At 63.9% G+C, this 49,183-nt stretch carries 50 protein-coding genes, 1 tRNA gene and 1 pseudogene; 22 read left to right on the forward strand and 30 right to left on the reverse strand.

All coding sequences use genetic code 11. From position 1 onward, the window contains the following. The 10 genes and pseudogenes from Q7U29_RS12055 to Q7U29_RS12100 form a co-directional block, all read left to right on the forward strand. Positions 1-181 (forward strand): annotated as a pseudogene (locus Q7U29_RS12055) (FAD-dependent oxidoreductase); the annotation flags it as partial. A gap of 62 nt (positions 182-243) precedes the next feature. Further along, positions 244-1,413 carry an MFS transporter gene (locus Q7U29_RS12060; protein WP_304741755.1) on the forward strand — a complete coding sequence of 390 codons (1,170 nt, stop codon included), beginning with the start codon at positions 244-246 and terminating at the stop codon, positions 1,411-1,413. An 82-nt stretch (positions 1,414-1,495) separates the two neighbouring features. Continuing rightward, positions 1,496-1,681 (forward strand): hypothetical protein, encoded by a 186-nt coding sequence (locus Q7U29_RS12065; RefSeq protein ID WP_304741671.1) that lies wholly within the window; start codon positions 1,496-1,498, stop codon positions 1,679-1,681. 15 nt (positions 1,682-1,696) lie between these two features. Beyond that, positions 1,697-2,113, forward strand: a complete 417-nt coding sequence (locus Q7U29_RS12070) for a RidA family protein (protein WP_304741673.1) — start codon at positions 1,697-1,699, stop codon at positions 2,111-2,113. A 50-nt stretch (positions 2,114-2,163) separates the two neighbouring features. Beyond that, a complete protein-coding gene (locus tag Q7U29_RS12075) occupies positions 2,164-2,610 on the forward strand; it encodes a GNAT family N-acetyltransferase (RefSeq protein ID WP_304741674.1) in 447 nt (148 codons plus the stop codon). Positions 2,611-2,711: 101 nt separating this feature from the next. Then, positions 2,712-3,098, forward strand: coding sequence for a hypothetical protein (locus tag Q7U29_RS12080; protein WP_304741676.1), 387 nt, complete (start codon positions 2,712-2,714; stop codon positions 3,096-3,098). Between the two features lie 142 nt (positions 3,099-3,240). Continuing rightward, the gene (locus Q7U29_RS12085) at positions 3,241-3,591 is read left to right on the forward strand and encodes a DUF3147 family protein (protein WP_304741678.1); all 351 of its coding nucleotides are present in this window, start codon (positions 3,241-3,243) and stop codon (positions 3,589-3,591) included. A 172-nt stretch (positions 3,592-3,763) separates the two neighbouring features. Continuing rightward, entirely contained in the window at positions 3,764-4,582 is an 819-nt protein-coding gene (locus Q7U29_RS12090; protein WP_304741680.1) for a chromate resistance protein ChrB domain-containing protein, read from the forward strand. Beyond that, positions 4,579-5,973, forward strand: coding sequence for a chromate efflux transporter (gene chrA / locus Q7U29_RS12095; RefSeq protein WP_304741682.1), 1,395 nt, complete (start codon positions 4,579-4,581; stop codon positions 5,971-5,973). The genes Q7U29_RS12090 and chrA overlap by 4 nt, the downstream gene beginning before the upstream one ends. Before the next feature lie 81 nt (positions 5,974-6,054). Continuing rightward, a complete protein-coding gene (locus Q7U29_RS12100; RefSeq protein ID WP_304741684.1) occupies positions 6,055-6,693 on the forward strand; it encodes a DUF6064 family protein in 639 nt (212 codons plus the stop codon). Positions 6,694-6,710: 17 nt separating this feature from the next. Here the strand turns inward: Q7U29_RS12100 and Q7U29_RS12105 are convergent, their stop codons facing one another. The 11 genes from Q7U29_RS12105 to rpoZ form a co-directional block, all read right to left on the reverse strand. Then, positions 6,711-7,640, reverse strand: coding sequence for a cation diffusion facilitator family transporter (locus tag Q7U29_RS12105; RefSeq protein ID WP_304741686.1), 930 nt, complete (start codon positions 7,638-7,640; stop codon positions 6,711-6,713). 168 nt (positions 7,641-7,808) lie between these two features. Beyond that, positions 7,809-10,061, reverse strand: coding sequence for a DNA topoisomerase IV subunit A (gene parC, locus Q7U29_RS12110; protein WP_304741688.1), 2,253 nt, complete (start codon positions 10,059-10,061; stop codon positions 7,809-7,811). 187 nt (positions 10,062-10,248) lie between these two features. After that, positions 10,249-11,001 carry a DNA repair protein RecO gene (gene recO / locus Q7U29_RS12115; RefSeq protein WP_304741690.1) on the reverse strand — a complete coding sequence of 251 codons (753 nt, stop codon included), beginning with the start codon at positions 10,999-11,001 and terminating at the stop codon, positions 10,249-10,251. Between the two features lie 160 nt (positions 11,002-11,161). Further along, positions 11,162-11,542, reverse strand: coding sequence for a hypothetical protein (locus Q7U29_RS12120; protein ID WP_304741692.1), 381 nt, complete (start codon positions 11,540-11,542; stop codon positions 11,162-11,164). Between the two features lie 11 nt (positions 11,543-11,553). Next, positions 11,554-12,522 (reverse strand): GTPase Era, encoded by a 969-nt coding sequence (gene era / locus Q7U29_RS12125; protein ID WP_304741694.1) that lies wholly within the window; start codon positions 12,520-12,522, stop codon positions 11,554-11,556. Beyond that, a complete protein-coding gene (gene rnc, locus Q7U29_RS12130) occupies positions 12,512-13,339 on the reverse strand; it encodes a ribonuclease III (RefSeq protein WP_304741696.1) in 828 nt (275 codons plus the stop codon). Before rnc ends, era begins: the two co-directional genes overlap by 11 nt. Further along, complete coding sequence (gene lepB / locus Q7U29_RS12135) at positions 13,336-14,097, reverse strand: signal peptidase I (RefSeq protein ID WP_304741698.1); 762 nt, start codon at positions 14,095-14,097, stop codon at positions 13,336-13,338. Before lepB ends, rnc begins: the two co-directional genes overlap by 4 nt. 276 nt (positions 14,098-14,373) lie before the next feature. After that, positions 14,374-14,793, reverse strand: coding sequence for a holo-ACP synthase (gene acpS / locus Q7U29_RS12140; protein ID WP_304741700.1), 420 nt, complete (start codon positions 14,791-14,793; stop codon positions 14,374-14,376). Beyond that, positions 14,790-15,575 carry a pyridoxine 5'-phosphate synthase gene (locus Q7U29_RS12145; RefSeq protein ID WP_304741702.1) on the reverse strand — a complete coding sequence of 262 codons (786 nt, stop codon included), beginning with the start codon at positions 15,573-15,575 and terminating at the stop codon, positions 14,790-14,792. The genes acpS and Q7U29_RS12145 overlap by 4 nt, the downstream gene beginning before the upstream one ends. A gap of 144 nt (positions 15,576-15,719) precedes the next feature. Next, the gene (locus Q7U29_RS12150) at positions 15,720-18,023 is read right to left on the reverse strand and encodes a bifunctional (p)ppGpp synthetase/guanosine-3',5'-bis(diphosphate) 3'-pyrophosphohydrolase (RefSeq protein WP_304741704.1); all 2,304 of its coding nucleotides are present in this window, start codon (positions 18,021-18,023) and stop codon (positions 15,720-15,722) included. Positions 18,024-18,269: 246 nt separating this feature from the next. Further along, positions 18,270-18,662, reverse strand: coding sequence for a DNA-directed RNA polymerase subunit omega (gene rpoZ / locus Q7U29_RS12155; protein ID WP_074276225.1), 393 nt, complete (start codon positions 18,660-18,662; stop codon positions 18,270-18,272). Positions 18,663-19,011: 349 nt separating this feature from the next. Here rpoZ and Q7U29_RS12160 point away from each other — a divergent pair, with 349 nt between their 5' ends. Together Q7U29_RS12160 and Q7U29_RS12165 are read left to right on the forward strand one after the other, a co-directional pair. Beyond that, entirely contained in the window at positions 19,012-19,641 is a 630-nt protein-coding gene (locus Q7U29_RS12160) for an NYN domain-containing protein (protein ID WP_304741706.1), read from the forward strand. Further along, positions 19,619-20,311 (forward strand): uracil-DNA glycosylase, encoded by a 693-nt coding sequence (locus Q7U29_RS12165; protein ID WP_304741708.1) that lies wholly within the window; start codon positions 19,619-19,621, stop codon positions 20,309-20,311. The genes Q7U29_RS12160 and Q7U29_RS12165 overlap by 23 nt, the downstream gene beginning before the upstream one ends. Before the next feature lie 93 nt (positions 20,312-20,404). On the opposite strand, the gene Q7U29_RS12170 is transcribed toward Q7U29_RS12165, so the two are convergent. The 4 genes from Q7U29_RS12170 to dapA all read right to left on the reverse strand — a co-directional run bounded on the left by Q7U29_RS12170 (position 20,405) and on the right by dapA (position 23,016). Next, entirely contained in the window at positions 20,405-20,980 is a 576-nt protein-coding gene (locus Q7U29_RS12170) for a peroxiredoxin (RefSeq protein ID WP_304741710.1), read from the reverse strand. 137 nt (positions 20,981-21,117) lie between these two features. Then, complete coding sequence (gene smpB, locus Q7U29_RS12175; protein ID WP_304741712.1) at positions 21,118-21,591, reverse strand: SsrA-binding protein SmpB; 474 nt, start codon at positions 21,589-21,591, stop codon at positions 21,118-21,120. 60 nt (positions 21,592-21,651) lie between these two features. After that, positions 21,652-22,065, reverse strand: a complete 414-nt coding sequence (gene mscL, locus Q7U29_RS12180) for a large conductance mechanosensitive channel protein MscL (protein WP_304741757.1) — start codon at positions 22,063-22,065, stop codon at positions 21,652-21,654. Between the two features lie 60 nt (positions 22,066-22,125). After that, the gene (dapA, locus tag Q7U29_RS12185; protein ID WP_304741714.1) at positions 22,126-23,016 is read right to left on the reverse strand and encodes a 4-hydroxy-tetrahydrodipicolinate synthase; all 891 of its coding nucleotides are present in this window, start codon (positions 23,014-23,016) and stop codon (positions 22,126-22,128) included. A gap of 282 nt (positions 23,017-23,298) precedes the next feature. Between dapA and Q7U29_RS12190 the strand changes: the two genes are divergently transcribed. Continuing rightward, complete coding sequence (locus Q7U29_RS12190; protein ID WP_370691742.1) at positions 23,299-25,440, forward strand: lytic transglycosylase domain-containing protein; 2,142 nt, start codon at positions 23,299-23,301, stop codon at positions 25,438-25,440. A 228-nt stretch (positions 25,441-25,668) separates the two neighbouring features. Here Q7U29_RS12190 and Q7U29_RS12195 read toward each other — a convergent pair whose 3' ends face one another. Together Q7U29_RS12195 and Q7U29_RS12200 are read right to left on the reverse strand one after the other, a co-directional pair. Continuing rightward, positions 25,669-27,255: a porin gene (locus Q7U29_RS12195; RefSeq protein WP_304741717.1), complete on the reverse strand. Its 1,587-nt coding sequence runs from the start codon at positions 27,253-27,255 to the stop codon at positions 25,669-25,671. 971 nt (positions 27,256-28,226) lie between these two features. Further along, a tRNA-Ser gene (locus tag Q7U29_RS12200) sits at positions 28,227-28,318 on the reverse strand. Positions 28,319-28,537: 219 nt separating this feature from the next. Here Q7U29_RS12200 and Q7U29_RS12205 point away from each other — a divergent pair. After that, positions 28,538-29,230: a hypothetical protein gene (locus Q7U29_RS12205; protein ID WP_304741759.1), complete on the forward strand. Its 693-nt coding sequence runs from the start codon at positions 28,538-28,540 to the stop codon at positions 29,228-29,230. 4 nt (positions 29,231-29,234) lie between these two features. On the opposite strand, the gene Q7U29_RS12210 is transcribed toward Q7U29_RS12205, so the two are convergent. Both Q7U29_RS12210 and Q7U29_RS12215 read right to left on the reverse strand, forming a co-directional pair. Further along, positions 29,235-30,083: a lipopolysaccharide assembly protein LapB gene (locus tag Q7U29_RS12210; protein WP_304741719.1), complete on the reverse strand. Its 849-nt coding sequence runs from the start codon at positions 30,081-30,083 to the stop codon at positions 29,235-29,237. Between the two features lie 76 nt (positions 30,084-30,159). Beyond that, complete coding sequence (locus tag Q7U29_RS12215; protein ID WP_304741721.1) at positions 30,160-30,426, reverse strand: hypothetical protein; 267 nt, start codon at positions 30,424-30,426, stop codon at positions 30,160-30,162. A gap of 412 nt (positions 30,427-30,838) precedes the next feature. On the opposite strand from Q7U29_RS12215, the gene Q7U29_RS12220 reads away from it, so the two are divergent. Further along, positions 30,839-30,973: a hypothetical protein gene (locus Q7U29_RS12220; protein WP_304741722.1), complete on the forward strand. Its 135-nt coding sequence runs from the start codon at positions 30,839-30,841 to the stop codon at positions 30,971-30,973. Between the two features lie 906 nt (positions 30,974-31,879). Here the strand turns inward: Q7U29_RS12220 and gatB are convergent. The 7 genes from gatB to Q7U29_RS12255 all read right to left on the reverse strand — a co-directional run bounded on the left by gatB (position 31,880) and on the right by Q7U29_RS12255 (position 38,007). Continuing rightward, complete coding sequence (gene gatB, locus Q7U29_RS12225; protein WP_304741724.1) at positions 31,880-33,361, reverse strand: Asp-tRNA(Asn)/Glu-tRNA(Gln) amidotransferase subunit GatB; 1,482 nt, start codon at positions 33,359-33,361, stop codon at positions 31,880-31,882. Continuing rightward, entirely contained in the window at positions 33,358-33,648 is a 291-nt protein-coding gene (locus tag Q7U29_RS12230; protein WP_304741726.1) for a hypothetical protein, read from the reverse strand. The genes gatB and Q7U29_RS12230 overlap by 4 nt, the downstream gene beginning before the upstream one ends. A gap of 2 nt (positions 33,649-33,650) precedes the next feature. Then, positions 33,651-35,123, reverse strand: coding sequence for an Asp-tRNA(Asn)/Glu-tRNA(Gln) amidotransferase subunit GatA (gatA, locus tag Q7U29_RS12235; RefSeq protein ID WP_304741728.1), 1,473 nt, complete (start codon positions 35,121-35,123; stop codon positions 33,651-33,653). Continuing rightward, on the reverse strand, positions 35,120-35,329 hold the full coding sequence (locus Q7U29_RS12240) for a hypothetical protein (protein ID WP_304741730.1): 210 nt from the start codon (positions 35,327-35,329) through the stop codon (positions 35,120-35,122). The genes gatA and Q7U29_RS12240 overlap by 4 nt, the downstream gene beginning before the upstream one ends. Positions 35,330-35,355: 26 nt before the next feature. After that, entirely contained in the window at positions 35,356-35,643 is a 288-nt protein-coding gene (gene gatC, locus Q7U29_RS12245) for an Asp-tRNA(Asn)/Glu-tRNA(Gln) amidotransferase subunit GatC (RefSeq protein WP_304741732.1), read from the reverse strand. A 129-nt stretch (positions 35,644-35,772) separates the two neighbouring features. Then, positions 35,773-36,849 carry a nitronate monooxygenase family protein gene (locus tag Q7U29_RS12250; RefSeq protein WP_304741734.1) on the reverse strand — a complete coding sequence of 359 codons (1,077 nt, stop codon included), beginning with the start codon at positions 36,847-36,849 and terminating at the stop codon, positions 35,773-35,775. Positions 36,850-36,918: 69 nt separating this feature from the next. Next, positions 36,919-38,007 carry a nitronate monooxygenase family protein gene (locus Q7U29_RS12255; protein ID WP_304741735.1) on the reverse strand — a complete coding sequence of 363 codons (1,089 nt, stop codon included), beginning with the start codon at positions 38,005-38,007 and terminating at the stop codon, positions 36,919-36,921. Between the two features lie 104 nt (positions 38,008-38,111). On the opposite strand from Q7U29_RS12255, the gene Q7U29_RS12260 reads away from it, so the two are divergent. From Q7U29_RS12260 to Q7U29_RS12275, 4 genes are all read left to right on the forward strand, one after another. Then, complete coding sequence (locus Q7U29_RS12260) at positions 38,112-39,002, forward strand: LysR family transcriptional regulator (RefSeq protein ID WP_304741737.1); 891 nt, start codon at positions 38,112-38,114, stop codon at positions 39,000-39,002. Between the two features lie 198 nt (positions 39,003-39,200). Beyond that, on the forward strand, positions 39,201-40,136 hold the full coding sequence (locus tag Q7U29_RS12265; protein WP_304741739.1) for a cyclase family protein: 936 nt from the start codon (positions 39,201-39,203) through the stop codon (positions 40,134-40,136). Positions 40,137-40,234: 98 nt separating this feature from the next. Further along, complete coding sequence (ruvX, locus tag Q7U29_RS12270; RefSeq protein ID WP_304741740.1) at positions 40,235-40,726, forward strand: Holliday junction resolvase RuvX; 492 nt, start codon at positions 40,235-40,237, stop codon at positions 40,724-40,726. A gap of 2 nt (positions 40,727-40,728) precedes the next feature. Further along, positions 40,729-41,652: an AEC family transporter gene (locus Q7U29_RS12275; protein ID WP_304741741.1), complete on the forward strand. Its 924-nt coding sequence runs from the start codon at positions 40,729-40,731 to the stop codon at positions 41,650-41,652. Positions 41,653-41,777: 125 nt separating this feature from the next. On the opposite strand, the gene Q7U29_RS12280 is transcribed toward Q7U29_RS12275, so the two are convergent. From Q7U29_RS12280 to Q7U29_RS12290, 3 genes are all read right to left on the reverse strand, one after another. Further along, the gene (locus Q7U29_RS12280; protein ID WP_304741743.1) at positions 41,778-42,554 is read right to left on the reverse strand and encodes a CPBP family intramembrane glutamic endopeptidase; all 777 of its coding nucleotides are present in this window, start codon (positions 42,552-42,554) and stop codon (positions 41,778-41,780) included. Between the two features lie 123 nt (positions 42,555-42,677). Next, the gene (locus tag Q7U29_RS12285) at positions 42,678-44,321 is read right to left on the reverse strand and encodes an acyl-CoA dehydrogenase family protein (protein WP_304741745.1); all 1,644 of its coding nucleotides are present in this window, start codon (positions 44,319-44,321) and stop codon (positions 42,678-42,680) included. 44 nt (positions 44,322-44,365) lie between these two features. Then, on the reverse strand, positions 44,366-45,136 hold the full coding sequence (locus Q7U29_RS12290; RefSeq protein WP_304741760.1) for a M15 family metallopeptidase: 771 nt from the start codon (positions 45,134-45,136) through the stop codon (positions 44,366-44,368). A gap of 181 nt (positions 45,137-45,317) precedes the next feature. Here Q7U29_RS12290 and Q7U29_RS12295 point away from each other — a divergent pair, with 181 nt between their 5' ends. From Q7U29_RS12295 to plsY, 3 genes are read left to right on the forward strand one after another with little or no spacing between them, the layout of a single operon-like run. Further along, entirely contained in the window at positions 45,318-46,271 is a 954-nt protein-coding gene (locus tag Q7U29_RS12295; RefSeq protein WP_304741747.1) for an aspartate carbamoyltransferase catalytic subunit, read from the forward strand. A gap of 4 nt (positions 46,272-46,275) precedes the next feature. Further along, positions 46,276-47,577: a dihydroorotase gene (locus tag Q7U29_RS12300; protein WP_304741749.1), complete on the forward strand. Its 1,302-nt coding sequence runs from the start codon at positions 46,276-46,278 to the stop codon at positions 47,575-47,577. A gap of 14 nt (positions 47,578-47,591) precedes the next feature. Further along, positions 47,592-48,185, forward strand: coding sequence for a glycerol-3-phosphate 1-O-acyltransferase PlsY (gene plsY, locus Q7U29_RS12305; RefSeq protein ID WP_304741751.1), 594 nt, complete (start codon positions 47,592-47,594; stop codon positions 48,183-48,185). 145 nt (positions 48,186-48,330) lie between these two features. On the opposite strand, the gene Q7U29_RS12310 is transcribed toward plsY, so the two are convergent. Continuing rightward, positions 48,331-49,183: amidase (locus tag Q7U29_RS12310; RefSeq protein ID WP_304741753.1), on the reverse strand; the 853-nt coding region annotated here is incomplete at its 5' end.

Genomic DNA, 49,183 nt, shown 5'->3' on the forward strand with positions numbered 1-49,183 from the left:
CGACCACGAAGCCGCGGCGCGCGTCGAACTGGTGCTGCCGGAAACCGGCGTCTGCAGCCGCGCGGATGCGCCCGGCGCAAGCCAGTGCTGCGGCGGACCGGCGCCATCGGCTGTTGACGCCTGTTGCATCGACGACGCAAATGCCAGGCAACAAGGAAAAACCGGATGCGGCTGCGGCTAGCGCGGCCTGAACGGAGATAGGTGAGCCAAATTTCGCTGGAGGGCCGATCCGTCATCGTCGCGATGTGCCTGGGGCAGCTCGGCAGCCTGCTTCCGCATGTCGTGGTACCGTCGGTTCTCGCCGCGTTCCTGATACCGGAATGGCAGTTGAGCGGCGCACAGGCCGGCCTGCTGGCGGGCTCCGGCGCCGCCGGCTACATGCTGACCGTGCCGGTGCTGGCGACGCTGACGGACCGGATCGACGCCCGCAAGATCCTGATCGCGGGTTCGGCGGTCAGCGCACTCGGTACCCTGCTGTTCGGGCTGTTCGCCACCGGCCTCTGGTCGGGCGCGCTGTTCAACGCGATCGCCGGCATCGGCTTTGCCGGCGCCTATATGCCCGGCCTCAAGGCGCTGACCGACCGTCTCGCACCAGGCGATTCCTCCCGCGCCATCACGTTCTACACCTCCAGCTTCTCGTTCGGCGTCGGGCTGTCGTTTTTGGTCGCGCAACTAGTCGCGGACAGTTTTGGCTGGCGCAGCGCGTTTTACGTGACGGCTCTCGGTCCGATCGTGATGCTGGGGGTCTGCCTGCTGTTGCGACCCGTCGCACCGAAGCCCGCGCAAGGGCGTTTGCTGGATTTCGCGCCGGTCTTCCGCAATACCAGAGCGATGGGATTCGTGCTCGGCTACGGCGCGCATTGTTTCGAGCTCTATGGCATCCGGACCTGGCTGGTCGCGTTCTGGACGTTCGTCATCATCAGACACGGACAAACCTCCATCCTGACGCCTGTTGTCGTCAGCGTGGTGTTCTCGCTGCTGGCGATGCCCGCCAGCATTTTCGGCAATGAACTGGCGCTGAAGTTCGGCCGGCATCGCGCCATCACGGCCGTGATGCTGAGCTCCGCAGTCGTGGCGCTGCTGATTGGATGGTTTTCCGACCAGTCGCCCTGGCTATTGCTGCCGCTGCTGCTGGCCTATGCGATCACCGTGCCGGCGGATTCCGGCGCTTTGACTTCGGGCATGTCGATGGCCGCGCATCCCGACTATCGCGGCGCCACCATGGCGGCGCATTCCACCGTCGGATTCAGCCTGTCGGCACTCGGCGCCTGGGGCGTCGGCGTCGCACTCGACCTCGCCGGCGGGCCGCTCAGCGCCACCGCCTGGATGGCCGCGTTTGCGGTTCTGGCGGCCGGCATTCTGCTCGGCCCGGTGGCGCTCTATTGGTCCCGAAGCGCAGCAGCACGGTCATGAGCCCGCGGCAGCCGGCGGCGTGCCAACGATCCCGCGATAGTTGACCCTTCCAATTGCGCGCCGTTTCGCGCAAAACCACCGCATGGAAAACGACACCGGCCCGGCAGCCACGCCAAGAAGTCTCGTGCGGTGGGCGATCACCCCGCCGCAATCCTATGCGGTTTATTTCCTCGCCCTCGTGCTGGTGGCGGGACTGTCGTTTTACGCCGGCTCGCTGAAGCCGAAGACGGCCGTCGGCGGGCCTCCAGTGTCCGCCCCGCGCAACTGAAGTTCGGATCATGCCATGACCCGCGACGCCGCAGCTTCGATCGTCCGCATCAACCCGCCCGAACTCGGCACGCCGCCCGGCTATTCGCAGGTGGTCGAAGTCAGCGCCGGCAGGATCATCTTCATATCGGGCCAGACCGCGCTCGACCGCGACGGCAATGTGGTGGGCAAACATGATTTCGCCGCCCAGGCCGAACAGGTGTTCGGCAACCTCGCGGTGGCCCTGCAAGCGCGCGGATGCACCGCGGCCAATCTGGTCAAGCTGACGGTGTTCCTCACCGACATGGACAATCTCGCAACCTATCGCGAGGCGCGAAACCGGTTCTTCGCGACCGTCACGCCGCCGGCCGCGCCCGCGGTGACGCTGGTCGAGGTCTCAAAACTGTACGGTGCGGATTTCATGATCGAGATCGAGGCAATTGCAGCGGCGTAAATCTCGCGAATCGATCTAGGCTGGGCGGACATACATCATCCGGTGTTCAGATGCCCGTTGCCAGGCTCGCCCGAACCGCCGATCTTGCTTCGTTGCTCGATCTGTATCGGGTCTCGGAGGTCAGTTCCCCTGCCGAGCCGATCGAACGGGCCGAACAGATCTGGCGGGAAATGCTGTCTGACCGCAGCGTCGCGGTTTTCGTTTCCGCTGATAACGCCCAGATCGTTGCAAGCTGCATGCTGATATCAGCGCCAAATCTGCTGCGCGCCGGACGGCGACACGGCTTTCTCGAAAATGTCGTCACTCATCCCGCCTTTCAGGGGCAAGGTCATGGACGCGCCGTGGTCGGCGCCGCCCTCGCGGAAGCATGGACCCGGGACTGTCACCACGTCCTGATGCAGAGCGGCCGGCAAGACCCGCGCGTGCATCGCTTCTATCAGCGCTGCGGTTTCGAGCCGGGACTCAGGATCGGCTACGTCGCGCGCCGGCCGGCCTGACGGGCCAAGCGCACCCTACCCCGCAAATTTGAGTTCCGGACGCCGGAACAAATTGCGCCCTGCGGCTTAGTAATCCCAAGCCGTTGCGCTGGAGATTGCCGATGCAAAAACCTTGGCCAAGAACTGGCTTGAAGATACCTTATGGGGCGGATCAGACCGTCTACCTCGTCGTCGACCGGGTGAGTCGGCAGGGCGCCGTGTACTGCGAAATCGAGATCGAGCGGACCGACATCGAAACCATCGTCGCCGACCTCCTCGCCGGACAATTTAACGACCCCGTCCGCGTCACCGCCTTCAACACCCTCGAACATTGGTCACACGACATCTCCAGCGATATCGCCACCGAAATCCAGACCCGTTGCGACATCGAGGGCGCCGCCGTGCCCGGGCATGTCGAGGACTTCGTTCACGAGCACACCAATTCAGTCCTGCGGCAACCGTCGTTTCGCCGGCCCGGTCACTCACCGGCAAGCCGCGCGGCAAGGTAATCGGTGCGGCGCTGGCCTGCGGCCAGCGATAGCCGAGTTTCCCCCGAGATGCGGAGCGTTCGCGGCTGGATCGCACCCCTGTCTATGGCATCTTGCCTGGCGGCATCGCGCAGGCATACTTGCCCGGGGAAACGATCTTGCCATGGCCTACTTCATCATCAAAATCCTGTTGTCAGGCATCATCATTGCCGCCGTGTCCGAAATCGCAAAGCGCAGCCCGGCCTTCGGTGCGCTGGTCGTTTCCCTGCCGCTGGTGTCGCTGCTGGGGATTCTCTGGCTTTGGCGCGACACCAGGGATATCGAGCGCATTGCCGGTCATGCGGAAGCGACCTTCTGGTATGTGCTGCCTTCGCTGCCCATGTTCCTCGTGATGCCGGCAATGCTTCGCGCGGGCGTAGGCTTTTGGCTTTCGCTGGGCGCAAGCTGCGCACTGACCGTCGTGCTGTATTTCATCACGGCCTGGGCGCTCTCGAAGTTCGGGATCAATTTGTAACCCGCAGCGCTTCGCGGCCCGCGAGCGGGTCATATCGGCGATCCACCCGCGGTCCGCGCATTGACAGCCGCCGCCGGTTCGCTTATTTCCGAACCCATGGGGATTTTTGCGATCTCCCCACGAGGCGTCATGCCCAAGTATCGCGTCCCGTATCTCTCACGAGGGCGCATTCATGTCATCCTTCACAACGATATCTGCTGACAAACTTGCTCGCCTGATCGGCACGGCGAGTACCCCTGCCTTGATCGACGTCCGCACCGACGAGGATTTTGCCGCCGATCCCAGGCTGATTCCTGGCGCGGTGCGGCGCAATCATCAGGAGGCCGCCGATTGGGGCGAGGAATTTTTGGGCCGTCCGGCCATCGTGGTCTGCCTGCGCGGCCAGAAGCTCGCGGAGGGCACCGCTGCCTGGCTCAGACATGTTCATGTCGAAGCCGAAGCGCTGGAGGGCGGCTTTGAAGGCTGGAAGGCCGCCAAGCTGCCGCTGGTGCCGGCGCAAAAACTCCCCGCACGCGATGCGAAAGGGCGCACCGTCTGGGTCACCCGGGCGCGACCGAAGATCGACCGCATCGCCTGCCCCTGGCTGATCCGCCGGTTCGTCGATCCGAACGCCGTGTTTCTGTTCGTGGCGCCTGCCGAGGTGGTCGCGGTCGGCGAGCGCTTCAACGCCATCCCGTTCGATATCGAGAACGTGTTCTGGAGCCATCGCGGCGAACTCTGCACCTTCGACGTCATGGTGGAGGAGTTCGGCCTCGCAACCCCGCCCTTGTTGCGGCTGGCGACCATGGTGCGTGCCGCGGATACCGGCAGGCTCGATCTGTCGCCGGAAGCGCCGGGATTGCTGGCGGCATCGCTCGGGCTGTCCCGGATGTATGATGACGATCTCGAACAACTCGAGGCGGGCATCGTGCTGTACGATGCGTTCTACCGCTGGTGCCGGGATGCATCGGGCGAAACCCATAACTGGCCCACCAAGAAGGCGACGCCATGAGCGATATTGCTGCGAATGAGAAAACCACCGGAGCGGATGTCGGCCATGGCATCAGCTTCGGTGAAGCCTTTCGGGTCTGGTTGCGGGTCGCCGTCCTGAGTTTCGGCGGTCCGGCCGGGCAGATCGCGGTGATGCATCGCATCCTGGTCGAGGAGAAGAACTGGATTTCCGAAAGCCGGTTCCTGCACGCGCTGAATTATTGCATGCTGCTGCCCGGACCGGAGGCGCAGCAGCTCGCCACCTATATCGGCTGGCTGTTGCACCGCACCGCCGGCGGCATCATGGCCGGCGGCCTGTTCATTCTCCCGGGCATCATCGCCATCATGGGGTTGAGCTATATCTATGCCGCCTTCGGCAAGGTCGGGATCGTCGAGGCGCTGTTCTTCGGGCTGAAGGCCGCGGTGCTGGCGATCGTGATCCAGGCCGTGGTCCGCGTCGGCAAGCGCGCACTCCGCAACCGGATCATGATCGCGCTGGCGGCCATCGCCTTCATTGCAATCTTCTTCTTCAACGTACCGTTCCCGATCATCATCATCGTCGCCAGTGTGATCGGATTTTTCGGCGCCAGAAGCGGACGCAGCGAGTTTGCCGCGGTCGAGCACGGCGGCGGCAAGAAGGCCGCGGCGGTCGACAGCATGCTCGGCGACGCCGTCCCCGACCATGTCCGCGCCAGCGTTCCCCGCGCGCTGAAAGTCGGCGCGGTCTGGCTGACGCTGTGGCTGGTGCCGGTCGCCGCCCTGCTGATCGCGTTCGGCCAGGCCAATGTGTTCAGCCAGATCGCGCTGTTCTTCAGCAAGATGGCGATGGTGACGTTCGGCGGCGCCTATGCGGTGCTGGCCTATGTCGCGCAACAGGCGGTCGAGCATTACCGCTGGCTTGGGCCGGGCGAGATGCTCGATGGTTTGGGCATGGCCGAGACCACGCCCGGTCCATTGATCATGGTGCTGCAGTTCGTCGGCTTCATGGCCGCCTTCCGCGATCCCGGCACATTGTCGCCGATGCTGGCGGGCACGCTCGGCGGATTGCTGGCGACCTGGGTCACCTTCACGCCCTGCTTCCTCTGGATCTTTCTCGGCGCGCCCTTTGTCGAAACCTTGCGCGGCAACAAGGGCCTCGCCGGCGCGCTCGGCGCGATCACCGCCGCCGTGGTCGGCGTGATCCTCAACCTGTCGATCTGGTTCGCGCTGCACACCGTGTTCCGGCAGACCACACCCATACGATCGTTCGGGCTGTCGTTCGATATGCCGGTGTGGTCGAGTGTCGATTTTGCGGCGCTGGCTTTGGCGATCGCCGCGGCGACCGCGATCTTCCGCTTCAACATGGGTATGCTGACGGTGCTGGCGGGCTCGTGTGCCGCCGGCGTGTTGTTGCGGCTGGCGGGGGTGATCTAGCCATCGCGCAGGCACTTGCTGCAGATCAAATGGGTCGTCGCCGGCGCAGCTATCCTGCCGCAGATAATCAGGGGCTGCACCATGTTGCCGTTTACGCAGGAGCAATTTCTCGCGGTATTCGTCAGTTACAATCGAGCGATCTGGCCGGTTCAGTTCGGGATGTATCAGCTCGGCGGCCTCGCGGTCGCGCTGCTGTTCTGGAAGCCAAAGGGAGCGGATCGCATGATTGCCGGCATCCTGGCGGCGATGTGGCTATGGACCGGTATCGCCTATCACGCGCTGTTCTTCTCGGCGATCAACAAGGCGGCGTATCTGTTCGCTGCATTATTCGTGATCCAGGGCGGCTACCTGATCTATGCCGGCGTGTATCGCGGCCGGATCCAATTCGGCGTCCGTTCCGGTTCGGCAAGCTGGGTCGGTATCGCGCTGATCGCCTATGCGGCGATCGTCTATCCCATAATCAGCATAGCGAGGGGCCACCCTTATCCCGCGATGCCGGTGTTCGGAGTCACACCGTGCCCGGTGACGATCTTCACCTTCGGACTGCTGCTGTTGGCTGCCCCGCCGCTGTCGCGCTGGCTCCTTGTCATTCCCTTTGTCTGGTCGCTGATCGGCGGCAGCGCCGCGATTCTTCTCAACGTACCCCAGGACTGGCTGCTGCTCGCAAGCGGCTTCATCGCGGTACCGCTGATCGTGTTCGGAAATCGGCGGGCCGCCTGAGATCGCCAACATCGCTCCTACACCACCTCCGCCGGCGCCAGTTTGCAGGCATCCGTGCCGGCCTCGATCTGCAGCGTGGCGTGATCGATGTTGAAGCGGTGCGAAAGCTCCGCGCAAACGTCATGCAGGAATGAATCGTCGCTGCCGCCGGGCCGCACCAGATGCGCGGTCAGCGCGGTTTCGTTGGTGCTCATGGCCCAGACATGGAGGTCGTGCACCTCGGTGACGCCGTCGAGCTGCCCGAAATAGTCCCTCACCTCCGCAAGCTCGATGCCTCTGGGCACGCCGTCGAGCGCGAGATTGACGCTATCGCGGGCGAGGCCCCAGCTGCTTGCGAGCACGACGGCGGCGATGACGAGACTGATGGCGGGATCGACCCACAGCCATCCCGTCAGCATGATCGCAAGCGCCGCGACCACCACACCGGCGGAAACGCCGGCGTCCGCCGCCATGTGCAGATAGGCGCCGCGGATGTTGAGATCGCCCTCCCGGCCCCGCATGAACAGCAGCGCGGTGGTGCCGTTGATGGCGATGCCGAGCGCGGCCACCCACACGACGGTCCAGCCCGCCACCTCGGCCGGCTGCCTGATCCGGTCGATGGCCTCGACGGCGATGGCGCCGACCGCGATCAGCAGCAGGCCGGCATTGGCCAGCGCCGCGAGGATCGAGGCCCGCCGGTAGCCATAGGTGTGCCGCTCGGTCGGTCGCCGCCGCGCCAGCCATCCCGCGGCCCATGCCAGCACCAGCGCGATCACATCGGAAAAATTGTGAACCGCATCCGAAATCAGCGCCAGCGAGTTGGCGGCATAGCCGAACACCAGCTCGGCCGCGACGAACGCGGTATTGAGCGCAATGCCGACGGCGAACGCGAAGCCGAAATTATCCGGCGCGTGGCTGTGCCCGGCATGGCTATGCTCGTGCGAGTGATGATCGTGGTGATGGGCCATGAGACGATTATAGCGCGCGTGAACTGGCGAATACTATTACGGCACTTCGTCGTCCCTGCGAACGCGGGGACCCATAACCACAGGCCGTCGTGTTGTGCACACTCGTAGACATACCGTCCTAAACGAGAGGACAACGCGGTATGGGTCCCTGCGTTCGCAGGGACGACATCACTCCACGCCCTTGCCGAACTTGTTCGACTTCGGCAGGCCGTGCGCGAGGCGGCCGGCGTCGGCGCGGTTGCCGCGCCAGTCGGTCAATTCCTTCCAGCTCATGCTCTGGTCGCGCCCGGCCGAATCCTTCCAGGTCAGGCCCGCCTTGGCTTCGAAGGTCGCAACGTCCGACAGCGACGCGCTGGTGTATTTCTGCAGCCGCACGCCGCGGCCGCGCGCCATTTCCGGCACCTGGTCGAGCGGGAACACCACCATCTTGTGGTTGGTGCCGATCACGGCGACGGTGTCGCCTGACACGGTCGCGATCGCACACGCCTCGTTCGGCATTTCGACGTTCAGCACCTGCTTGCCCTTGCGGGTGTTGCCGACGCAATCGTCCTCGTTGACCACAAAACCCTGGCCTTCGAGGCTCGCGATCAGGAACTTGCGGCCGCCCTTGTTGACGAACAGCGAGACGATCGCGGTCTCCTGCTCCATGTCGATGAACATCCGGATCGGCTCGCCATGACCGCGCCCGCCCGGCAGTTTTGCCACATCGAGCGAATAGAACCGGCCGTTGGTGGCGAGCAGCAACAACTTTGACGTGGTCTCGGCGAAGAACGCCTTGTCGAGCTTGTCGTCGGTCTTGAAGGTCAGCGTCGAGAGATCGGCGACATGGCCCTTCAGCGTGCGCACCCAGCCCTTTTCGGAAACGACGACCGTGACCGGCTCGCGCTCGACGAACGCTTCCTCGATCGCGGCGAGGTCATGCTCGGGCGCGTCGGCGAACATGGTGCGGCGCTTGCCGAGCGGCGTCTTCGGCCCAAAGATGTCGCGAACTTTCCGCACCTGCTCGCCGATCTTCGACCACTGCTCGGCCTCGGAGCCCAGAAGGCCCTTGATGCCCTTCAGCTCGGCGCGAAGGTTCTTGTCCTCGGTGCGGATCTCGAATTCCTCGAGCTTGCGCAAACTGCGCAGCCGCATGTTGAGGATGGCCTCGGCCTGGATCTCGGTCAGCTTGAACGCCTTGATCAGCTCCGGCTTCGGCTCATCCTCGGTCCGGATGATTTTGATCACTTTGTCGATGTTCAGGTACGCGATCAGGTAGCCGCCGAGCACTTCCAGCCGGTGCTCGATCTGCACTTTCCGATAGTTGGAGCGGCGCAGCAGCACGTCGCGCAGATGGTCGAGCCATTCGCGCAGGCATTCGGCCAGCCCGAGCACCTTGGGGATGCGGCCTTTGACCAGCACGTTGAGGTTCAGCGGAATCCGGCTTTCCAGCTCGGTCAGCCTGAACAGCGATTCCATCAGCAGTTCCGGATCGACCGCGCGGGATTTCGGCTCGATCACGAGACGGATGTCTTCGGCCGATTCGTCGCGGACGTCGTCGACGAGGGGCAGCTTCTTCGCGGTCAGCAGCTCGGCGATTTTTTCCACCAGCCGGGATTTCTGCACCAGCCAGGGGATTTCCGTGATCACCACCACCCAGGTGCCGCGGGCGCCCTCTTCCTGCACCCATTTGGCGCGGGTGCGGAACGAACCGCGCCCGGTCATGTAGGCTTCCGCAATGCTCTCCTTGGAATCGACGATGATGCCGCCGGTCGGGAAATCAGGTCCCTTGACCCATTTCAGCAGCGTCTTCGACTTGGCGTCGGGCTTGTCGATCAGATGCAGCGCGGCGTCGCATAGTTCGGCCACGTTGTGCGGCGGGATCGAGGTGGCCATGCCGACCGCGATGCCCTGCGCGCCATTGGCGAGCAGATTCGGAAAGCCGCCGGGCAGCACGATCGGCTCTTTGCTCTGGCCGTCGTAATTGGCGCGGAATTCGACGCCGTCCTCGTCGATGCCCTCGAGCAGCAGCCGCGCGACCTCGGTCATGCGTGCTTCGGTGTAGCGGTAGGCGGCCGGATTATCACCGTCGATATTGCCGAAATTGCCCTGGCCGTCGACCAGCGGATAGCGCGAGGAGAAATCCTGTGCCAGGCGCACCAGCGCATCGTAGATCGACTGGTCGCCATGCGGATGGAACGAGCCCATCACGTCGCCGACGATTTTGGCCGATTTCTTGAACGGCGTGCCGGGGTCGAGCCGCAGCAGCCGCATGCCATAGAGGATACGCCGGTGCACCGGCTTCAGGCCGTCGCGGGCGTCCGGCAGCGCGCGGTGCATGATGGTCGAGAGCGCGTAAGCGAGGTAGCGCTCCTCGAGCGCGTCGCGCAGCATGACCTCGTGGATCTCAGCCGGTTCAGGCGGAATCAGTCGTTTTCCCATGGGGACGGGTTAAACTTTTGAGGCGAATCGGGCAAGCCGCGAGTCGGCAAACTGTCGTCCCTGCGAACGCAGGGACCCATAACCACCGGTGTTTGTGGAGGAAAACGGCTGGGGCCGCAGCTCTCATCGACAGGCCGCAGTGTATGGGTCCCTGCTTTCGCAGGGACGACCCGTTGAGAGGCTGTGCTCACACCTCCGGGCTTACCTTCGCCCGGTGCCTGGTCACCGCATTGATGAACCCGTCGCGGGCATCGGAATGGCCCTGCCCGCGCGGCTCCAGCACGTGGCGCAGCAGGAACCGGCCGGTGAGCACAAAACCGTCCTGCAGGTCCTGGTCGGACCAGCCGTTCGCCCCGCCCCCTCCCTCCCGCAAAAATGCCGGCAGCCGCAGCAGCCGGTCGCGCCAGGGATCGCCGGCCCGCCGCGACACCGCGCCGCCGGACTTCGGCGAGACATAGATCAGATCTTTGGTCTCGCCGGTTGCAGCACAATTTTCCAGATCGAGCCCGAATCCGAGTTCGGTGAGCATGGCGAGTTCGAATTTGATGAGCTGGATGGCGGCTTCGCCGATGTCGTCGAAATCATCCAGCGTGCGCTCCAGCATCTCGTAGATGTCTTCATGCGGATCGCGTTCCGGCAACAGCCGCGCCAGCGAGGCCAGATGAGTCACGCCATAGGTCGCATGCGAAGACGCCAGCACGGTGGCCGCGCGCAGCCGCGTGCCTTCGAGGACATAATAGCCGAGATGCTCGTCGAGCCGCGCCCGCCACACCGCCGTGACGCTGTTGCCGGGCTGCAGCAAGGGCCGCATCCGCTTGCCGGCGCCGCCGCGCACCAAGCCGAGATGGCGGCCATGGCCGCGCGTCAAAAGCTCGACAATGGCGGAGGATTCGCCATGCCGCCGCACCCCCAGGACGATGCCTTCGTCGGTCCATTCCATGACGCGGAGCCTACAGGATTCCGATGCCGGGCGCAGCCATCTCCAACCAGTCATTCCGGGGCGATGCGAAGCATCGAACCCGGAATCTCGAGATTCCGGGTTCGCGTCTTCGACGCGCCCCGGAATGACGCGGAGAGCGCACCTCCGCGGATTCCTCCTACTATGCGTTGAACCAGTCCCTGGCGTCGCCGGTAAAGGAAAAAAACAGGCCGGCTGCCGTCAGCGCGCACGAAACGACCTCGATCGCGCTGCTGAACTCCAGGCCCCTTGCGCCGATGACCTGCACCAGCGTGATCACGGACAGCGCCAAAGCGGCTGACAGAATCCAGCGCGGCCAGTTCTTGCGCTGCCGGGCCGCGAGCCGCACGAAGTGGACCAGCAGCAGGATCAGGGCGATCGCCATCAGGCTCTCGACCATGATCATCGTTTCCGTCATCTGCGCGCTCGGCGTGCGGTCCCGGAACGCGATCGACACCGCGTCGAGCGTCAGCGACAGGTAGAGCAGCACTTCAAACCACAGAACGTTTCTCGGTACGGTCATCGCGACGCCTGCTATTCCTTCGGGAATTCGAGGCCCATTTCGCGGTAGCGATTGGGATCGTCGCCCCAGTTTTCGCGCACCTTGACGAACAGGAACAGGTGCACGGGCACGCCGACGATCTCGGCGATCTCCTTGCGCGAATCCGCGCCGATCGACTTGATGGTGGCGCCGCCCTTGCCGAGCACGATCTTGCGCTGGCTTTCGCGCTCGACGAAAATGGTCTGCTCGATGCGGATCGATTTGTCCTTGCGCTCGGTCCAGCTGTCGGTCTCGACGGTGGATTGATACGGCAGCTCCTGATGCAGCTGGCGAAAGATCTTCTCGCGGGTGATTTCCGCCGCCAGATGCCGCATCGGCGCATCCGACATCTGGTCTTCAGGGTAGTGGTACGGCCCCGGCGGCACCATCGCGGCCAGCGTGTGGCGCAAATCGTCGACGCCATCGCCGGTCATGGCCGACACCATGAAGGTCTCGGCAAATTTCAGCCGTTCGTTGGCGGCCTGCGCCAGCTTCAGGAGCTTTTCCTTGTCGACGATATCGACCTTGTTGATGACCAGCAGTTTGGGATGGTTGACGGTCGCCACCTTGGCAAAGATCGCCTCGGCCTCCTCGTCGATCCCCTCGCGGGCGTCGAGCAGCACGCAGACGAGGTCGGCGTCATGCGCCCCGGTCCAGGCGGTCGACACCATGGCGCGATCGAGCCTTCGCTTCGGCATGAAGATGCCGGGGGTATCGACCAGGATGATCTGGGCGTTGTTGTCGATCACGATACCGCGGATCAGCGCCCTTGTGGTCTGCACCTTGCGCGAGACGATGGTGACCTTGGAACCGACCAGCGCGTTGACCAGCGTGGACTTGCCGACATTGGGAGCGCCGATCAGCGCGACAAAGCCGCAGCGGGTCGCCGCCGGCGGCGCAACACCGACCTCAACGCCGCCGCCAATGTCCTCTTCGACGTGATTTTGGGGCTCAGCTATCATTGTTACCACCACCGACGCCTTCGACGCCTTCACGTTCTATCATGACGGATGCCGCGACCTTTTCGGCCGCGCGCTTGCTGCCGCCGAGGCCTTCGGCCGGCTCGAGGCCGGGCAGATCCACCGCGACCCGGAACTGGGGATCGTGATGCGGCCCGGTGCGCTCGACCTCGCGGTAAACCGGCGTCGGCAGTCCCTTGCCCTGCGCCCATTCCTGCAGCACCGTCTTGGGATCGCGCAGCGGCCGCCGCGGCTTGCGCATCCGCTCCACCCAGTTGCGCTCGACGAATTGCGCCGCGGCGGTGTAGCCGCCGTCGAGAAAGATCGCGCCGATCACCGCTTCGCAGATGTCGCCGAGCACCGATTTGCGCAACCGCGCACCGGCGCCGGCGCCGACCGCGCCGAGCTTGATGTCGTCGATCAGTCCGAGCGATTTGGCGACATCGGCGCAACTCTCCTTGCGCACGAGATCGGCGAGCCGTTTCGACAGTTCGCCCTCATTGGCATTGGGGAAGGCGCGATACAGCATGTCGGAGACCACGAGCCCCAGCACGTGATCGCCCAGGAATTCGAGACGCTGATAGCTGTCACCGCGCTTGCGCGAGGATTTCAGCGCCGAGACGTGGGTGAATGCGGTCGCCAGCAGCTCGGCATCGGCAAATTTATGCCCGATCCGCGCCTCGATCGCCGCGGTCGCGGCCTTGGCGCTGACCTTGCTGCGCTTCTTCTTCACCGCCGCGGGTTCGCTCCCGGCATCGGGCTGAACGCGTGCTTCGCCCGGCGCGGAGGATGTCTGGAGATCGGGCGATTCGTCGTTCATCGCACGATTGAGAAGATACGATTCCAGCGCACCGCGGTCGGCCAGCGCCAGAACATCCAGGCGTGTTCGCCCTCGGCAATGGAGAAGAAGATCATCTGGGCCCGGCCGACGATATTCTCGAACGGCACGTAGCCCACCGCCGACAACACCCGGCTGTCGGTGGAGTTGTCGCGGTTGTCGCCCATCATGAAGAGGTGGCCGGCCGGTACGGTGTAGATCGTGGTGTTGTCGTAGAATCCGTTGTCGACACAATCCAGCGACTCATAGGTGACGCCGTTCGGCAGCGTCTCCTTCCAGCGCTTGACCCGCGCGGTGGCATCGGAGGATCCGCAGGGGTCCTCGCCGATGAAGTCGCTGAGCCGCTCGCGCTTGACCGGCGCTTCGTTGATGTAGAGCAGGCCCTCCTTCATCTGGATACGGTCGCCGGGCAGCCCGATCACGCGCTTGATGTAGTCGGTGGAATCGTCCTTCGGCAGGCGGAACACGATGATGTCGCCGCGTGCCGGCTCGGAGCCGAAGATGCGTCCGGAAAACAGCGGCGGCGACAACGGGATCGAATAGTGGCTGTAGCCGTAGGAATATTTCGAGACGAACAGGTAATCGCCGACCAGCAGCGTCGCCTTCATCGATCCCGAGGGGATGTTGAAGGGTTGAAACAGGAAGGTACGGATCACGAGGGCGATCAGGAGCGCATGGATGACGACGCGGATGGTTTCACCCAAGCCGCTTTCAGTTTTTGTGCCGGATGTCACGCTCATCGCTTTCCCAATTTCCGTCGCGATTGACGCGCGGTGGCAGAGCATTTTCCTCACGCGAATCGCTTTTCGCTTCGCGTCGAGAAAATGGTCTTGATTCTGATATTGTGAGCCAGTCCCGGCGCTGGCCTGAACTCGCCCTGTTCGATATCCCTGCGGCGTTTTAGACGGTTGTTCGCAGCCGCGCAATCAACGGTCGCATGAAAACTTGCTAATCCATTGAGTTGGCGAGGATTTTTAGTTTTGCACCGGACCGCGGAAGATACCGGCGCCGGAGCCTCAGGCTTTGACCGGATTGACCGCCGAAATTATGACGAAGGCCTGCGCCAGCGGCCAATCGTCGGTTATCGACAGATCGATTCGCGCCTCCAGGCCCTCCGGCGTCAGCGCCTGAAGCCTGGCCAGCGCCCCGCCGGTCAGTTGCATGGTCGGACGCCCCCCCGGCAGGTTGACCACCCCCATATCCCGCCACCAGACGCCCCGGCGGATCCCGGTGCCCAGCGCCTTGGAACAGGCCTCCTTGGCGGCAAACCGCTTGGCATAGGTCGCCACCACCATTTTCTCGCTCTTGGCGCGGCGCCCGGCCCGGGCGCGCTCGGCGTCGGTGAAAACCCGGTCGAGGAAGCGGTCGCCGTGACGCTCGATCACTTTTGCCACCCGGCGGATGTCGATCAGGTCGGAGCCAATGCCGATGATCATGCCCGGCTCGTCCGGCTCTGGAGATTCCCGAGCTTCGCTCGCCCGCGGTCCATCGCCGCCCGCATCGTCCGGACGGTCTCGCCGAGCCCGACGAACAGCGCCTCCCCGATCATGTAGTAGCCGATATTCAGTTCCATGATCTCGGCCACTTCAGCGATCGACTCCGCGGTCGCATAATCGAGGCCGTGGCCGGCATGGACCTCGAGGCCGGCCGTGCGCGCCAGTACTGCTCCGGCAACGATGCGCCGCCATTCGGATTCCGCCTTGGCCGTATGGCCGTCCACCACGGCGTCGCACCAGGCGCCGGTATGGATCTCGATGACAGGCGCGCGCAACCTGGCCGCCATTTCGATCTGGGCGGGGTCGGCGGCGATGAACAGCGACACCCGCACCCCGGCATCGTTCAGGCGGGCGATGAACGGCGCCAGTGCATTGTGCTGCCCGACCACGTCGAGGCCGCCCTCGGTGGTGAGCTCCTCGCGGCGTTCGGGCACCAGGCACACCGCATGCGGCTTGGTCGCCAGCGCGATTCGGAGCATGTCTTCGGTCGCCGCCATCTCGAAGTTCAGCGGTTTCGAGATCTCCGCCTTCAGCCGCGCCATGTCGTCGTCGCGGATATGGCGGCGGTCCTCGCGCAAGTGAGCCGTAATACCGTCGGCGCCGGCCTCGATGGCGACCAGCGCCGCGCGCACTGGATCCGGCCGCTCGCCGGCCCTGGCGTTGCGCAGGGTGGCGACGTGGTCGACATTGACACCGAGACGCAGCGGAGGAGGATTTAGCATAATCGACTTTCGGCAGATATTGCAGCGTACGAGATCCTCATCCTGAGGAGCGGCCGCTTGGCCGCGTCTCGAAGGATGAGGCGCATGTTGTCTCATGGTTCGAGACGCGCGCAAGGGCGCGCTCCTCACCATGAGGAAGTTTCTTTACCCATTGACGCGGTCGACCCGGGCGACGACGGCCTTGGCGCGCAACTGGGCGATGATAGCGCTGAGATGCTTCAGGTCATAGACCTCGAGATCGACGGTGAGTTCGGTGAAGTCGGGCGAACGCCTCGACATGCTGATATTGTCGATATTGCCGTCATGCTCGGCGATCACGGTCGCCACCTGGGCGAGACTTCCAGGCTCGTTGACGTTGTCGATCCTGATCCGCGCCGGAAAGCGCTGCGGCATGGTCTCGTCGATGTCCCAACGCACGTCGAGCCAGCGTTCCGGCTCCTCCTCGAAATCCTTCAGCGCCGGCGACTGGATCGGATAGATCGTGATGCCCTCCCCCGGCGTCACGATCCCGACAATGCGGTCGCCCGGCACCGCGCCGCCGTTCGGCGCGAATTTCACGGGCAGATCGGAATTGATGCCGCGGATCGGGATAACCGAGGCGGACCGCGCCGGATGGTGCGGATCGGCCTTCAGCTTCAGCTTGACCGCGAGGCTCTTCTTGGCGCCATAGCGCACCACCCGCTCTTCCTTGTAGTCTGGGTACATCGCGCGCGCGACGTCGGAGGCCTTCATCTCGCCGCGTCCGACCGACGCCATCACGTCGTCGATCGAGGCGCGCGCCAGCCGGGGCAGCGCGCCCTTGAGCTTGTCGTCGGCGTATTCGATCTTGGCGCGCGCGAACAGCCGCTCGACGATGCGGCGGCCGAGCCCGGCATATTGATCGCGCACAGCGGTGCGCGTCGCGCGCCGGATCGCCGCCCGCGCCTTGCCGGTGACCGCCAGCGATTCCCAAGCTGACGGCGGCGCTGCCTGCGCTTCCGAGGTCAGCACCTCGACCTCGTCGCCGTTCTGCAACTCGGACGACAGGGGTGCGAACTTGCCGTTGATCTTGCAGCCGACCGCGCTGTTGCCGACGTCGGTATGCACCGCATAGGCGAAATCGATCACATTGGCCTGGCGCGGCAACGCGATCAGCTTGCCCTTGGGGGTGAAGCAGAACACCTGATCGTGAAACAGCTCGAGCTTGGTGTGCTCGAGGAACTCTTCCGGATTGGCGCTGTCGGACAGGATGCCGATGGTGTGGCGCAGCCAGGCGAAGGCATTGGATTCGCGCTTCAGGAGCTCGGTCGGCGATCCCACGCCATCCTTGTAGAAGGCATGCGCGGCGATGCCCAGTTCCGCGATCTGGTCCATCTCCTCGGTGCGGATCTGCAGTTCGACGCGCTGGTTGCCGGGACCGATCACGGTCGTGTGAATCGAACGGTAGTCGTTCTGCTTCGGCGTCGAGATGTAATCCTTGAAGCGGCCGGGCACCACCGGCCAGGTGGTGTGCACGACGCCGAGCGCGCGGTAGCAGGCCTCGACGTCATTCATCACGACGCGGAATCCGAAAATGTCGGACAATTGCTCGAAGCCGACCGACTTGCGCTCCATCTTGGTCCAGATCGAAAACGGCCGCTTGCGCCGGCCATAGACATGCGCCGTCATGCCATTCTTCTGCAGATTCTTGGTCAGCTGGCTCTCGATTTCGCCGATCAGATTGCGGTTGCGCTCTTCCAGCGCTTCCAGCCGCTGCATCACCACCGAATGGGCTTCCGGATCGAGCATGTGGAACGAAAGGTCTTCGAGCTCCTCGCGCATCTCCTGCATGCCCATGCGGCCGGCGAGCGGCGCGTAGATGTCGAGCGTCTCCTCGGCGATCCGGCGCCGCGAAGCGGGCGGCACGAATTCCAGCGTGCGCATATTGTGCAGGCGGTCGGCGAGCTTGATCAGGAGAACGCGGACGTCGTCGGCGATCGCCAGCAAGAGCTTGCGCAGGTTCTCCGCCTGCTTGGCCTCGCGCGAAACCAGCTCCAGCCGTTTCAGCTTGGTGAGCCCGTCCACCAGAGCGCCGATCTCATGGCCAAAGACGTGATCGATTTCGGCGCGGGTGGCCTCGGTATCCTCGATGGTGTCGTGCAGCAGGGCGGCCACAATGGTGGCGTCGTCGAGCTTGAGGTCGGTGAGGATCGCCGCGACCTCGAGCGGATGCGAGAAATAGGGGTCGCCGGAGGCGCGGGTTTGCGTGCCATGCGCCTTCATGGCGTAGACATAGGCGCGGTTCAGCAGATCTTCGTTGGTATCGGGATTATAGGACCTGACGCGCTCGACCAGATCGTATTGCCGCATCATGCCGGAACGCGGTGATTTCGCCGGCTTGGCAGGCGGCGGCACAGTCGAGGTTGGCGCCACCGCAACCGATTCGGTCGCGGCCTGCATCTGCCGTGGGCTGCGGCGCCAATACGCCATCGAATTGTTGCCTCCGTGCCAGGCCCGAACGCGCCCGCTTCACGATATTAACCTAGTGTGTTCTTGACCCGAGCATCACCCGTTCGGAGGGTTAAATGTTCGGTTTCAGGCCCAACGGTGACAGCATCTGACTGCACCCGTTACCGGGCCATCGTAACCACGAAAATGTCAACAAAAGCAAAGGCCCGGACGTATGTCCGGGCCCTGGGCAAATCGGATGGGTTCGGAAGGCGCGGTCCAGACGGCCTATTCGTCCTCTTCCGGCTGTTCTTCCGGCGGCGCCAGGCCCTCGAGGCCCTTCAGCAGCTCCTCCTCGGTCATCCGCTCGACGGCGACTTCGGTGTCGTCGGCATCGACGCTAGCCCCGGCCGACCCGATCAAGGGCACGGTATCGGGTTCCGGCTCGTCGACTTCGACGAATTTCTGCAAGGAATGAACCAGTTCCTCACGCAAATCCTCAGGGGAAATCGAGGAGTCAGCGATTTCGCGCAGGGAAACGACCGGATTCTTGTCGTTATCGCGATCAACCGTGAGTTGCGATCCCGAGGAAATCATGCGAGCGCGATGGGCTGCCAACAGGACCAGATCGAACCTATTATCGACCTTATCAATGCAATCTTCTACGGTGACGCGCGCCATCGACTGTCGCTCCGTTAAATGGGACGAATGTGTTGATTATGCCGCGGTAATTATAGGTCCCGGAGGCGTTCCGCAAGGCCAATTTTGTGATTTGCCTTCTTGTTGGGCTCTGGTAACCCCTCCCCGGGGCCAGAATGGCCGGAGCGTCCAGGCAAGGCAATTTGCCGCCAGGACAAGAAATCGCTTCATTGCCTCGTCAAGAAAGTAGCGGTCGTTTCACCTGTCCACACCACATTTGAGGTGGTGTTGGTGATAGGTATATTCACCGAACTTTAGGCGGCATATGCTGAAGATGCGCGGCTTGGTTGCCGCCGCGCCAAAAACGTAACAACAACGTGAGAACCCTTTGATGTCACCTGCTTCCTCCAAGATCGCGCTCTTCATCGATGGCGCCAATCTCTATGCAACCGCCAAGACGCTCGGCTTCGACATCGATTACAAGCGCCTTCTCAAGGAATTCCAGAGCCGCGGCACGTTGCTGCGGGCGTTCTATTACACCGCGATCATCGAGGATCAGGAATATTCCTCGATCCGGCCGCTGATCGACTGGCTCGACTACAACGGCTACACCGTCGTCACCAAGGCGACCAAGGAATTCATCGACGCCAGCGGCCGCCGCAAGGTCAAGGGCAACATGGATATCGAGCTCGCGGTCGATGCGATGGAACTCGCCGAACATGTCGACCAGATCGTGCTGTTTTCCGGCGACGGCGATTTCCGCTCGCTGGTCGAGGCGGTGCAACGGCGCGGCGTCCGCGTCACCGTGGTCTCGACGATTTCGAGCCAGCCGCCGATGATCGCCGACGAACTGCGGCGCCAGGCCGACGTCTTCACCGATCTGGTGGAGCTGCAATCCAAGCTCGGCCGCGATCCGTCCGAGCGTCCGGCTCCGCGCGAGCCGCGCCATCATGCGCCGCAATTCCTGCAGCGCGCGACCACGATGGCGCCGAGGGCCGATGACGACGATTTCGAGGACTGAGGCTGATCCGCGGCGCGGCCGCAAGCCGCCCGCCTCTCTCCCCACCGCACCCGACCCCAATTGCCCGCTGTGTCCGAGGCTCGCGAGCTATCGCGACTCGGTGCGTGCGCGCGAGCCAACATGGTTCAATTCGCCGGTGCCGTCGTTCGGCGATGCCAATGCCGCACTGCTGATCGTCGGCCTCGCGCCCGGCGTGCAGGGCGCCAATCGCACCGGGCGTCCCTTCACCGGCGATTTCGCCGGCGACCTGCTCTACGCCACGCTGCTGGAATATGGTTTTGCCAAAGGCGTCTATCAGGCCAGGCCCGACGACGGGCTGAAACTGGTCGATTGCCGGATCAGCAACGCGGTGCGCTGCGTGCCGCCGCAGAACAAGCCGTTGCCCGTCGAGATCAACACCTGCCGCCAGTTCCTGATCGCGACGATCGCGTCAATGCCCAAACTGCGCGCCATCGTGGCACTCGGCCGCGTCGCGCATGACTCGATGCTGAAAGTCCTGACGCTTCGCGCCGCCGCAGCGCCGTTTGGACATGGTGCGATCCATCAGGCCGGCGCGCTGAAGCTCTACGACAGCTATCATTGCTCGCGCTACAACACCAACACGCGGGTGCTGACGCCGGAGATGTTTCGCGGGGTGTTTGCCAAGGTGCGCGCGAATCTGGATTCGTAGGTGGGCAAAGGCGCCCTTGCGCCGTGCCCACCATCTTGCGTCCAACGTGTCGCATGGTGGGCACGCAAGCGCTTTGCCTACCCTACAAAATTCCTACACCCGGTTCTGCTTCAGCCACGCCACCACATCGCCGGCATTACGATCCGGCGGAAACACCGGATAGAACACGTGCGTGATGCGCGCATCATCGATCACCATCGCCAGCCGCTTGATCAGGATATCTCCCGCCACTTCCATGGTGGGCAGGTTCAGCGCCCGCGTCAGCGCCAGCTTGGCGTCCGACAACACCGCGAACGGCAGATGCAGCCGTGACGCCATCTCGGTCTGGTAGAGGTTGCTCTGCGTCGACAGCCCGAACACGTGCTTGGCGCCGGCCGCCTTCAGCTCGGCGAACAGGTCGCGAAAGGAGCAGGCTTGCGGCGTACAGCCGCGGGCGCCCGGGATCATGTCCCAGTCATCGACCAGGCTGATCTTGCCGGGCTCGCCGGTCCGGGGATAGGCGAACACCACGATGCGTCCCGGCAGCGCCGACAGCGTCACCGAGGTATCGTCGGTCGCCATCAGGCTCAGCGGCGGGATCGTCATGCCCACCAGATGCGCCGCAGCACCATCGTCCGACGGCGCCGGAATCTTGCTCCAGTCGACTTCGAGGAGGTTCTTCTGGTTCATTGTTCTTGCCTCGTCATCCCGCACATTCAGACCTCATGGTGAGGAGGCGCCCTTGCGCCGTCTCGAACCATGAATGCCCCGATCTCATCCTTCGAGACGCGGCGAAGACGCCGCTCCTCAGGATGAGGACGGAGGATTTATCCCCGCGCCCGCAGCAGGCGACCCTTCTCCCTGCCCCAGTCGCGCTTCTTCTCGCTCTCGCGCTTGTCGTGCAGTTTCTTGCCCTTGGCCACCGCCAGCAACAGCTTGGCGCGGCCGCGCTCGTTGAAATAGAGTTTTAGCGGGATCAGCGTCATGCCGTCGCGGTCGACCGCGCCCATCAGCTTGTTGATCTGCTTGCGGTGCAGCAGCAATTTGCGCGGCCGCTTCGGTTCGTGGTTGAAGCGGTTGGCCTGCAGATATTCGGGGATGTTGGCGTTGATCAGCCAGATCTCGCCATCCTTGGTATCGGCGTAGGATTCCGCGATGGTGGCCTTGCCGGTGCGGATCGACTTGACCTCGGTGCCGGTCAGCGCGATCCCCGTTTCCATCGTATCCTCGATGGCATAGTTGAACCTGGCCTTGCGATTCTCGGCGACGACCTTGATCGCGCGCTCGTTCTTTTCGGCCATCTTGATCCTGGACTCTCTCTCGGGCCGGCAGCGATAACACCCGCATCCGGCCTGCGCACGTCAAGACTTTTTGAGCAGGTCCCGGATTTCGGTCAAAAGCTCGACCTCACGGGTCGGCTTTGGCGGCGCGGGTGCGGCTTCATCCTTTCGCTTCAGCTGGTTCATGAACCGGATGACCAGGAACAGCACGAAGGCGATGATGATGAAATTCAGCGTCAGCGTCAGGAAATTGCCCCAGGCCAGCACCGCGCCCTGCTTTTTCGCGTCCGCCAGATTGCCCGCGGTAACCGCCTTCGACAGGCCGGTAAAATAGTTGGAGAAATCCAGCCCGCCGGTGATCGCGCCGATGATCGGCATGATGATGTCGCCGACCAGCGAGGTCACGATGCCGCCGAAGGCCGCACCGATGATGACGCCGACCGCGAGGTCGACCACATTGCCCTTCATGGCGAATTCGCGAAATTCCTTGAGCATCTGCAGCCCCTTCTCTTCGAGTTGATGGACCGGAAGACTCATGACGGGAACGTCGCCGGCTCAGTTGATCAGGCCCGCATGCACCATGGCGTCATGGATGACCTTGCCGGTTGGCGGCGTCACGGTCATCAGTGGCAGGCGCACTTCTTCCTCCAGCCGCCCCAGCAGCTTGAGGCCATGCTTGGCGCCGGCGAGGCCCGGCTCCTTGAAGATGGCATCATGCAGCGGCGTCAACCGATCCTGAATCTTCAGTCCGCCGGCGTAATCGCCCTTCAGCACGGCGTTCATCAGCTCGGCGCACAGCTTCGGCGCCACATTGGCGACAACCGAGATGCAACCATGTCCGCCCGCCGCCATATAGGCCAGTGCGGTCATGTCCTCGCCGGAAAGCTGGATGAAATCCGGTCCCATTGCGTGGCGCTGCTGCGATACGCGGGCAAGATTGGCGGTGGCGTCCTTGACACCGGCGATGTTCTTCAACTCGAACAACCGGGTCATGGTCTCCACGGACATATCGACGACGGAGCGCGGCGGAATGTTGTAGATGATGATCGGGATGCCGATGGCGTCATTCACCGCCTTGAAGTGCTGATACATCCCTTCCTGGGTGGGCTTGTTGTAATACGGCGTCACCACCAGCACGGCATCGGCGCCGGCCTTCTCGGCATGGACAGCCAGATCGACGGCCTCGCGCGTGGAGTTCGAGCCCGCGCCGGCGATCACCGGCACGCGCCCCTTCGCTTCATCGAGACACAACTCGACGACCCGGTGATGTTCGGCATGGCTGAGGGTCGGACTTTCGCCTGTGGTGCCGACCGGCACCAGGCCGTGCGAGCCCTGCTCGATCTGCCAGCTCACGAGGCCACGGAAGGCCGCTTCATCGATCGAGCCGTTCTTGAAGGGCGTGACCAAGGCGGTGTAGGAGCCCCGAAAATTCGTCTTGGCTGCCATGGACTTCCTCCGAACGCTCGCTGCTGGCCGTTTACTGGCGGTAAGGTCAATTCATACCGGGTCTGGCTGACCTGCGAAAGGCCGCCCGGCCGCGATTTTGCCGCGGTCATGGCGCAGACATCGCAGACACCAGTGATTTTTAGCATTTTATCCACATAATCAATCAAATAGAGCTAGAGCTCTCAGCGATTGAATGATTCGCCGTTAGGGAAAGCAGTGACCCGATCCGCCCGCGCAGCCGCTTTGCGATCGACGGCATTGGCGACAAGCCTGGCGCTGGCCATGGGACTGTCGCCCTTTACGGTCGAAGCGGTCGCCAAGACCAAGGTTCCATTGCCGAAGCCGCGGCCGATCGCGCGCAATCTGGTTCCCACACAGACTGCCAAGAATACCGCGGCGGCAGCGAGCCCTGCACCCGCCGCGCCAGCTCTGGCGCCCGCGCCCCGCCAGCCCGCGGCCCTGCCGCCGCCACCACGCAAACCGTCGGTGCCGGCCGCCATCGCCGCGACGTCGTCAACCTCGCAAGCCGACATTGAGGCGCTGGAAAACGTCATCGAGCTGGTGCGCAAGCGCAAGCCGGCGGATGCGACGCAGGCGCAAGCCGCGATATCGGATCCGGTTGCGAAGAAACTCGCGGAATGGATCATCCTGCGCAGCGACGACAACGGCGCATCGGTCGAGCGCTATCGCGCGTTCCTGTCGGCCAATCCCAGCTGGCCCTCGCAGACCTTCCTGCGCCGGCGCATCGAGGCGGCGCTGTGGGACGACCGTCGCGACGACGCCACGATCTGGGCCTGGTTCGAAAACGAATCGCCGCGCTCGGCCAAGGGCAAGTTCTCGCTGGCGCGCGCGATGATCGCGCGCGGCGACCGCGCCAATGCCGAGCGTCTGGTGCGCAGCGCGTGGCGAACCGATTCCATTTCCGAGGATACCGAGAACGCGGCGCTCGACCTGTTCGGCGCGCTGATCACGCCGGGCGATCACAAGGCGCGGATGGATTTCCTGCTCTACGGCAAGGAGACTGCTGCCGCGTTGCGCGCCGCCAAGCGACTTGGCGCCAATCAGGTGGCGCTGGCGAAGGCGCGCATCGCGGCCAACAACACCAAGGCCGGCAACGCCAAGGCGCTGCTGACCGCCGTGCCCGGTGAATTGCACAACGATCCCGGCTACATCTTCAGCAAGATTCAACTGCTGCGCCGCGATGAAAAATTCGCCGAGGCCGCACAGCTGATGCTGAATGCGCCGAAGGACCCCAACAGGCTCCACAATCTGGACGAATGGTGGATTGAACGGCGGCTGCTGTCGCGAAAACTGCTCGACACCGGCGAGACCCGCAACGCCTATCTGATCGCCCGCGACGCGGCCCTGCCCGCCCGCGACATCTACAAGACCGAGCAGGAATTCACCGCGGGCTGGATCGCACTGCGTTTTCTCAACGACCCGGCGACCGCCGCGCAGCATTTTGCGCGCATCGGCGTCGGCAGCGTCAATCCGACCGCGCTGGCGCGCGCCGGGTACTGGCAGGGCCGGGCCGCCGAGGCGGCCGGCCGCGCCCAGGAAGCGCGCGCGGCCTACACCCGGGCGGCCGAGCAATCGACCAGCTATTATGGCCAGCTGGCGCGCGCCAAGCTCGGACTGCCGCAGATCGAGTTGAACGGCGTCCCCGGCGGGCGCTCGCGGGGAATTGAAAGACTGGAGATCGTCCGCGCGGTGCAACTGCTCTATCAGCTCGACGAACGCGAACTCGCAATCCCCATCATGGGCGACCTCGGCGAAAACGGCGATCCGGATGCGCTGGCAGGACTAGGCGAACTGGCGTCGCGCAACGGCGACGCGCGCGGCATGCTGCTGCTCGGCAAGGCCGCCCTCAACCGCGGACTGCCGTTCGATCACTATGCCTATCCGGTGGTTGGAATCCCGCGGTTCAAGCAGATCGGGCCCGAAGTCGAACCGAGCATCGTCTATGCCATCGCCCGGCAGGAGAGCGCCTTCAATCCGGCGGTGGTCTCGCCGGCGCAGGCCTATGGCCTGATGCAGGTGACGCCCGATGCGGCGCGTTATGTCTGCAAGCGCCACGGCGCGACCTACGACCTCGCCCGGCTGAAGAACGATTCGGTCTACAACGCCACCCTCGGCGCCGCCGAGCTCGGCGGGCTGATCGAGGATTATCGCGGCTCCTATATCCTGACCTTCGCGGGCTATAATGCCGGCCGCGGCAGCGTCAGGAAATGGATCGAACGCTACGGCGATCCGCGCGATCCCAAGGTCGACGCGGTGGACTGGGTCGAAAAGATCCCGTTCTCGGAGACCCGCAACTACGTCCAGCGGATCATGGAGAACCTGCAGGTCTATCGCGCCCGCTTCGGCGGCGGCACGCGCCTGCAGATCGAGGCCGACCTGCGCCGCGGCGCCAGCGTCGAATAGCGGACCGCTCTCGAGCCGTCGATAACCCACATCCGGGCCGGGTGTTCAGCCAAATTCACGGACTGCACTGTCACGTCCGGGCAACAGCAGGACAGCAGCGGTCCTGTCGCATTCAACAGGCGTGGCCGGATCGCAACATGTGGCGTGGCCGCGCGCGCCACCTGGACAAAGAAAAACCCCCGGCAGTTTCCTGCCGGGGGTTCTTCGCGTGTTTCAAGTCTTTCGGGATCAGAAGTTGCGCTGAGCACGAACGTTCAGGAACACAGTGCTCTGGTCCTTGAACTCGTAGAGAGCGGTCGGCTTCGGAGCAGTCGCGGTGAACACCGAGCTACCCGACATCTTCTGGTCGAGGAAGAACGCACCGACTTCAGCCGAGAACGTCAGGTTCTTGACGGGAGTCCAGCGGGTCACAACACCGATCTGCGCGATGTTGAAGTCCGGGTTGCAGCTATAGGTACCGGCTGCGCCGGCAACTGCGACCTGACCCGCATGGGTTGCTGCGAAGCCTGCACAATAGGCACCCTTCGCAGAGGTGAGGTTGCCGTTGACGAAGTCGGTGCCGTTACCGTCGTACTTAACCTGGGCGTAAGAACCCCAGAGGCTGGACGACCAGTAGGGATCCCAGTTGTGGTTGAACGCACCACGAAGACCCCAAGCCTTGGTCAGGATGATGCCGTTGGTACCGCCCACGCCGGGGAGATAGACGCCATCGCTGGTGTTACCGAAGCCAACGCTCTGATAGCCAATGCCGCTGCTGCCGAACATGGCGAAGCTCGGCGAACCGCCGGAGGTCGAGATGACGTCCTTGGTGTTGCCCTGGGAGTACACTGCGCTGACCTTGATGTCGTCGCCGGCACCGGTCGGGATGTTCTTGATCTGCAAGGCACCCTGAACCGAGAAGCCCCACTTGCTGTCGGGATGGCCGCTGATTTCCGACAGGTTGGTCGGAACGCCACCGGCGCCCAGCGTGTTGTAGGAAGCGTTCACGAGGTGAGCGCCGGCCGACAACTGCAGGAGACCCCAAGCCTGATCGACGCGGATGTTGCCGACGATGTCGGGAGCAACGATGCCGCCGTAAGCGTTGGTGCCGCCGCCGTTGACGTTGACGCCGAGGCCGAGGTTCTGAACCGAGGTACGGTGGAACACGGTCGGATCGTCGAGGCCGATGGTGCCCGACACGCCGTTGCCGAACTGAGCGGTGTACTGGATGTTGTTGACACCGGTAACGGTGTCATGGCCGCCCATCAGGAACGAGTTGTTGTTGCCCGGATAACCATGCCACGGCGCAGCGAATGCCGAAGCCGACTTACCGAAGGTGAAACCAGCGAACTGGATGAACACCATTTCAACCGCGACATAACCGCCGCCTGCCGCGCTGAGCAGACCGCTGTTCAGGCCAGCCTGGGAGCCAACCGGAAGTGCCGGGTTGGTGCTGCCGAAGTTCTGGAACTGGAAGTCGCCCTGGCCGAAGGTACGGACGACGCCGTATTCGGTGGCAGTGCGGGTATCAACCGTCAGCGCCATACGCGAACGGGAGTTGAACTGATCGCGGAAGCGATTGCCCTGGCCCGCATCGCCGTTATAGAACGGCTGACCGTAGACGCCACCGTTGAACGTGGTGTCGACGCGCAGATAACCACCCAGCTTGATGCAGGTGTCGGTGCCCGGAATGTAGAAGAAACCGGCACCATACAGGGAGCAGATCCTCACGTACTCGACCGCTTTGGCCTTGACGGGAAGATCAGCTGCCTGTGCCCCACTCATGGCGATGAGACCCGCCGCTGAGCCGAGGATAAGGCTCTTAACCATCTTCATGTTAACCTCCAAGTTGCTCTGTAGGGAAGGTTCCGGATCCGCTGGGTGAAACACCCTAAGGTTGGTTCCCTTGTCCCTTAAAACCCGCTTAGTCGCTTCGCGCCTTCGGACACTCCCGCTCAACGCGAGGGACTTAAGCGAACCACCTAACGGGACGACCTCGGGATGCCCCCCTCCGTCGCAAGATGACAATTACCGAACACTTCTGCACACGCAACAAAGGAACGCTTCAGAACGGCACGAGTCAGACTGTTTCTGGACGGGTGTTGCACAAATAACACGCAACCGTGATCAAGCTTCTACCGCAAGTCTTTGTTTTACAACACCATTTTAGATTAGTTCCATTTTATCCGCCGACCGCTGCGAAAGCACCCCTGCCCCGGCCTATCCCTTCCCGCGCTTCGACTCCGGCCGAATCGAGCGCCCGGAGTGGCTGATTCCGCTCGAAAGCGATCCGCGACATGGCAAACAATGGCGTTCATTCATCCCACTGACGGAATCGCCGTGTACATCGTCATGGAAATCCGGGATGCGAGGCGCGAAGCACTGCCGCACATTCGTCGGTTTGCGTACATAACCGGACCACATGGATTTACCCGACATCGCAGAAACCCATATTTTCCGGGATCGAAATGCATTTCGCGATCTTGCGTCCGGATTCACCGATGCGACGCGGCTGAATCTCTGACACATCGAATCTCGACGAAGTGTCGGCTGCCGCCTGACACTTCGCCTGCGAAGACGAAGTGAAACTGCAGGGAACCCGGGGCATCCGCAGCGATTGGCTGGACGACATCGTGGTGCGAGCACGGACGAATCTGCGACGCCCTGCCGACCTGCGCCAGACTGCGGCCGAGGCACCTCTAGATAAGAGATGAGCTTCAGGGATCGGTGGGAACCTGAATATAAGGTAGCGAGCGTCACTAAACGGGCTGGAATTCGCCGAGGACCGCCAGCATGCGTTTCAGGCGTGGCGGAGAGGAAGGGATTCGAACCCTTGATACAAGTTTCCCCGTATGGCGCTTTAGCAAAGCGCTGCCTTCAGCCACTCGGCCACCTCTCCGGTGCCGGTCTTATGCCTTGAATCGACCGGCAGGGTCAAACCGGAATCAAACCGGAAGGTGGGTGCCCCCGCGTGCCACTGGTCGCTCCACCCATATAAGGAGGCTGCGAAGCTGCGACGGCGGGACATTTTCCTTCCCTCCCCGCCAGCATCAAATATAGATCACTGATCCTGTTGGCAGCCATGGAGCAGGACGTGACGTCCAGTAAAGACAATCCAATGACGCTGACGTTCCGCTGTCCGGCGGAACTCGAAGGCGTGCTGCCACCGCCGGTGCCAGCCGCGCTCGGCCTCCCCGCCTGGCTCAAGGCGATGCCGTCGCAGGCGTTCAACGCGTTAAATGGCCGCGATGAGAACACCGTCAAGCGGTGTCCGCCGTTTGTCGACGCCATGACCTGCGGCTTCCTGATTCCGCTGATGTGCGACCTCAGGGTCGAGAACGGCGAATTCACCTGGGACAATGAAATTCCCCCGGGCGGAGCGGTCAGCTTCTCGCGCTCGCCGATCGGATTCCACGACGGCAGCCAGGTCGCCGGCTCGCCGCTGTTCGAAGACGATCGCTTCCTGATCAAGTTTCATAATCTGTGGACGATCGAGGCGCCGGAAGGCTACGCGCTGCTGTTCACGCATCCGGCCAACCGCTTCGATCTGCCGTTCACCACGCTGACCGGACTGGTCGATTGCGACCGCTACCACGACAACTGGATTCATTTTCCGGCGCACTGGCACGACGCTGACTTCAGCGGCGTGCTGCCGAAGGGCACGCCGGTCGCGCAATGCGTGCCGGTGAAGCGGGAAAGCTGGGTGGCGCGCACCATGCCGTTCACGGCGGAAGAGAGCCAGCGGGCGCACGAACTCACCACGGCGATCGAACGTGAACCAGGCCTCTATCGCCGCCAGTTTCGCGCCTGAGCCTTTAACCTCGCAGGAATTTCGCGGCGGCGCTCGGCCGCAGGAAAAAACGTCCGCGCGAGGAAATCGCCAGCGACATGATGGCCCGGCCGAACAGCTGCGGACTTTCCCGCGTCGCCATCCGGATGTTCGCCTCGCCGGCGTCGCGCTCCCCCATTTCCAGCAGACACCTTCCCAGATCCGCCCGCGCGAGGGCATCGTCGGGCCGCAATGCCACGACGTGTCGAAGCGTTTCCGCCGCGGAAGCGTATTCGCCATCCAGCAGCATGACCTGAGCGAGCCCGGTCTGGAGATCGGGCCGGTCCGGCGCCACCTTGAGAGCCCGCAGCAACAGCTCGCGGGCCTTGACGCGGTCATTACGCTTGAGATGAAGCGCGGCAAGTTCCCTTAGCATGTCGACGGCGTCGGGCGCGAACCCAAGGCCGCTTTCCAGCGCCGCGACGGCCTCTTCAAATCGTCCCGCTCTTGCCAGCTGAATGCCATGCTCGAGAAACGCCGGAGGATATGGCGGCCGCCTTGCGGTGGCCCGGCTCAACTGCTCGAGCGCCTCGTCGCGGCGCCCGGTGAGCGCAAACGCCGCGCCCAGCAAGGTCTCGACTGCCGGATCCCCGCAGCGCCGTGCGGCCTTTTCCAGTGGCGCGATCGCCTCGGCGCCGCGGTTCTGCATCAGCAGCGCCTGGCCGAGGACCTGCGCGGCGCGGACGTTGCCGCGATTGGCCTTCAAAACCTCGGCGGCGACGCGCTCGGCCTCGCCGGGACGCTGCATCTGCAACGCAAAGCTGGCGCGTTCGAGCGCCTGGTCATTGGCGTTCGGCCGTCCGGGACCGGCAGGAAATGGCGGGCGCTTCGACATCGGCCCCGACGATAAACAAAAACCCGGATTACGCCAGCGGCGCAAACGCCTCGCGCTGTCCAGGCGCGCTTGCGCTCTAATGCGCGGTGATCCAGGCGCGGGCCTCGCGCTGCGCCGTGGCGATTTCGACCTCGGACATCAGCTCGGCGACCTCGCGACGCAGCTCGATGGCCTCGGTGCGTCCCTTCAGGGCGGCGAGGTTGAACCATTTGTGCGCGGCGACGAGATTGACCACGCCGGAACGTCCGCTCGCCCAGTACAGGCCGCGTTCGAACAACACGTCCGGGATAGCGGTTGCCTGCACCGGTATCGCCGTATCCAGATCGATTTGCCCCTGAAACATCTGACATCCCCTTTTTGATTGTTGGCCGCCCTCCCCCGAGCGCGGCTCCTGTCCACTATTAAAACGCCCCGCTAGTCCCTCGCCGTTTGCCGGCTTGTTGGGATGATCATGACCGATCAAATTTGAAGGGCAGTTTAAATATCGCGATGAATGCAGCGTAAACGCCGATCCGGCGCCAGCGATGACGGAATTGCAGAAGTACCTGTGCCATGCGGGTTTCCGCGCGTTCGCGGAATTTGGTTTACCGTGGCATTTCGCGAAACGATAACCATTGCAGCGATCGGAAGGGCCGGACGCCGCGTAACCCGCCATTGGCGCATTCAAAGGATCGAGTCCGGGCTCTACGGGCCGGCACAAGAGTGCCGCCCCCTGTCCGGGACACGAACAATTGCCCGCCGCGCGAGCGCCGCCGGTGATCAAATCGACAATGTGGGAAATTTGGGCAGGCGCGCCGCGCATCATCGGCGGCGGCATAAAGAACGAGGGCGTCGGCGAACACGTCAGGACCAGATTTCACATGAAGCTCAAAACCAACTGGAAGCTCTGAGGCCGCCGGTGAAATTGCGGATCATGAGATCCCGCACCGAACGAAGAAAACCTGTTTCTTCTGCCGGACCGGTTTTCGAAAAGAGCGAACCCTCTTGAAAAAACGATCCAGCCGTTTGACCTGATGTCTCGCCGACACCCTCTTTCGTCGATGGAGCCTACTGAGTTGAATTTGCTTCCAGGGAGGCAAACCGTTCCGAAGGCTCTAAGGACGTGCCGGCATCAAGTCGCCGGCAATTTTCTAGAAGCGAAAGTTACTTCTTCTTCTTGGCGACCTTGCGGGTCTTCTTGGCAGTCTTCTTCACTGCGCTCTTCGCCTTCTTCGCCTTCTTAGCTTTCTTGGCCATGTTGCCCTCCGATGTAGAGATGACTTTATCGCTGCGTGCACTCGGGAATCGAAATGCACGCATTCCGAATACACCAACACATGCAAAAAAACAGTGTCTCGCTTAAGGAAGTGTTGACGCGCGGGATAGAGCGCGCGCGTGCGTGTTCATCGACGACACTCCACCGCATTCTCGCGACGATGCGGAAAGTGTGCGAAAACGCTGCATCGACGAATGTCAATATCGCTGCAAATACTATAACTGAAGGCATTTTCGTCGTTCACGCAGGGCCTTGACGGTGCGCGATGGAGCTCGTCACGACTCACCTTGGCCGGTCGAAAGCGCGTTGCGCGGACTCTGAGTCGCGGTTTTTGGCAATAAATAAATTTTCGTGGCTACAGGCTTGGCGTCTCATCGGCGCTCGCCAAAACCGGATTTTTGGGCGAATCGCCGTCACTGATTCGCAGGACGATTTTCTCGCCGCGCGCGATGCGTCGACATTCATGGTGAATAATCGGTGCACGCTTCGACGCATGAAGCGCGACGGCGGCGATGCCGCCGGCGTCACGTCGCGCGCTCGTTCAGATGCCGAGCTTGGACTTCAGCAGATCGTTGACGGCCTGCGGGTTGGCCTTGCCGCCGGATGACTTCATCACCTGGCCGACGAACCAGCCGGCGAGCTGCGGCTTGGCGCGGGCCTGCGCCACCTTGTCGGGATTGGCGGCGATGATCTCGTCGACCTCCTTCTCGTTCGCGCCGAGATCGGTGACCTGCTTCATGCCGCGGCTCTCGACCAGCGCGCGGGGATCGCCGCCCTCGGTCCAGACGATCTCGAACAGGTCTTTTGCAATCTTGCCGGAGATGGTGCCTTCGCCGATCAGGTCGACGATGGCGGAGAGCTGTTCGGCTGACACCGGCGAGCCCGTAATATCACGGCCTTCCTTGTTGAGACGGCCGAACAGTTCGTTGATCACCCAGTTGGCGGCGAGCTTGCCGTCGCGGGCCTTGTCGGCAAGTCCCGCCAGAACAGTCTCGTAGAAGTCCGCGCTCTCGCGTTCGGCCACCAGCACGCTGGCGTCATAGGGCGAAAGGCCGAAATCGGCGATGAAGCGCGCCTTCTTCTGGTCCGGCAATTCCGGCAGGCCGGCCTTGATCTCGGCAACGTAAGCCTCGCTGAACTCCAGCGGCAACAGGTCGGGATCCGGGAAGTAACGGTAGTCATGCGCCTCTTCCTTGGAGCGCATCGAGCGGGTCTCGCCCTTGCCGGGATCGTAGAGCCGCGTCTCCTGATCGATGCTGCCGCCGTCCTCGATGATTTCGATCTGGCGCCGCGCCTCGTATTCGATGGCGTCGCCCATAAAACTGATCGAGTTCATGTTCTTGATCTCGCAGCGAGTGCCGAGCTCTGTGGTTCCGGCCCTTCGCACGGAGACGTTGACGTCGGCGCGCAGCGAACCCTTCTCCATGTCGCCGTCGCAGGTCCCGAGATAGCGCAGGATCGAGCGCAGCTTTGTCACATAGGCCTTGGCCTGCTCGGCGTCGCGGATTTCCGGCTTGGAGACGATCTCCATCAACGCCACGCCGCACCGGTTGAGGTCGACATAGGACAGGTTCGGGCTGCGGTCGTGCAGCAACTTGCCGGCATCCTGTTCCAGATGCAGCCGTTCGATACCCACGGTGGCGGTCTTGCCGCCGTCCAGCTCCAGCACCACTTCGCCCTCGCCGACAACAGGCGATAAATACTGGCTGATCTGGTAGCCCTGCGGCGAGTCGGGATAAAAATAGTTCTTGCGGTCGAACACCGAACGCAGATTGATCTTCGCGTTGAGACCGAGCCCGGTCCTGACAGCCTGCCTGACGCATTCCTCGTTGATCACGGGCAGCATGCCCGGCATCGCGGCATCGACCAGCGAGACATGGCTGTTCGGCTCGCCGCCGAACTCGGTCGAGGCCCCGGAAAACAGTTTTGAGTTCGAGGTGACCTGGGCATGGACTTCGAGCCCGATCACGGTTTCCCAGTCGCCGGTGGCGCCCTTGATCAGTTTGCCGCTTGCCGCACTCATGCTCTTCCTCCGAGCAATGACAAAACCATCCGCTCCCATTCGGTCTCGATCGCATCGGTCGCGACCGGCTTGCCAGCCTGGCGGTACCAATAGCCTGCATTGCCGAGATCGCCCTCGACGCGGTGCAGATAGGCGTGGACCCAGGCGCCGTCAGCGCTCGCTTCGTCCTGGGCGATGCCGTGCGCCTGATCCCAATTGCCCTTGGCGGCCCACCACAGCGCCGCCAGCGGCGCCGCAAGACCGGGCGCGGGGGCCGCACCCGACAGGCTGGCTTTGAATTCGGCCATGGTCACCACCACCTCGCCGGCGTGAAGCGGCCCGCCGCCTGCTCGATCACCTCGCCGAGCGAGAACAGCGTCTCCTCGTCGAACGGACGCCCGATCAGCTGCAGGCCGAGCGGCAAGCCTTGCGTATCCTTGCCGGCGGGAACCGCGATTCCCGGCAGGCCCGCCATGTTCACCGTCACCGTAAAGATGTCGTTGAGATACATCTCGACGGGATCGGCGCCCTTCTCCCCGATGCCGAACGCCGCCGACGGCGTCGCGGGCGTCAGGATGGCGTGGACGCCCTTGGCAAAACAGTCCTCGAAATCGCGCTTGATCAGGGTGCGCACCTTCTGCGCGCGCAAATAATAGGCGTCGTAATAGCCGGCCGAGAGCACATAGGTGCCGATCATGACGCGGCGGCGCACCTCGGCGCCAAAACCCTCGGCGCGGGTGTTCTCGTATTGCTCCCCGATCGAGCGGCCGGGCACCCGCAGGCCGTAACGCACGCCGTCGTATCGCGCGAGATTCGACGAAGCCTCGGCCGGGGCGACGATGTAATAGGCCGGCAGCGCGTATTTGGTGTGCGGCAGCGACACATCGACCAGCTCGGCGCCGGCCGCCTTCAACCAGGCCGCGCCCTCGCTCCAGAGCTTTTCGATTTCCTGGGGCATGCCGTCGAGGCGGTACTCCCTGGGGATGCCGATCTTCATCCCCTTCACCGATTTTCCGATCGCGGCCTCGTAATCCGGCACCGCGCGGTCGGCCGAGGTGGTGTCCTTGGGATCGTGACCGGCCATCGAGCGCATCAGGATCGCGCTGTCGCGTACCGTGCGGGCGATCGGCCCGGCCTGGTCGAGCGAGGACGCGAAGGCGACGATGCCCCAGCGCGAACAGCGTCCATAGGTCGGCTTGATGCCGACGGTGCCGGTGAACGCCGCCGGCTGACGGATCGATCCGCCAGTATCGGTCGCGGTCGCACCCATGCACAAGAGCGCCGCCACCGCCGACGCCGATCCGCCGGACGAGCCGCCGGGCACCAGTGTGGTATTGGAGCCGTCGCGCCGCCACGGATTGACCACCGGGCCGAAGCACGAGGTCTCGTTCGACGAGCCCATCGCGAATTCATCATTGTTGAGCTTGCCCAGCATGACAGCGCCGTCGCGCCACAGCTGCGAGGTTATCGTGGATTCGTAAGTCGGCACGAAATCGCCGAGGATTTTGGAGCATGCGGTGGTGCGCACGTCCCTGGTGGCGAACAGGTCCTTGATCCCCAAGGGAATGCCGGCCAGCGGACCGCCCTCGCCCTTCGCGATCTTCGCATCAACGGCGCGGGCCATGGCGCGGGCCTGATCCGGCGTCTCCATCACGAACGCATTGAGCGCGCGCGCGGCCTCGATCGCGCCGAGATGCGCGTCGGTCAGTTCGAGCGAGGTAAAGGATTTGTTCGCCAGGCCCTCACGGGCCTCAGCGAGCGTCAGCGATGTCAAATCGGTCATTTATCAACCGGGCTGCAGAAGAACGGAGACAGCGTCTTGTCGTTGGCCGGGTCGTCCAGCTTGCGGGTCTTGTCGGAGGCTTCGAGCGCATCGAGCACGGCGTCCATCGCCTTGTCCGGATCGCCGGTCTTGCCCTGCCGCTCCATCGCGTCGAGGTAGTTCATATAGGCCTGATAGGCCTTTTCATCGTCGCAGAGGAGACACATCGGATTTCCAGTCTCAATAGATAGAATTACTCGATGACCTTGGGCACCAGAAAGAAGCGATCGTCGGTGGCCGGCGCGTTTCTGACGATATCGTCGGCGATCCCGCCATCATTGACCATGTCGGCGCGTTTCTTCATTTCCATCGGCGTCACCGAGGTCATCGGCTCGACGCCGTCGACATTGACTTCGCTGAGCTGCTCGACAAAAGCCAGCATCGCGTTCAGTTCGCCTTGCAGATGGGGAACTTCGTCGTCGGTAACCGCGATCCGCGCGAGATGCGCGATACGGCGGACGGTGGCGGCATCGACGGACATTATATAGGGCCTCTGGCGGAGAATTCAGCCCGCCGTATAGCAGAGGCTCCTTTTGCGCCGCAACCGTGGCAAGCCCCCATCTGGGGACGGTGGTCTTCACCTCTCCCATCGGGAGAGGTGCAGGGAAACTCACCCCGCCATCTGGCTTAGCCGCGCCAAAGCGGAGCCGGCCAGTGCGCGGGTCAGTTCCGCGGCCGGCATCTCGCGGGCGAGCCGCACCGCCTGCCCGGCCCACAGGTTGGTGAAATCGACCTTGCCCAGCTTTTCGGCAGCGGCCTTCAGCGGCCCGAGCGCGGTAGCGGAATGCGGAAATGCCGGGGCATCCGGTGAAATCGGGCCGACTTCGCGCATCACCCGGTTGGCCACCCCGCGGGCCGGACGCCCGGTCATGACATTGGTGATGACGGTGGAATCGTCGCGGGCCTGCGCCAGCGCCACCCGCGCCGGCGCTATCACTTTGGATTCCGGGCAGCGCAGATAGGCGCTGCCGATCTGCACGCCCGAAGCCCCCAGCGCGAACGCCGCCGCGATGCCGCGCCCGTCGGCGATGCCGCCGGTCGCGATCACCGGCACCTTCACGGCATCCACCACCTGCGGCACCAGCGCAAACGTGCCCGGCTGCTCGGCGATGTTGTCGGTCAGGAACATGCCGCGATGGCCGCCGGCTTCAGCCCCTTGCGCAATGATGACATCGGCGCCGTTCTCCTCCAGCCAGATCGCCTCCCGCACGATGGTGGCCGACGACATTACGATACAGCCGGCCGCCTTGACGCGCTTCAACAGTTTGGGATCCGGCAGCCCGAAGTGAAAGCTGACGATCTCGGGCTTCAGCTCCTCGACCAGAGCGCACATCGCCTCATCGAACGGCGCGCGGTTGGAAAATGGAATCAGCGCATCAGGATCGAGGCCATGTTCCTTGTAATAAGGCGTCAGCCGCTTGCGCCAGGTCGCTTCGCGCTCGGCGTCGGCATCAACGGCCTTGTGGCAGAAGAAATTCAGATTGACCGGCGTTGCGACGCGCTGGCGCACGATGTTGACCTGCTCGCGGGCCTTTTCAGACGAGATCATCGCACATGGCAGCGATGGAAGTGCACCGCCCTCGGCTGCGCCGATCATGATATCGGCGTCCTGCACCCCGGCCATCGGCGCCTGGACGATGGGAAATTCGGTCTTGAAGAGGTCGAGGATTCGGCGGTCCGGCCACATGGTGCTGTCTTTCTCTTGTTGGCTTTCTCCCCCTCTCCCCTGGGGGGAGTGGGTGGATCGAATGCGCGATTAGCGCATTCGAGACGGGTGAGGGGTTGGCTCAACAGACATCTTGCTCGCGGATAGAGACCCCTCATCCGGCGCGCTTCGCGCGCCACCTTCTCCCACAAGGGGAGAAGGAAGAACTCGGCTCGCGGAGTTACGCCGCCCAGACAATATCTGGTCGGCTTCGGAGACGATACGATCGATGATTTCGGCGGCTGGCGCGATGTCATGGATCAGCCCGACGGCTTGGCCGGCAATCACCGCCGCGATGTCGAAGTTGCCGGCGGCCCGGGCCGCGGCATAGTCGGCGGCGACCTCCGTCACATTCTGCAGCAGTTCGATTTCCCGGCCCATCCAGCGGCGCGCATGATCGTTGATCAGGCAGCGCCCGTTGAACGGCGCCGGCCAGACGTTGTTTCGCGAGAGGTCGAAGATGATGCCGCGCGTGGTCGTACCCGCCGTGGCGGCGCAGATGCGCTGCTTGGCCTGCTCGGCGCCATCGCATTCCTGGCTGGCATAAAATCGTGTGCCCATGAGAATGCCTGTCGCACCGAGCATCATCATCGCCGCCAGGCCGCGGCCGTCGCCGATGCCGCCGGCGGCCACCACCGGCACGCGGCCAGCCGCGAGGTCGACAATCGACGGCACGATGTCGATGGTGGTGCGCGACGCGCCGTGGCCGCCGGCCTCCGAGCCTTGCGCGATTAGAATGTCGGCGCCGGCATCCAGCGCCTGTCGCGCCATGGCTTCATCCTGAACCTGACAGATCAGCAAAGTTCCCGCCTGCTTGATGCGGGGCGCGAATGGCTTGGGATCGCCGAAAGATAGCATGATCGCGCGCGGCCGTGCGGCCAGTGCGACATCCAGCAGGTCAGGCTGTTTTGCCAGACTCCAGGTGATGAAACCAATGCCGAAGGGCGCCGCTTGCTGCTTGAGTTTATCCGTCTCCTGTTCGAGCCAGGTTCGTTCGCCATAGCCGCCGCCGAGAATGCCAAAGCCCCCGGCCCGGCTCACCGCCGCCGTCAGCCGCGCGCCGGCAATCACATCCATCGGCGCCGACAGCACCGGATGGCGGATACCCAACAGGCCGTTCAGCGGCGTCTCGATCGACATTTCCATTCCTCGGTTCTGGACAGGCACTGTAGGTCCGGCTAGCATTCTGGATAAATGATTTCTATGGAACGCTGCCATCTCTAAAACAAAACGGAGCCGACGCCGTGGAATTATCCGATCTGGTGACGTTTTCGACCGTGGCACGTCTCGGCGGCGTCACCCGCGCCGCCGACGAACTCAACACCGTGCAATCCAACATCACGCAACGGATAAAGTCGCTCGAAGCCGAAATCGGAACGGCGTTGTTCGAGCGGCACAGCCGCGGCATGACCCTGACCGGCGCCGGCCGCCGCCTGCTGCCTTATGCGCAGCGATTGGCCGCATTGTCGCGCGAAGCCGTGCTGGCCGCGCGCGAGGATGGCGAGCCGAAAGGACCGCTGTCGATCGGCTCGATGGAAACCACCGCCGCCGTGCGGCTGCCGTCGCTGCTCGCGGAATTTCACCGGCGTTTTCCCGCGGTGCAATTGAGCCTGCGGACCGCGCCGACCGCCGACCTGGTCGCCGCCGTGCTCGATGGTTCGCTCGACGGCGCCTTCGTCGCCGGTCCGATCGCGCATGCCGAACTCACCGGCGTGACGGCATTTCAGGAAGAGCTGGTGCTGGTGACGGCGCGCCGATGGGCCAGCCTCGCCGCCCTTCGCGCCGGCACACCGGAATCCGGGCCGACCGCGCTGGTGTTCCGCACCGGCTGCAGCTACCGGCAGCGGCTCGAACAACTGCTGACGGAGTTTGGCTGGCCGTCCGCCGCACGGTTCGAATTGGGCACGCTCGACGGCATGATCGGCTGCGTCGCCGCCGGCATGGGCGTCACGCTGCTGCCGCGCGCCGTGGTCGAGCGCAACGACCAGAGCGGCAACATCCGCATCCATCCGCTCAGCCCGGCGCAGTCGCGGGTCGATACAATCTTCATCCGGCGCCGCAGCGCACATCAGTACAGCGCCCTGCAAGGATTTGTCGCTTGCCTGGAGAACAACAGCCAGGTCATTGCCGCCTGAGGCCATCAGGGTATTCCGCGCGGCGAAACACGCCGTCATGAAATTGCAGCAAACCGATCGCGCATTTCGCGCTTGCGAATGCCGGGTTGCATCGCAGTTCAACACTCGTGTCGAAAACTTTGGACGTGCCGCCCCACTACGTTAGTATGAGGCGCTAGCTACCAACAACCATAACGTCAACGCCTGGGAGGAACTGCGATGCTAAGGGCAATCGTATTGTGCTGTTCTGTCGCCGTGTTGGGTACGGCCGGAACCGCGAGCGCACAGGACTGGACCAAATCGAAATGGGGACCGAACGACGAGATCGGTGCCGCCAACTACATGAAGCCGGAACTGGTCGTGAAGGCCGCGTCGCTGGTGAAGACCGGCAAGACCTACGCACTCGGCATTCCCGTCGATTCCAAGACGCCGGCCTACCCGCCCCGCGCATTCAAGATCACGGTCGTACAACCCGGCCAGGCCGGCATTCCCGGGCTCGGTCCGAACAAGGCGACCTACAATGACGACCTGCTCGACGGCTGGGTCGGCGTCGGCAGCCAGCTCGACGGCCTCGGCCATCTCGGCATCGAGCACGTCTACTATAATGGCAACAAGCTGGCCGATTTCGCCGATCCCACCGGCCTGAAAAAGCTCGGTATCGAGAAAGTCCCGCCGATGGTCACCCGCGGCGTGCTGCTGGACATGGCGGCCCACTATGGCACCGACGTGGTCAAGGAAGGCACCGCCTTCAACGTCAAGGAGATCGAGGAAGTCGCCAAGAAGCAGGGCGTCGAGATCCGCCAGGGCGATGTCGTGCTGTTCCATACCGGCTGGCTCAGCCTGATCGGCAAGGATGACAAGCGCTACGGCGGCGCCGAACCCGGCCTCGGCGTCGAAGGCGCCAAGTATCTCACCGGCAAGGGCGTGGTCGCGGTCGGCGCCGATACCTGGGGCGTCGAAGTCGTTCCCTTCGAGTCCAAGAACCTGTTCGAAGTGCACCAGATCCTGCTGGCGATGAACGGCACCTACATCCTCGAAAACATGGACACCGCCGAACTCGCCAAGGACAAGGCCTATGAGTTCCTGTTCGTGCTCGGCCAGCCGCGCTTCAAGGGCGGCGTGCAGAGCATGATCAACCCGGTGGCGATCCGCTGAATGTAATATCGGAGTTCGGTCTTCCTTCACCTCTCCCCGATGGGGAGAGGTGTCGTAAGCGCTTTGCGTGAGTACGGCAGCGCGTGTTAAGCGAACCCATGCCCGCTCTCATCCTGCCCTTGATCGAAGCTGTCGCGCACTGGCCGGAGCGCGGCGCGCTGGTTGGACTCGATCTGGGAACCAAGACCATCGGCGTCGCGGTGTCCGATCCCGACCGCCGGCTCGCGACCGGGGTCGGGACCATCCAGCGCAAGGCGTTCACGTCGGATGCGGCGCGGCTGGTCGCCATTGCCGCCGAGCGCAACGCCGTCGGCTTCGTGCTCGGCCTGCCCGTCAACATGGACGCCAGCGAGGGACCGCGCGCGCAGTCGACCCGCGCCTTTGCCCGCAATTTTTCAAAACTAACCGATCTGGCGATCGCCTTGTGGGACGAACGGCTCTCCACCGCGGCGGTGGAGCGCGAGCTGATCGGAACCGACATGAGCCGCGCCCGGCGCGCCGAGGTGATCGACGAACACGCCGCGATCTACATCCTGCAGGGCGCGCTCGACCGGCTGATGACGCTCGGCGACAGCCGCAGAGGCCGCTGAAGATGGCGTTGGTAATTTCGGCGTTGCTGCCGGTGTTCCTGCTGATCGTGCTGGGTTTCATCCTGAAGCGAAGCCTGCTGCGGCTGGACACGCAATGGCACGGGCTGGAGCGGTTGACTTACTACGTGCTGTTCCCGGTGCTGCTGGTCCAGACCCTGGTCAAGGCCGATCTCACGACCGTGCCGGTCGCGGGCGTCGGCGGCGCGCTGCTGCTCTCGCTGCTGCTGATGTCGCTGTTGTGCCTCGGCTTGCGGCCGCTGTTGGCGCGCTGCGCCATCGACGGGCCGGCCTTCACCTCGATTTTTCAGGGCGCCACCCGCTGGCAGACCTACGTGGCGCTCGCGGTGTCAGTCAATCTCTACGGCGACACCGGGCTGGCGCTGGCTTCGGTGGCGATGGTCGCGATCATCCCGCTGGTCAATGTCTTCAGCGTTTCCGTGCTGGCGCACTACGCCTCCCCGGAAAAGCAGTCGGTCCAGGCCATCCTCATGACGGTGGTGCGCAATCCCCTGATCTGGGCCTGCGCCATCGGGCTGGTGCTCAATACCCTGCATTTGCCGCTGCCGCGGATCTGGCATGAGGTCGCCGACGCGCTCGGCCGCTCCTCGCTGGCGATCGGCCTGCTCGTCACCGGAGCCGGCTTGCAGCTGGCCGGCATGTTCCGCCCGAGCCTCGCTGCCAGCGTCGCCGTGTTCCTCAAACTGGTGCTGATGCCGGTGCTCGCGATCGCGCTGGCGTTGTGGTTCGGCCTTACGGGCTCCAACCTGGCCATCGTGGCGGTGTGCTCGGCGGTACCGGCGTCGTCGAGCGCCTATGTGCTGGCCCGCCAGATGGGCGGCGACGCGCCCCTGCTGGCGCAGATCATCACGCTGCAGACCATTCTGGCGGCGTTCACGATGCCGATCGTGATCGCGCTGGTGGCGTAATTCGTCATTGCGAGCGCAGCGAAGCAATCCAACTTTCTTTGCGCTGCGGCATGGATTGCTTCGCGGAGCCTGTCATCGGGCGGCGCTTCGCGCCGACCCGTTGGCTCGCAATGACGGGGAAAGACCTACCCACTCCCCGCCAGCCAGATGCTCTGCAGCGTCGCCGCGAAATTGTTGAGGCCGTGCAGCACCACCGTCAGCCAGGTCGAGTGATAGCGATAGCGCATCCAGCCGAACAGCAGGCCGATCGAAAACACCTGGCCGAAAAAGAACCAGTCGTATTGCAGATGCAGCCCGGTCCACACCAGCGCCGACAACAGGATCGCGCCGGGCACTTTCAGGAACGATTCCGACCAGCCGCGATAGAGAAAGCCGCGGGCGAAAAATTCCTCCGAGATCGGTGCCGCGACACAGAATGCGATGATCAGGAGCCACAGCGCGCCGTCGGCGCGCGCCGATTTCAGCACGTCGACCATGAAACCGGGCGCGACCTCCCGCCCCATCGCGCGCGACAGCAGGTCCCAGCTTGCGACCAGCACGACCAGCGCGACGATGCCGATCGCCAGATGACGCCAGGACGGCCGGTGCAGCGCGAGATATGCGGCGAACGGCGTGCGCGACAGCCGTGTGGCGATCCATATCGCGCCGAGCGCGGCAGGCATGCCCATGATCACCGAGAGCGAAATCGTCAGGCCCGCGCCGACGACATGGATCGCGGCGGCAAGGTCGAACGGCCCGTCCTGCCGGAACACCATCCACGCCACCACAAGGATCTGACCGACAAACAACGCGACGAAGATGAACAGGCCCCACAGCGTGGTGCCCCAGAATTTCCAGATGCGTGGTGGGTGTTGGGCCGGCGTCACCAGGAGCGGAGGCGCGGCGGGATCGAGGGAGTCCATAAGTGAACTTTCACATCAAATTGCCGTCATGGCCGGGCTTGACCCGGCCATCCACGTCTTTCTCTTCATTCGAAAGAAAGCAAAACGTGGATGCCCGGCACAAGGCCGGGCATGACGAGATAGTTAAGGCAGCGCCCGCTCCAGCAAACCCCGGATATCGTCATTGGCCAGATCCACCGCGCCATACATGCTGGCATGATTCTGCCCCAACCGGGTCGCCGCGAACAATTCGGCATGGCGCGGCGACACCTGATTGAGTGCTGCAGTCGCCGCCAGCAGCGCCAGCTTCTCCACCGCCAGCCTTGCGACGCGCTCGCCGTCCGGGCGGCGGAACGCCCTGGCGATGAAGGCCACCGCCTCACCCGCCCCCGGCAAGCCGCTGGTTTCCCCGGCGAGACCCTGCAACACCGCGGCCGCCGCATCGGCCTCGCGCGACAGCGCCCGCAGCACGTCCAGGCACATCACGTTGCCTGAGCCTTCCCAGATCGCATTGACCGGCGACTCCCGGAAATGCCGCGCCAGAATGCCCTCCTCGACATAGCCGTTGCCACCGAGGCACTCCATCGCCTCGTACAGGAATCCCGGCGCGCTCTTGCAGACCCAGTACTTTATGGCGGGAGTCAGCAGCCGCATGAAGGCCGCCTCATTGGCATCAGCGGGCGCGCGGTCGAACGAACGGCAGAGCCGCATCACCAGCGCGATCGACGCCTCGACATGAACAGCCATGTCCGACAGCACCGCCTGCATCAGCGGCTGATCGGCCAGATGTTTTTGAAACACGCTGCGGTGACGGGCGTGGTGCAGCGCATGCGCCAGCCCCGAACGCATCAGGCCGGCCGAGGCAATCGCGCAGTCCTGCCGCGTCAGCTGCACCATCTGGATGATGGTGCGGATGCCCTTGCCCTCGTCGCCGACCCGCTCGGCATGGGCGCCGAGAAATTCCACTTCCGAAGAGGCATTGGAGCGGTTGCCGAGCTTGTCCTTCAGGCGCTGAAACTGGATCGCGTTGATCGAGCCATCAGGCTTGAAGCGCGGCATGAAAAAGCAGGTCAGGCCCTCGTCGGCCTGCGCCAACACCAGGAAGGCGTCGCACATCGGCGCCGACATGAACCATTTATGCCCCGAGATACGATAGAAATCGCCGTCGCGCTCCGCTCGCGTCATGTTGGAGCGCACGTCGGTGCCGCCCTGTTTTTCCGTCATGCCCATGCCGAGCGTCATGCCGCGTTTTGTCCGCCACGGCGCGAAGCCCGGATCGTAGGTGCGCGTGCCGATCACCGGCATGGTCTTTGCCAGCAGGTCCGGCTGAACCGCCAGTGCCGCCACCGAGGCGCGGGTCATGGTGATCGGGCACAGATGTCCCGTCTCGACCTGCGCGGCGATGTAGAATTTTGCCGCACGCACCACCTCCGACGCCCCGCCGGCCGGCCTGCCCTGCGCGTCCCAGGTCGAATTATGCACGCCGGCATGGGCGCTGCTTGCCATCAGTTCGTGATAGGCGGGATGAAACTCGACCTCGTCGCGGCGGTTGCCGCGCGAGTCAAAAGTCCGCAGTTTTGGCGTGTTCTCGTTGGCGATCCGCCCCCGCGCCGCCATCTCGGCCGAACCCCAGTGCTGGCCGAACTCGGACAGTTCCTTCCCCGCCGACGATCCGCCATTGGCCACGACGGCCTCGACCAGCGGGCGATCGGCGTTGAAGAGATCAACGCCCTCGAATGGCGGCGACTGGTTGAACACTTCGTGTGTGGTGAAGGAAGGCTGGGGCATGGCGGACTTCCGGCTGTCTCGTCTGGCTCGACGCCGACTCTATCTCAACGCCGCCTGATCGGAAAATCATACGCCTGCCCGCCCGCGCCCGGCATCGAAAAATGCCACCATTCCTTCGAATAGTTGACAAAACCCTGCTTCGCCATCGCGGCCACCAGCATGTTGCGCCAGCGCCGTTGTGCCGGCGTGATGCTTCGCGCCGCGGTGTGCGATTTCACGTCGGAACAGTCATAGCCGGTGCCCATGTCGACGCTGGCTTCCGGCGCGCGGGCGGCTTCGGGTGCGGTGCAGTCAGCATAGGTTTTGGCGGGATCGAAAGTGGCGGAATTGTCGGCGGCAAGGTCAACCAAAGTGAGATCGAGCGCGACCCCGGTGGAGTGCTGCGAACGCTCGGCGATATAGCCCAGCCGGAACAGGTCTTTCTTGGGCAACGCGGGGTTATAACGCCGCTCGGCCGCCGTCTCCCGCCCGTTCTGCGCCCACACCACCATGTCGTGCGAGGCGCGCGCCGGCCGGTAGCAATCGAACATCTTCAGCGACAGGTTTTGCCTGGCCAGTTCCGCCTGGACGGCTTTCAACGCCCAGCCTACGCGCCGCTTCACCACGCATTCGGCCGCGTCGTAACCCGAAAGCCTGCGGCCGACGAAATTGTTCGAGGAGGCGTAGCGTATGTCCTGCAGGATGGTGGGATCGACGTCGCGCAGAAAGACAAAATCGCCGGGCAAGGGCTGGGATGCGGCCGGGGAAACGGCCGCGCTACCGATAACGAGCGCGATCACAATTACTTTCACGAACCACCCACCTCCGACCGTCATGGCCGGACTTGTTCCGGCCATCCACGTCTTTTTTGCGGGGATTTGCATAAATTGCAAAGGAAGACGTGGATGCCCGCGACAAGCGCGGGCATGACGGGCACGGGACAGACCGGGGGATAACTCGCATGAGCCCTATTCGCGCTTGCCCCGCGCGCGAACCCTGCCTATAGGTCTCGTTTTAATGACCCCTGTATCGAAATCGACCTTCGTCCTCGGTCACCGGCATCTGCTGGGAATCGAGGGCCTTTCCGCTGCCGACATCACCGGCCTGCTCGACCTCTCCGAGGAGTATGTCGAGCTCAACCGGCAGGTCGACAAGAAACGCACCTCGTTGCGCGGCCGCACCCAGATCAACCTGTTCTTCGAGGCCTCGACCCGGACCCAGTCCTCGTTCGAACTGGCCGGCAAGCGCCTCGGCGCCGACGTCATGAACATGTCGGTGTCGTCGTCCTCGATCCGCAAGGGCGAAACCCTGGTCGATACCGCGGTGACGCTGAACGCCATGCACCCGGATATCCTGGTGGTGCGGCACCATGCTTCCGGCGCGGTGGAACTGCTGGCCCGCAAGGTCGACGGTTCCGTCATTAACGCGGGCGACGGCGCCCATGAGCATCCGACGCAAGCCCTGCTCGACGCCCTGACCATCCGCCGCAACAAGGGCCGGCTCGAAGGGCTGGTGGTCGCGATCTGCGGCGACGTCATGCATTCCCGGGTGGCGCGCTCCAACATCCTGCTGCTCAACATCATGGGCGCCCGGGTCCGGGTGGTCGCACCCTCCACGCTGCTGCCGCGCGGCATCGAGCGGATGGGCGTCGAGGTGGCCCGCGACATGCGCGAGGGGCTGAACGGCGCCGATATCGTCATGATGCTGCGGCTGCAGCGCGAGCGCATGAACGGCTCGTTCGTGCCCTCGACCGGCGAATATTTCCATTATTTCGGGCTCGACCAGAAGAAGCTCGCTTACGCAAAACCCGACGCGCTGGTGATGCATCCGGGGCCGATGAATCGCGGCGTCGAGATCGACTCGATCGTGGCGGACGGCGCGCAATCGCTGATCCGCGAACAGGTGGAAATGGGAGTGGCGGTGCGGATGGCGGTGCTCGAAGCGCTCGCCCGCAACCTGCCGAACGCGTGACATCATGCTGACCGACCGCCGCCCGATCCTGCTCGCCAACGCCCGCGTCGTCGATCCCTCCAGGGATTTCGACGGCCCCGGCGACGTCCTGATCGCCGACGGATTCATCCGCGATAGCCGGCGCGGCATTGGCGCGGCCGGTGTCCCTGAAGGCACCGACATCATCAACTGCGCCGGCAAGGTCGTGGCCCCCGGGCTGATCGACATGCGCGCCTTTGTCGGCGAGCCCGGCGCCAGCCACCGCGAGACCTTTGCTTCCGCCAGCCAGGCCGCGGCCTCCGGCGGCATCACCACCATCATCTGCCAGCCGGATACCTCTCCCGTCATCGACAATTCGGCGACGGTGGATTTCGTGCTGCGCCGCGCCCGCGACACCGCGATCGTCAACATCCACCCGATGGCGGCTTTGACAAAAGGCATGCGCGGCGAAGAGATGACCGAGATCGGCCTTTTGAAGGCCGCCGGTGCCGTCGCCTTCACCGACGGCGACCGCAGCGTCACCAATGCGCAGGTGATGCGGCGCACCCTCACCTACGCCCGCGACTTCGACGCGCTGATCGTGCACCACACCGAAGATCCCAATCTGGTCGGCGAAGGCGTCATGAACGAGGGCGAGTTCGCGGCACGGCTGGGACTGGTCGGCATCCCCAATGCCGCCGAGGCCGTGATGCTGGAGCGCGACATGCGCCTGGTCGCGCTGACCGACGGGCGCTATCACGCGGCCTCGCTGACCTGCATCGAGTCGCTGGAAATCCTGCAGCGCGCCCGCGATGCTGGTCTTTCCGTCTCCGCCTCGGTCTCGATCAATCACCTGACCCTGAACGAGAACGACATCGGCCCGTACCGCAGCTTCCTGAAACTGTCGCCGCCGCTGCGCACCGAGGACGACCGCCTCGCGCTGGTCGCCGCCGTCGCCTCCGGGCTGATCGACGTCGTGATGTCCGACCACAATCCGCAGGACGTCGAAGTCAAGCGGCTGCCGTTCGCGGAAGCCGCCTATGGCGCAATCGGGCTGCAGACCATCCTGCCGGCCGCCTTGCGGTTGATCCACAATGGCGCGACCGATTTCAAAACCCTGATCCGAGCGATGTCGACGCGCCCGGCCGAACTCTTGGGCCTGCCCGGCGGATCGCTGCGCGCGGGCTCGCCCGCCGACGTCATCGTGATCGACCCCGACACGCCGTGGGTGCTCGATCCCGCCGATCTCAAATCGCAATGCAAGAACACGCCGTTCGACGCCGCGCGGTTTTCGGGCCGCGTGGTGCGCACCATCGTCGGCGGCCGCACGGTGTTTGAGCATGTCTAATGGGAGCCAAAGCGATGTCGCCTGAAGCATGGCTGCCGATGGGGCTCATCATCGGCTATCTGCTGGGATCGATCCCGTTCGGGTTGATCCTGACAAGACTCGCCGGCACCCAGGACCTGCGCTCGATCGGCTCCGGCAGCATTGGCGCAACCAATGTGCTGCGCACGGGCAACAAGGGGCTTGCAGCCGCGACGCTGCTCGGCGATGCGCTGAAGGGTACCGTCGCGGTGGTCATCGCGGGCTATTTCGGCGGCCCCAACGCCGCGATGCTGGCAGCACTCGGCGCCTTTCTCGGCCACCTGTTCCCGGTCTGGCTGAAATTCAAAGGCGGCAAAGGCGTCGCGGTCTATATTGGCGCGCTGATCGGATTGTTCTGGCCGGCGGTGGTGGTGTTTGGCCTGCTGTGGCTGGCCACCGCCGTGACCACGCGCTACTCGTCGCTGTCGGCGCTGGTCGCAAGTTTCGTCACGCCGATTTTCTTCTGGTGGTTCGGCCACCCCGCGCTGGCCTCCCTGTTCGCCGTCATGACCATGCTGCTGTTCTGGGCGCACCGTGAAAACATCAAGCGGTTGCAGGCCGGCACTGAGGGACGGATCGGGGAGAAGTGACGACGTTTCGGATTTCGTAGGGTGGGCAAAGCGTCCGCCGTCGCTCAACGAGCGAAGGCGGAAGCGTGCCCACCATCTTTCGGGCCACGCGAATGAAGAACGGTGGGCACGGCGCGAAGAATGCGCCTTTGCCCACCCTACGATTCTACGATCGCCCCAACGCCTCTTCCACGAATCTCGCCGCCGCCAGCGCCCCCGCATCGTTGCCGAACCGCGCGATCACCTGCACGCCGACAGGCAATCCGCCCTCGGTGACATAAGCCGGAACATTGACGCAGGGCACGCCCATCAGGGTCCAGAGCCGGTTGAAGCGGGGGTCGCCGGTCGAAGCCAATCCTTTCGGGGCCACGCCCGGCGCCGAAAACGTCAGTAACACGTCGAAATCATCGAAGATTTTCGCCAGCGCCTTGCGGGCGCGGTTGGCGACGCTGCGCGCGGCGTCGTAGTCGGCGGGCGCAATTCCCACACTTTCGTCGAGCCGTCCGCGCAGCAGCGGCGGCATGTCGGCGTGTCGCGTCCGGTATTCCCAGGCCAGCGCCCGATGCGCCTCGAAATCCTGCAGGGTGGGATGAATCCGCCACGCCTCGCCGACAATGTCGGGCAAGTTCAGTTCGCGTACGCTCGCCCCGGCGCGTTCCGCCGCCTTTGCTGCGAACTGCAGCGCCTCGGCGCCCGCCGCTTCCGGCGCGCCGGCAAAATCCTGCGTCACGATGCCGATGCGCGGCGTCTCGATCGGAGTACCGAGCTTCAGTTCGGCCCTGCCGGTCATTGCCGACAGTCCCTGCGCGAGGTCTTCGACACCGGCCGCGAACAGCCCGACCGTGTCGAGCGTCCAGGAAAAACATTTCACACCTGTTGTCGGCAGCATCCGGAACGACGGTTTGATCGCGGCCACGCCGCAGAACGAGGCCGGCCGGATCACCGAACCGCCGGTCTGCGTGCCCAGCGCCAGCGGAATCATGCCGGCCGCGACCGCCGCCGCCGAGCCCGAGGACGAC

The sequence above is a fragment of the Bradyrhizobium sp. genome (assembly GCF_030654605.1).
In the GTDB taxonomy this organism is placed as follows: Bacteria; Pseudomonadota; Alphaproteobacteria; order Rhizobiales; family Xanthobacteraceae; genus Bradyrhizobium.

What these genes read in the sequence shown, in the direction of transcription:
- Q7U29_RS12085 (WP_304741678.1), top strand. Translation starts at nt 3,241, where the DNA reads ATGGCCTACTTCATCATCAAAATCCTGTTGTCAGGCATCATCATTGCC.
- acpS (WP_304741700.1), bottom strand. Translation starts at nt 14,793, where the DNA reads ATGATCATCGGCATTGGCTCCGACCTGATCGACATCCGCCGGGTGGCA.
- rpoZ (WP_074276225.1), bottom strand. Translation starts at nt 18,662, where the DNA reads ATGGCGCGCGTCACCGTAGAAGATTGCATTGATAAGGTCGATAATAGG.
- mscL (WP_304741757.1), bottom strand. Translation starts at nt 22,065, where the DNA reads ATGCTCAAGGAATTTCGCGAATTCGCCATGAAGGGCAATGTGGTCGAC.
- Q7U29_RS12295 (WP_304741747.1), top strand. Translation starts at nt 45,318, where the DNA reads ATGACCCCTGTATCGAAATCGACCTTCGTCCTCGGTCACCGGCATCTG.
- Q7U29_RS12215 (WP_304741721.1), bottom strand. Translation starts at nt 30,426, where the DNA reads ATGTTTCAGGGGCAAATCGATCTGGATACGGCGATACCGGTGCAGGCA.
- Q7U29_RS12070 (WP_304741673.1), top strand. Translation starts at nt 1,697, where the DNA reads ATGACCCGCGACGCCGCAGCTTCGATCGTCCGCATCAACCCGCCCGAA.
- Q7U29_RS12280 (WP_304741743.1), bottom strand. Translation starts at nt 42,554, where the DNA reads ATGGACTCCCTCGATCCCGCCGCGCCTCCGCTCCTGGTGACGCCGGCC.
- Q7U29_RS12080 (WP_304741676.1), top strand. Translation starts at nt 2,712, where the DNA reads ATGCAAAAACCTTGGCCAAGAACTGGCTTGAAGATACCTTATGGGGCG.
- recO (WP_304741690.1), bottom strand. Translation starts at nt 11,001, where the DNA reads ATGGAATGGACCGACGAAGGCATCGTCCTGGGGGTGCGGCGGCATGGC.
- Q7U29_RS12285 (WP_304741745.1), bottom strand. Translation starts at nt 44,321, where the DNA reads ATGCCCCAGCCTTCCTTCACCACACACGAAGTGTTCAACCAGTCGCCG.
- Q7U29_RS12275 (WP_304741741.1), top strand. Translation starts at nt 40,729, where the DNA reads ATGGCGTTGGTAATTTCGGCGTTGCTGCCGGTGTTCCTGCTGATCGTG.
- Q7U29_RS12120 (WP_304741692.1), bottom strand. Translation starts at nt 11,542, where the DNA reads ATGACCGTACCGAGAAACGTTCTGTGGTTTGAAGTGCTGCTCTACCTG.
- Q7U29_RS12170 (WP_304741710.1), bottom strand. Translation starts at nt 20,980, where the DNA reads ATGAACCAGAAGAACCTCCTCGAAGTCGACTGGAGCAAGATTCCGGCG.
- Q7U29_RS12150 (WP_304741704.1), bottom strand. Translation starts at nt 18,023, where the DNA reads ATGGCGTATTGGCGCCGCAGCCCACGGCAGATGCAGGCCGCGACCGAA.
- parC (WP_304741688.1), bottom strand. Translation starts at nt 10,061, where the DNA reads ATGGGAAAACGACTGATTCCGCCTGAACCGGCTGAGATCCACGAGGTC.
- Q7U29_RS12230 (WP_304741726.1), bottom strand. Translation starts at nt 33,648, where the DNA reads ATGGCCGAATTCAAAGCCAGCCTGTCGGGTGCGGCCCCCGCGCCCGGT.
- lepB (WP_304741698.1), bottom strand. Translation starts at nt 14,097, where the DNA reads ATGAGCGTGACATCCGGCACAAAAACTGAAAGCGGCTTGGGTGAAACC.
- Q7U29_RS12105 (WP_304741686.1), bottom strand. Translation starts at nt 7,640, where the DNA reads ATGGCCCATCACCACGATCATCACTCGCACGAGCATAGCCATGCCGGG.
- chrA (WP_304741682.1), top strand. Translation starts at nt 4,579, where the DNA reads ATGAGCGATATTGCTGCGAATGAGAAAACCACCGGAGCGGATGTCGGC.
- Q7U29_RS12100 (WP_304741684.1), top strand. Translation starts at nt 6,055, where the DNA reads ATGTTGCCGTTTACGCAGGAGCAATTTCTCGCGGTATTCGTCAGTTAC.
- Q7U29_RS12160 (WP_304741706.1), top strand. Translation starts at nt 19,012, where the DNA reads ATGTCACCTGCTTCCTCCAAGATCGCGCTCTTCATCGATGGCGCCAAT.
- Q7U29_RS12090 (WP_304741680.1), top strand. Translation starts at nt 3,764, where the DNA reads ATGTCATCCTTCACAACGATATCTGCTGACAAACTTGCTCGCCTGATC.
- gatA (WP_304741728.1), bottom strand. Translation starts at nt 35,123, where the DNA reads ATGACCGATTTGACATCGCTGACGCTCGCTGAGGCCCGTGAGGGCCTG.
- gatC (WP_304741732.1), bottom strand. Translation starts at nt 35,643, where the DNA reads ATGTCCGTCGATGCCGCCACCGTCCGCCGTATCGCGCATCTCGCGCGG.
- Q7U29_RS12300 (WP_304741749.1), top strand. Translation starts at nt 46,276, where the DNA reads ATGCTGACCGACCGCCGCCCGATCCTGCTCGCCAACGCCCGCGTCGTC.
- Q7U29_RS12240 (WP_304741730.1), bottom strand. Translation starts at nt 35,329, where the DNA reads ATGTGTCTCCTCTGCGACGATGAAAAGGCCTATCAGGCCTATATGAAC.
- Q7U29_RS12190 (WP_370691742.1), top strand. Translation starts at nt 23,299, where the DNA reads ATGGGACTGTCGCCCTTTACGGTCGAAGCGGTCGCCAAGACCAAGGTT.
- gatB (WP_304741724.1), bottom strand. Translation starts at nt 33,361, where the DNA reads ATGAGTGCGGCAAGCGGCAAACTGATCAAGGGCGCCACCGGCGACTGG.
- Q7U29_RS12250 (WP_304741734.1), bottom strand. Translation starts at nt 36,849, where the DNA reads ATGTGGCCGGACCGCCGAATCCTCGACCTCTTCAAGACCGAATTTCCC.
- Q7U29_RS12265 (WP_304741739.1), top strand. Translation starts at nt 39,201, where the DNA reads ATGCTAAGGGCAATCGTATTGTGCTGTTCTGTCGCCGTGTTGGGTACG.
- Q7U29_RS12165 (WP_304741708.1), top strand. Translation starts at nt 19,619, where the DNA reads ATGACGACGATTTCGAGGACTGAGGCTGATCCGCGGCGCGGCCGCAAG.
- Q7U29_RS12290 (WP_304741760.1), bottom strand. Translation starts at nt 45,136, where the DNA reads ATGACGGTCGGAGGTGGGTGGTTCGTGAAAGTAATTGTGATCGCGCTC.
- dapA (WP_304741714.1), bottom strand. Translation starts at nt 23,016, where the DNA reads ATGGCAGCCAAGACGAATTTTCGGGGCTCCTACACCGCCTTGGTCACG.
- plsY (WP_304741751.1), top strand. Translation starts at nt 47,592, where the DNA reads ATGTCGCCTGAAGCATGGCTGCCGATGGGGCTCATCATCGGCTATCTG.
- Q7U29_RS12145 (WP_304741702.1), bottom strand. Translation starts at nt 15,575, where the DNA reads ATGCTAAATCCTCCTCCGCTGCGTCTCGGTGTCAATGTCGACCACGTC.
- Q7U29_RS12255 (WP_304741735.1), bottom strand. Translation starts at nt 38,007, where the DNA reads ATGTCGATCGAGACGCCGCTGAACGGCCTGTTGGGTATCCGCCATCCG.
- Q7U29_RS12195 (WP_304741717.1), bottom strand. Translation starts at nt 27,255, where the DNA reads ATGAAGATGGTTAAGAGCCTTATCCTCGGCTCAGCGGCGGGTCTCATC.
- smpB (WP_304741712.1), bottom strand. Translation starts at nt 21,591, where the DNA reads ATGGCCGAAAAGAACGAGCGCGCGATCAAGGTCGTCGCCGAGAATCGC.
- Q7U29_RS12210 (WP_304741719.1), bottom strand. Translation starts at nt 30,083, where the DNA reads ATGTCGAAGCGCCCGCCATTTCCTGCCGGTCCCGGACGGCCGAACGCC.
- Q7U29_RS12060 (WP_304741755.1), top strand. Translation starts at nt 244, where the DNA reads ATGTGCCTGGGGCAGCTCGGCAGCCTGCTTCCGCATGTCGTGGTACCG.
- rnc (WP_304741696.1), bottom strand. Translation starts at nt 13,339, where the DNA reads ATGAACGACGAATCGCCCGATCTCCAGACATCCTCCGCGCCGGGCGAA.
- Q7U29_RS12205 (WP_304741759.1), top strand. Translation starts at nt 28,538, where the DNA reads ATGACGCTGACGTTCCGCTGTCCGGCGGAACTCGAAGGCGTGCTGCCA.
- ruvX (WP_304741740.1), top strand. Translation starts at nt 40,235, where the DNA reads ATGCCCGCTCTCATCCTGCCCTTGATCGAAGCTGTCGCGCACTGGCCG.
- Q7U29_RS12075 (WP_304741674.1), top strand. Translation starts at nt 2,164, where the DNA reads ATGCCCGTTGCCAGGCTCGCCCGAACCGCCGATCTTGCTTCGTTGCTC.
- era (WP_304741694.1), bottom strand. Translation starts at nt 12,522, where the DNA reads ATGATAGCTGAGCCCCAAAATCACGTCGAAGAGGACATTGGCGGCGGC.
- Q7U29_RS12065 (WP_304741671.1), top strand. Translation starts at nt 1,496, where the DNA reads ATGGAAAACGACACCGGCCCGGCAGCCACGCCAAGAAGTCTCGTGCGG.